Below are 54,340 nucleotides of genomic sequence, written 5' to 3'. Positions count from 1 at the left end.
TCCTGGGGCAACCGTTTTACTGCCGACCCGCACCTGCTGGCGTTCAATGCGCGCGTGGGCGCCCGCGTGGCGCAGACGCTGACCGAAACCTACAAGCTGACCCTGGAGGTGCCCGGCTCCGTGGCAGCCTACGGCGTGCGGGGCGGTTCGGCGCGTCACGCCGACGAGGTCGAGTTCGACGGCGGCGCCTGGGAAGACGAAGAAGGCCCGCGCCCCGAGACGGCGACGCAGGACGAGCTGGGCGACTGGATCATCGACGAGGACGAGCCGGCCCGCCGCGAGAACCTGCTGCGTACCGCATTTGCCGTCGAGCGCACGCGCATGCACGCCAGCCACCGCCTGAGCCGCCTGGCCTTCCAGACGCCAGTCACCGACGAGGTGTTCGACCTGGTGCATACCGCCCAGGTCGAGGCGCTCGGCATGCGCGCCAGAGGCAAGGTAGTGCGCGGGGCCGTGCGCTGGGATCACGACAGCGGCGAGGCCGTGGCCGAGCTGGAGCTGGCGCTGGCCCGCGTTGGCCAGGTTGCGGCCGGCGCCGGGTTCACCCTGCCGGCCCGGCCGGTGTTCGACTTCGGCGAGCCGCCCGAGTCCATCGCCCAACTGGCAACCCAACTCGGTGGCCGGCCCACATCGCCCGAGTATGACGAAGACCTCGACGGCTTCGCCGGCAACTACGGCTGGGAGACGCCCAGCTCGGAGTCCCACCCCCGCCGCCTGCAGATCACCACGCCGGATATTGCCGCCGAGCACCGCGACCCGGCCGAGGCGACCCGCGAGCAGAGCTATGCGGTGGGGCTGCCGGGCGACTTGCTGCTGCTGGAGGCGGCATGAGCTATCAGCGCCTGATCAACGATCTGCAAGGGCTGCTGCAGCCTGAGCGCCGTGAGGGTTTGCCCGTCGCCACGCGGCGCGGCGCAAGGGCCGGCAAGCGGGTCAGCGTGCCCTATGTCGCGCCGCCGTCCGGGGCCGGCATTTCCTGGCCGTTGGTCGAGGGCAGCGGCACGGGCGACACCGCCGAGTACGCCAGGACGTACCACGGCAGCTCAACCGTATTGGTGACGACGGACGGGCTCGTCGCGCTGGAGCTGCCGCAGCTCGCCGCCATCACCATGCACGACGCCAATGGCGAGGTCGGCGAGATTCGCTTCGCTGAGCGCCCAGTCGAGGGCGGCGAACCATGATTGACGTCGACCTCGCGCTACCCGACTACCGGGTCTTTGGCTTCCCCTGCCATGGCCTGGTAACGGGGGCGCAGCTCACGCTGCCCAACGGCAGCCCCGTGGAAGTCAGCCTCCCGCAGAACGGCGATAACTGGTTGCTGGCCGTGCCGGGAGCGCCTGGCGCCGTTCGCTCCCCCGACGAGGCGCTGGCCGACGAGGCACGCGGCTGGAGCTGGCCCGTAGATATTCTGTGCTGGCCAGGCGGCTACGTGCATGGCGTCGAGTGGCAGAAGGTGTCGAAGGTGGCCCTGCAGCTGCCGCAGATTGCCCGCTTCATTTATGCCGAGGCGCCAGGCCAGTGCTGGCTGGTAGGCCTCCAGGGCGTCGAAGGTGGCCCGGCCGGGCGCCGACTGGAGGTGTCGATTGTGCCGCTGCAGGCGCCGGCCGATGCGGCCCCGATCACCCTCTACCCGGAGACCCCCGGCGGCGTTACTGGCGACATGCTGCCCGACCACCTGCAACTGGCGGACGTCTCCCGCCAAGGTGACGCGGCGATATTCCGGGCCAATGGCTATGGCCCGCACCTGTTCGTGTTGCGCTTGTCTCGCTCCAGCGAGGCGTGGGCGGCCGAGCTGGAGTACATCGGCGGGCCGACCAGCGCAGTGCGTACCGGCTACTCGGTGGACTGGAACACGCTCCAGGCCGGTATTGCGCTGCAGGCGGTGAGCACCGAGGTGCTGGCCGGGGCCTGGTTCTGGAACGGCGGCGAGGAGCCTGAGTATTTCTCGGAGTATCAGGGCCGTGCCCTATTGACCCCGCGAGTGACCTACGCAGCGGTCATTGCCACTCCGCAGAGCCACCCGGAGGTGGTGCTGTGGCCAATCAAAGTCAGGGCGCAGGATGGCGAGGTGCGCTGGGACTTGGGCAGCCAGGCCGTCACCGCCTGGTTCGCTGACGACGGCACCATTGAGCTGGTTGAACAATCGACCCAGTACGAGCTGACAGCCACGACGTTGTTCGACGTTTCGGCGTCCGGGAACGTCCTCATAGCGAACGGCACGCCGTATTACGCGGACGGCCAGAGCGGGGCCTTGCCGGCGCCGGCCGACCAGGCCTGGGAGAACGCCGAGTACCTGACGGGTGAGCTGTCGTTCGGCTACACCCGCACGACCCGCGAGACCGTTACCTGCTCGCTAAAGGTCAACGGCGCCGAGGTCGACAGCGCCCAGCTGCGTCGGGAGCTGCAGCTGGCCACCAGCGGCAGCCCCCTCGTCTCGACTAACCCGGACGTGCCTTTCGAGCTGCGCGGCGACACGACGTTGAATGAGCTATCGAACCTCGTCTACCGCGCGCAGATGAGCGCCCAGGTCTTTATCGACGCTGAGCAGCGGGCATCGGCCACCGTGCAAGGAACCGTCAGCAGCGGCAGTACAGCCCCCGCCCCTGAGCAGATCGACTCCGCACTGCTGAGCGGCTTCGGCTACCCGGCGACCTTCGCTGGCAGCCTCAGCGACGTGCAGGTGTCGCCGGTTGGCTACTTGGCCCTGCGCGGCGTCGACGGGCGCTTCTATGCCGGCGTGCATCGCTACTCAAACAAGCTCGCAGCGACATGGGTCGGGGCAGATGGCGTGCCGTTCGTGGCGGACGTGCGCGCCGCGTACTGCCCCACCGGCGTCAAGCCCGGCACCGAGCAGACCCTGAACGGCTTCCCCGACAGCAGCCTGCGCGGCTCGTACAACTCACGCACCGGGGAGGCCGTGACGGACTACCCCGCGACCCTCCCTATCAACTGGGCCTGAATCAGGAGAACCACTATGGCAGACGTACAACACACCTTATCCGGCGCCGGAGCACCCTCGGCGGCACCGCCGAGCATCGGCGCGCACTACACAGATACGCTGACCGGCGATCAGTACCAAGCCCACGGCACCAGCGCCCCTGAGGACTGGGGGCCGCCGCTGGTGCGCCAGGGCTATGCCGAGTTTGGGGGCGAAGGCGGCACCTTTGCGATGCAGCCCTGGCACTCCATTGTCGAGGTGTTCGGCACAGGCACGGTGCTGGCCGGGGCACCCTTCAACCTGCAATTGCCAGCGGTTCCTGTGGGCGCTAGCCGAGCCTTCGACGTCATTAGCTGGGCGATCCATGAGAGTAACCACCTGATCCTTCGCGGGCCCGGTGGCGAGGCACTCGGTTGGTCGAGCTTCATTGGCCCTGAGCCAGACGGTGCCGTCTTCGCGGATGGCGAACTTAAGGTGCCGATGGGCTATGACCACATCTTGCGGGTGTACCTGTTCAGGATTGCGACCCCCGAGGTTCCTGCCGGGGAGCTGGGGCTCACAGTCGCGTTACTGTCGACGTCCCAACCGCAGGTCGGCTAAGTGCCAAACCCGGCGCTAGATTCTGCGGAGCGGCGCCGTTGGCGTTGTGCCAAATCCACCGCGCGGCAGTGCCAAATCCGGCGCGCGCTTACAGGCAGGGGGAGAGGGCTAACGGTTCAACCATTCAACTGAGCGTATCCCATGCCCGAAGCCTACATAGTCGACGCCCTGCGCACCCCCACCGGGCGGCGTAAGGGTGGCCTCAGCCAGATTCACGCCGCCGACCTCGGCGCCCATGTGTTGCGCGCGCTGGTCGAGCGCAACGGCATTCCCGACGCCGACTACGACGATGTGATCTTCGGCTGCGTCGACACCATCGGCCCGCTGGCCGGCGACATCGCCCGCACCTGCTGGCTGGCCGCCGGCCTCGACCAGGGCGTGCCCGGCACCACCATCGACCGCCAGTGCGGTTCCTCGCAGCAGGCCGTGCATTTCGCCGCCCAGGCGGTGATGAGCGGCACCCAGGACGTGGTGATCGCCGGTGGCGTGCAGACCATGACGCAGATCCCGATTTCCTCGGCCATGACCGCCGCCGAGCCGTTGGGTTTTCGCGACCCCTTCAGCGGCTCCGAGGGCTGGGTGAAACGCTACGGCGCGGTGCCGCCGACCCAGTTCCGTTCGGCGCAGATGATCGCCGAGAAGTGGGGTCTGAGCCGCGCCGAACTGGAGGCCTACTCGCTGGAGTCGCACCGCCGCGCCCTGCAGGCCATCGCCGAGGGCCGCTTCGCCCGCGAGATCGTGCCGCTGGCCGGCGTCGAGCACGACGAGACGCCACGCCAGACCAGCCTGGAGAAGATGGCCGAGCTGGAAGCCCTGTTCGGTTGCGACCGCGTCACTGCCGGCGTGTCCAGCCAGACCTGCGACAGTGCCAGCGCGCTGCTGGTGGTCTCCGAGGCGGCACTGAAACGCTACAACCTGACCCCGCGCGCGCATCCAGCACCTCAGCGTGCGCGCCGCCGACCCGATCTGGATGCTCACCGCGCCGATCCCGGCCACCGCCCACGCGCTGAAGAAGGCCGGGATGCAGCTGGAAGACATCGACCGGGTGGAGATCAACGAGGCCTTCGCCTCGGTGGCCATGGCCTGGCTCAAGGAGACCGGCTACCCGCACGAGCGCACCAACGTCAACGGCGGCGCCATCGCCCTCGGCCACCCGCTGGGCGCCACCGGCACCCGCCTGATGTGCAGCCTGCTGCATGAGCTGGAACGCAGTGGCGGCCGCTACGGCCTGCAGACCATGTGCGAAGGCGGTGGTCAGGCCAACGTGACGATCATCGAACGCCTGTGAGTCTGGCCCTCTCTCTCCCTTGAGGGAGAGGGCCGGGGAGAGGGTGGAAAGGCCCCATCGAGCAACGTAGCCCGGATGCAATCCGGGGAAACCGCTCCCGGACTGCATCCGGGCTACCCATTTGGAGAAGTAGCAATGTCCCTTTGCCAAGATCGTGTCGTCATCATCACCGGCGCCGGCGGCGGGTTGGGTCGGGCCTATGCCCTGGCCTTCGCCGCGGCCGGGGCCAAGGTGCTGGTCAACGACATCAACCTGCCGGCCGCCGAGGCGGTGGCCGGCGAGATCCGCGCCGCCGGCGGCCAGGCTGCCGCCAACAACGGCGATATCACCGACTACGCCGCCGCCGCCGGCATCGTGCGCGCCGCCATCGAGCAGTTCGGCGACCTGCACGTGGTGGTGAACAACGCCGGCATCTGCCGCGACCGCATGTTCGCCAGCCTGGAGGAGGCCGACTGGGACGCGGTGATGGCCGTGCATCTGAAGGGCCACTTCTGCATCAGCAGCCATGCGGTGAAGTACTGGCGCGAGCAGGCCAAGGGCGGCAAGGCGCCGCAGGCGCGCATCATCAACACCAGCTCCGGCGCCGGCCTGCAGGGCTCCATCGGCCAGTCCAATTACGCCGCAGCCAAGGGCGGCATCGCCGCCCTGACCCTGGTGCAGGCCGCCGAGCTGGCGCGCTACGGCATCAGCGCCAACGCCCTCGCCCCGGCCGCGCGCACCGGCATGACCGAGCAGGTGTTTGCCGACACCATGAAGAAACCGGACGAGGGCTTCGATTACTTCGCCCCGGAGAACGTTGCGCCCTTGCTGGTCTGGCTCGGCTCCGAGGCCTCCAGCGGGGTGACCGGGCGCATGTTCGAGGTGGAGGGCGGCAAGCTGTCCATCGCCGCTGGCTGGCGCCGCGGCCCGCAGGTGGACAAGGGCGGGCGCTGGCAGCCCGAGGAGATCGGTGCGGCGGTGGCGCAGCTGGTCGAGCAGGCCGTGCCGGCACAGAAGGTCTACGGCAGCTAGTCCTCGCCCGGGCCCGGCCGGTCAGCCGGCCAGGGCCGGCACCGGTTGCTGGTACCAGGGACGCTGCACGCGTTGCACCAGGCTGTTGATCTGCGGCACCAGCAGGTTGGCGGCCAGTACCGCGAAGCACAGGCCATCGGCGTACAGGCCGAACTCGCGAATCAACTCGGTCAGCACGCCGATGGTGGCGCCGAACAGGATGCGCCCGGCGCGGCTGTCGGGGCTGGTCACCGGGTCGGTGGCAATGAAGAAGGCGGTGAACAGGCAGCCGCCGAGGCTCAGGCTGTACAGGCTTTCCTGCAGGCTGTGCCCGGCGGCCATGCACAGCAAGGCCTGGCTGCCGAGCATCGCCAGCGGGATCTCGATGCGGATTACTCGCAGCGCCGCCAGGATCAGACCGCCTGCCACGTAGCCGTAGCCGGACAGGTTGGGGGTGATCGGGTTGAACTCGTCGAGGGCCAGCTGGGTGGCGCCGGCGAAGGAGTCGAGGTTGAGGCGCGGCGCCAGGTGCAGTTGCTGCATCAGCACTTCGCGGGCGTCCAGGCCGAGGGTCCAGGCGCCCTGGTTGGCGGGCGCCGGGTGGAGTTGCTGGTAGAAACAGATGGCGATGATCCCCAGGCCCACCATGGCCGGGTTGAGGCGGTTGCGGCCGAGGCCGCCACTGGCGTGCTTGCACAGGGCGAGGCCGGCGAAGCAGGCCAGCGCCATCATCCACAGCGGCACCAGCAGCGGCAGGGCGCGCGCCAGGATCAGGCCGAACACCAGCCAGCTCAGGTCGCTCAGGCCCTGCGCCACATCCTGCCCGCGCAGGCGCAACAGCCCGGCTTCGAAGGCAAAGGCGAGGATCACGCACCAGAAGGTCTGCAGCCAGACCACGCTGCCGAACTGCCAGGCATACAGCACGGTGCCGGGCAGCAGGCACAGGCTGACCAGCAGCATCAAGGTGCTGAGGCGCTGCGGGGTTGGGGACTTGACCAGGCTCATCGGCGCATCTCCATCTTGCTCTGGCGAAAGCTGTCGCGTAGCGGCAGGTTGCTCGGGCAGGTGCTGCTGCAGCTGCCGCATTCGATGCAGGCATCGAGGCGCAACGCCTGCAGGCTGGCGTGATCCTGGTTCTGCGCGGCGCTGTAGAGGTCCAGTGGCCTGAGCGACATCGGGCAGACGTCCACGCAGCGCGTGCAGCGGATACAGCTGGCAGCGGGCTTGGCCGCCGGCAGGTAGCGCTCGGCAGCGAAGATCAGGCAGCTACTGGTCTTGCTGACGACTGCGCTGGGGTCCGGCAGCGGCTGGCCCATCATCGGACCGCCGACCTGGGTCAGCTGGCCGTCGGCACAGGCACCGGCCACCGCGCGCAGGGCGGCGACCGGATAGCCGATCGGCACCTCGACGTTGCCGGGGCGCTTGCAGTCGCCGGTCAGGGTCAGTACGCGCGAGATCAGCGGTTCGCCGTGCAGCGCGGCGCGACCGAGGGCATAGAGGGTGGCGACATTCAGCGCCAGCACGCCGATCTCGGCGGGCCGCGCACCGGGGGCCAGGATACGGCCGCTGAGGCTCTTGATCATCAACGGCTGGCCGCCGGCCGGGTAGCGCGTCGGCAACGGACGGATCTGCACCGAGGTGCGCGCCTGAATGGCGGCCTCGCGCAGGGCGGCCATCGCTTCGGGCTTGTTGGTCTCGACGCCGAAGCGGGTCTGGCTGATGCCGAGCAGGTGAGCCAGGTAGTCGGCGCTCTCGATCAGCGCTCGGGCGCGCTCGCGCATGAGGCGGTCGTCGCAGGTCAGGAAGGGCTCGCACTCGGCACCGTTGATCAGCAGCAGGTCGGGCTGCTCGGCGCCGGCCAGCTTCAGCGCCGTGGGGAAACCCGCGCCGCCCAGGCCGACGATGCCCATCTGCAGGGCTCGTTCGATCAGCGCCTCGGTGCTTTGCGGCGGCGCCAGCGGGGGCCGTTCGGCCCATGCATCCAGGCCATCGGCGCGCAGCGTCACCGCCAGTACCGGTTTGGCGGAGTCGGCGGCGAAGGCCGGGCCGATCTCTTGTACGGTGCCGGAGGTGCTGGCATGGACCCAGGGCGTACTGGCATCGCCGCGGCCGATCACCTCGCCCTTGCGCACATACTGGCCCGGCTCGACGCAGGGCTGGGCGCAGCGACGACCGCGCTCGAGCGGGATGCTCAGCAGCAGGCGGTCGGCCGGCAGCCGGATGATCGGCGTGGCGTTGGACAACTGTTTGTAGCCCTTGAGTTTGATGCCACCGCGCCAGCTGTGCGAGGGCGGCGCGGCGATGCCGATCAGGCGGCGCCAGAAGGGCAGTTGCTGCGCCTGGCGCAGGGGATGGACGCTGACGGGCATGCGCTCGATGCTCTGAAACGAATGACTGGACATTGCCGTCCTCCAATTCTTGGGCATGAACTACCCCCTGCGCGGCTCGGCACATGGGCGGGTCTTGCTCCAGGGGGTTTGAGGGAAACGAGGCGGGAGGCTCGATGACTCACTGGGTAAGTCAGAGCGTGAAATGTGCGGGTTGTTCGTTTTTTGCACAGTCCTGCCGACCGGCGGTAGCCCGATCTCGGTCGGCATGGAGCACTTGGGGCCGCACCAGTCCTGGTGCTGAATCGTTTCGGGTAGGGGGCTGCTTCAGCGCTTGAGCAGCGGCGAGTCGAGTTGCTGGAAGCAGTGCACGATGCGTGCCCGGGAAACCTCCGGGAAGGCCTGCTGCGTCAGCTCCACCAGCACCGCCGATTTGGCGCGGCCTGACCCGAGCTGGCGCTGCATGTAGGCGAGCACCTCTTCGTCGCTGATCCTGCTGCCGTCTCCCGCGAGCCTGATCCGTCCGGTAATCATGTGCTTGTCCGACAGTCATCCTGGCACTGTCCGCCTAAGCCCGTCTGCATGGCTGGTCGATTTCGACACTTCTTCGACACCAGCGAACGCCGGAAACGAAAAAGCCCTGTAAAAACAGGGCTTTAACTTGCTGAATTTGGAGCGGGCGAAGGGAATCGAACCCTCGTCATGAGCTTGGGAAGCTCAGGTAATGCCATTATACGACGCCCGCGGCGGGTGCCTTTATACCGGAACTCGGCGGGGAAATGAAGGGCGAACCGGTGCCGGTGGTGCATCCGGTTCGCCGCTGGGCCTGCTCATACGGCGATGGCCTGCAGTTCCTGCGGTTCGCCGCGGCTCGGCAGTTGCAGGCGCTTGCTCGGGGCGTTGAAGAAGTCCAGCAGCACGCGCTGGGTCTGCAGCCAGGCGGCCTTGTGTTCCATGTCGAGGAAGTGGCCGGCGTCGTCGATCACGGCGAACTGGGCGTTGTCGAGGTGCTGGGCGAACAGGCAGGCATCCTCCACCGAGGTGTATTCGTCGCGGTCGCCGTTGACGAACAACAGCGGGATGTCGATGGCCTGCAGGCAGTCCTTGCGGCAGTGCGCTTCCAGGCTGAGCACCTGTTTGATGTGGGCGTACATCTGCCGGTACTCGTGCTCGTCGAGGGTGCTGACGTGCTTGTGGTTGAAGCGCTTGAACAGCGACGGCAGGTGCTTGCCGATGGTGCTGTTGACCAGCAGGGCGATGTTGTCGCGATCCACCGCGTTGAGAAAGCGCAGGCCCTTGTGCAGGTAGTCGAGCATCGGCACGTTGAGGATCGGCGAGAAGGAGCAGATCGCCGCCTTCTCCAGGCTGGCCGGGCGCTGGGCCAGGGCGAGCATGGAGGCGACGCCGCCCCAGGAAAAGGACATCAGGTAGTTGGCGCCGTAATGGTCGATCAGCTCGAGCAGGATCGCGGCCTCGTCTTCCTTGCTGATGGGCGTGAAGTCGCTGTTGAACGGCTTGGACTGGCCGGCGTACGGCAAATCGAAGGCCACCACGTTGAACTGCGGTTGCAGGTACTTGATGGTCTGCGCGAACGAGGCGGTGGTGGCCAGGGAGCCGTTGACCAGGATGATGGTCTTGCTCGCGGCCGGGTTGCCGTAGAACTCCGTGTGGACCTTGTGCTTCCTGTTGATCTCGACGACTGCGGTCTGTGGCCTCATGTCGTTTCCTCCTGGCGCAGGTTTGACGTGGCGAGCGGTGGGCCGTTCGCGAGCTTTTGGGCAGTCAGATAAACGCCTGGACATGACAACCTAATGTCAGGCTGGAGGATTTTATAATTCTTTGATTTTCAATCAGTTAGGATCGAAACAGAGCGACTGCCCAAGCCTTTTAAAGGCCGGGAGCGAGGGCGGTGTTACCAGGCAGGAATCCAGTTCGCGCAGGGCGCAAGCAACCGATGGAACGCTTAGATGTCCGCTGTGACTCGTTGGTCACGTCGAGACTTATGGTTCGATTTAAGCAGCGCCCTTGCAGCCATGCAAGAGCGAGTCACAGCTTTATCGCATATTGCTGCTGCCGTTGGTCGGTTAGCTTGCGAACGATTGCCGGCGTTGCCAGCGTTTCTCAAACGCTGGCGATTTCCGCGGCGGTCAGTGGGCGGTACTGGCCGGGCGCCAACTGCGGGTCGAGGTGGATCTCGCCCATGCTTTCGCGGTGCAGGGCGACGACCCGATTGCGGAAGTGGCCGAACATGCGCTTGACCTGGTGGTAGCGGCCCTCGAACAGGGTCAGGCGAGCGCTGTGGCTGTCGAGCAGTTCGAGCCGGGCGGGCAGGGTGGTGAGGTCTTCATAGGCGAAGTACAGGCCGCGGGCGAAGACTTCGGCGTACTCGGCGGTGATCGGTTGCTCGGTGCCGACCAGATAGACCTTGGGCTTGCGTTGCTGCGGCTGGGTGATGCGCCGCGACCAGCGGCCGTCGTTGGTGATCAGCAGCAGGCCGCTGGTATTCAGATCCAGGCGGCCGGCCAGGTGCAGGTCGTGCTTGTCCGGCTCATCGAGTAGGTCGAGCACGGTGCGGTGTGCGTCGTGCGCGGTGGCGCTGACCACGCCGACCGGCTTGTGCAGCATCCAGTACTGGGCGCTGCGGCCGGCCTGGAGCAGTTCGTCGTCCAGCTCGACGCGCTGGAAGTCGCGCACCTCGACGCGCGGGTCGTGAACCACCGCGCCGTCCACGCGCAGGCGCCCGGCGCTGATCAGCAGGCGGCTGTCCTGGCGACTGAAGCGCGGGAAGTTGCTGAGGAAGCGATCCAGGCGCATGGCTCAGTCCTGCTCGCCGCGTTCACTGGCATCGCGCACACCGGCGCAGGCCGGGCACAGGCAGGCCTGGTCGCGCTGCTCGGGCGTCAGCCGCTCGAGCGCGGCGGGGTCGATGCGGGCGGCGAAGCACCAGCAGGCCTGGATATCCGCTGCGCCCTCGGCCAGGGCGCAAGCGTTGCCCTGGCCGCACAGCGGGCAGCGCTGAGCGGGGTTCACGGCGTGTCGTCCCGGGTTGCCTCGCAGACGCGATTGCGTCCGCCCTGCTTGGCCCGGTACAGCGCGCGGTCGGCGCGCGCCAGCAGGCTGTGCAGGGTCTCGCCGGGGTGCCACTGGCTGAGGCCGAGGCTGACGCTGATCTGCAGGCTGTCCCCGGCGACCGCATAGCGCTGCTGCGCGCAGTGCTGGCGCAGCTTCTCGGCCAGCTCGAAGGCTGCGTGGCGGTCGGTGTTCTTCAGCAGCAGGATGAATTCCTCGCCGCCCCAGCGGCAGAGGATGTCGGCCTGGCGCAGCGTGCCGCGCAGCTGGCTGGCGAAGCCGCGCAGCACCTCGTCGCCGGCCAGGTGGCCGTGGCTGTCGTTGAGCGCCTTGAAGTGGTCCAGGTCGAGCAGCACGGCGCACAGCGGGCTGCTGTCGCGCTGGGCTTCCTGCAGCGCCTGCGCGGCGAGGATATCGAAGCCGCGGCGGTTGGGCAGTTCGGTGAGGCTGTCGGTGGTGGCCAGGGCAGCGATGCGCCGCTGGTAGCGACGGATCGCCAGGCTGACCAGCACCAGCACGATGGCGGTGACCAGCAGGCACACCAGCAGGTTGAGGTAGAGCCCCTGGCGGATGCTGGCCAGGGCGCTGTCGTGCTTGTCGACGAACAGGTACCACTCCAGTTCGGGGATGTAGCGCACGTTGAGGAAGTGCTCGCGGCCGTGCTCCTGGTACTCGAACTGGCCGCTCTGCGGCGTCGGCAGCTTGTCCATCAGGCCGTCGAGGCCGTCGATCTCGCCCAGCGACTGGCCGACCCGCGCGCCCATGGGGCCGCCCTGGGCGCCGGTGAGGCTGAGCTTGCCCTGGGTATCGACGAAGTAGACGCTGCGCTCGTAGCGCTGCTGGTAGGTGTCGATCAGCTTGACCACCGCATCCACGGTGAGGCCGACGCCGGTGGCGCCGATGAAGTTGCCGGCGTAGTCGAACACCTTGTAGTTGATGAAGAAGGTCAGGCGGTCGGCGTTGGCCATGTCGACGTCGACGTTGATCTCGTAGGGTTCCTGCATCTCGCGCACGCGGTAGTACCAGACGTCGCGCGGCTCGTCCGCGCGCACCTGCTTGAGCACGCCCTTGGCCTGGTAGTAGGTCAGGCTCTTGTCGGAGACGAAGAAGCTGGTGAAGGCGCCGTAGTGTTCCTGCACCTCGCGCAGGTAGCGAGTCATCTGCTGCGCGTCCTGCTCGCCGGCCAGCACCCAGTCGCGCAGGAAGGTGTCGCGGGCCATCATTGAGGAGATCAGGATGGGCCGCACCAGGTCCTTCTGGATTTCCGAGTAGACGGTGTCGGAGGTCAGCGGCAGCTCGGTGTTGACGATGCTGTCGCGGATCGACTCGCGCGAGGCGTGGTAGCTCAGCAACGAGGTGGTGAGAAAGCCGCTGCCGAGCAAGAACAGCAACAGCAGAACCAGCGAGACTTGGGTGTTGCGGGTTGGGGGCAGCGGCATGAAGGCGTCCGGTGGCGCGGCATTGATGGCGCCATGCTAGCCCGGCCTGGCGGCGCAGCGCCAGTTGGCGCGGGCCGGGGGCGGGGTATCGATGCTGGCTATGTCTGTAGGAGCGGATTTATCCGCGACATTCGCGACCTGATCGCGAATGAATTCGCGCCTGCAGCAGGGGCTTGGCACGCTGTCGGTCGCGGCTAAAGCCCCTCCCACCAGGACCCTGCTGGGCGCCGTGGGAGGGGCTGCAGCCGCGAGTTTTTCACGCTTCTTCCAGCACCACCACGCGCTGCCCGGCGCGCACCGGCGAGCCGGGCTGCACGCGCACCTCGCGCACCGTACCGGCCACCGGGGCGGTGAGGGGGATTTCCATCTTCATCGACTCGAGGATCACCAGCACGTCGCCGGCCTCGACCCGTGCGCCTTGCTCCACCTGCACCTGCCAGAGGTTGCCGGCGATATGGCTGTCGATGCCGTGCTGGCCAGCGCCGAGCGGGGCGTCGTCGCCGAGTTCGGCGGCCACTTCCTCGACCTCGAAGTGCGCCTGGCCGCTGTCGATCCAACGCTGGCGCTCGGCATCGAAGGCCGCGCGCTGCTGGCCGCGGAAGGCGGCGATGCCCTCGGCCTCGCGGTCGAGGAAGGCCTGGTAGTCGGCCAGGTGCAGCCCGCTGTGTTCGATGCGCAGCTCGTAGCGGCCCAGGGGGAAATCGCGGCGGATGCGCAGCAGTTCTTCGGCACTGACCGGGTAGAAGCGGATCTGGTCGAAGAAGCGCAGCAGCCAGGGCTTGCCGTCGAAGGCTGCGACCGCGCGGTAGCGGTTCCACATCTGCAGGGTGCGGCCGACGAACTGGTAGCCACCGGGGCCTTCCATGCCGTACACGCACATATAGGCGCCGCCGATGCCCACCGAGTTCTCCGCCGTCCAGGTGCGCGCCGGGTTGTACTTGGTGGTCACCAGGCGATGGCGCGGGTCGAGCGGGGTGGCCACCGGCGCGCCGAGGTAGACGTCGCCCAGGCCCATCACCAGATAGCTGGCCTCAAAGACCGTTCTATACACCTCGTCGAGGTTGGGCAGGTCGTTGATCCGGCGGATAAATTCCAGGTTGCTCGGGCACCAGGGCGCATCCTTGCGCACGGTGGTCATGTACTTGTCGATGGCCAGCTGGCAAGCCGGGTCGTCCCAGGACAGCGGCAAGTGGACGATACGCGACGGCACCTTGAGGTCCTGGGCGTTGCACACCGCGTCCCATTCGCCGGCGATGGTATCGAGCAGCGTCTGCAGCGGCAGGGTTTCCGGCTGGTAGTGGATTTGCAGCGAGCGGATGCCGGGGGTGAGGTCGATCACGCCGTCGAGGTTCAGTGCCTCCAGCGCCTGCATCAGCGCGTGGCCACGAAAGCGCAGCACCAGGTCCAGCTCCGGCGCACCGATTTCCAGCAGCAGGTGGGTATCGCCGGACAGGCGCGCGACCAGGCGGGTGTCGCCTTCGCCGATGTCGAGGACGACAGGGCTTTGTAGCCCGGATGCAATCCGGGGGCTGTTCGCCGCGGCGTCCCCGGATTGCATCCGGGCTACGAGATCGCGGACTTCTTCATTGCGCGCCGTGGCCAGCTCCCGCGCGGTGGCGATATCCACCGGCACGAAGCGCAGCTTGTCGCCGGCCTTGAGCTGGCCGAGCTGCCACAGGTCGGCCTCGATGATGGTCACCGGGCAGACGAAGCCGCCCAGGCTCGGGCCGTCCGGGCCGAGGATCACCGGCATATCGCCGGTAAAATCCACCGCGCCGATGGCATAGGGGTTGTCGTGGATGTTGGAGGGGTGCAGGCCGGCTTCGCCGCCGCTGTCGCGTACCCACTCGGGCTTGGGGCCGATCAGGCGCACGCCGGTGCGGCTGGAGTTGAAGTGCACTTCCCAGGCGGTGGCGAAGAAGGTCTCGATATAGGCCGGGGTGAAGTATTCCGGGGCGCCGTGCGGGCCGTAGATCACGCGGATCTCGCGCACGGCCGGCAGTTCGCCGCACAGCGCGGCAGGCAGTTGTGCGCCGCTGCTGGTATCGGCGAGCGGCAGCAGGTGCAGCACATCGCCGGCACGCAGGGCGCGACCGCCATGGCCGCCGAACTGGCCGAGGGTAAAGGTGCTTTTGCTGCCCAGATACTCGGGCAGCTGCAAGCCGCCGCGCAGGGTGAGATAAGCGCGCGCGCCTGAGCCGGCGATGGTGCCGAGGCTGAGGGTGCTGCCGGCCTTGACCGGCAGGGCGGTACTAAGCGGCTGAGCCACGCCGTCCAGGGTCACGGGGATTTCCGCGCCGGTCACCGCCACCACCGCGTCGGTGTTAAAGCGCAGGGTTGGGCCGCTCATGGTGATTTCCAGGCCGGCAGCGCCTTCCTCATTGCCCAGCAGGCGATTGCCCAGGCGCAGCGCGCGGTCGTCCATCGGCCCGGACGGCGGTACGCCCACGGCCCAGTAGCCGAGGCGGCCGGGGAAGTCCTGTACCGTGGTCTGGGTGCCGGCGCTGAGTACCTCGAAGGTGCTGGCCCGGTAGACCAGGTTCTCCAGGCAGCGGGTCCAGGGTTTGCCGCTGGCGAAGGGTGCATCGCTGAGGATCTGGCGCAGGTAGTCGCGGTTGCATTCCACGCCGTACAGCACGGAGTCGGCCAGGGCTTTGTCCAGCGCGGCGCTGGCCTGTTCGCGGGTTGGCTGCCAGGCGATCAGCTTGGCGATCATCGGGTCGAAGTAGGGCGGAATCTCGCAGCCGGCTTCGACCCAGGTGTCGATGCGCAGGGCTTTGCCATCGGCTTCGGGGAAGGCCACGGCGGTGAGCAGGCCGGGGCTGGGCTGAAAATCCCGGCCCGGGTCTTCGGCGTACAGCCGCGCCTGGATGGCGTGGCCGGACGGTTTGAGCGTCCTGGCCAGTTCGCTGAGCGGCGGCAGGTCGCCGGCCGCCAGTTCGATCATCCAGCGCACCAGGTCGACGCCCCACACCTGTTCGGTGACGCCGTGCTCGACCTGCAGGCGGGTGTTCACTTCGAGGAAGTAGAAACGCTCAGCCTCGCCGTCGTAGACGAATTCCACGGTACCGGCACTGCGGTAATTGACCGCCTTGGCCAGCTTGATCGCCGCGGCGCAGAGTTCCTCGGCCATGCCGTCCGGCAGGTTCGGCGCCGGGGTTTCCTCCAGCACCTTCTGGTTGCGCCGCTGCACCGAGCAGTCGCGCACGCCCAGGGCGAGTACCTCGCCTTTACCGTCGCCGAATACCTGTACCTCCAGGTGGCGGGCGCGCTGGATGTATTTTTCGATAAATACGCCGCTGTCGCTGAAGTTGTTCTGCCCCAGGCGCTTGACCGCCTCGAAGGCTTCGCTCAGTTCCGCGGCCGAGCGGCAGACGCGCATGCCGATGCCGCCGCCGCCGGCGGTGCTTTTCAGCATCAGCGGATAGCCGACCTGTTCACCGGCGGCCAGCGCCGCATCGAGATTTTCCAGCAGCTCGGTGCCTTCGAGCATCGGCACGCCCTGCTGCTTGGCCAGCGCCCTGGCCGTGTGCTTGAGGCCGAATACGCGCAGTTGCTCCGGGGTCGGGCCGACGAAGGCGATGCCGACGGCCTCGCAGGCTTCGGCAAACGCCGCGTTCTCGGAGAGGAAGCCGTAGCCGGGGTGAATGGCCTGGGCGCCGCTGGTATTGGCGGCGGCAAGAATCTTGTCGACCAGCAGGTAGGTCTGTGCGGCCGGGCCGTCGCCGAGGGAGAAGGCCTCGTCGGCCTGCTGGATATGCAGGCTGGCGGCGTCGGCTTCGGAGTACACGGCCACGCCGCCGACGTTCAGCTCACGCAGGGTGCGCAGGATGCGGCAGGCGATGGCGCCGCGGTTGGCGATCAGCAGTTTGTCGAACATCTTCATTGACCCTCGAAGGGCATGGCGGGCCGTCCCGCCGTCATTCGTCATGTGCCACGGTCGTCCGTGGTCGCAATTGCGTAGCCCGGTTGGGTGTATTTCCCAGCTTTCACGCGGGCTATTGGCTCGTGTGGGAGGGGCTTTAGCCGCGAGCTTTGCTTGCCTGTCGCGGCTAAAGCCCCTCCCACGGGGAAACGGTCAATCCCAAACCAAGACCTCGGCGGGCGTCGGGTTCCAGCCGTTGCAGGGGTTGTTCAACTGCGGGCAGTTGGAGATCAGCACGATGACGTCGGTCTCGGCGCGCAGCTCGACATACTTGCCGGGCGCGGAGAGGCCGTCCTCGAAGGTCAGGCCGCCCTCGGGCGTTACGGGAACGTTCATAAAGAAGTTGATATTGGCGCCGAGGTCGCGCTTGGAGAGGCGACCGTCGTGCAGGCTGGCGCGCAGGAAGTTGTCGCGGCAGCTGTGCATATGGCGCTTGTCGAGGGCGTACCTGACCGTATTGCTCTCCTGCGCGCAGGCGCCGCCGAGGGTGTCGTGGCGGCCGCAGGTGTCGGCGACTATGGTCAGCAGCGGCTTGCCGAGGTTGGAATAGAGCACCGTGCCGGTGGTCAGGTAGACCTTGTTCTGCTTGCGCAGGGTGCGCTGCGGGTCGAAGCGCTCGCGCGGGTTACGCGCGGCGAAGAACAGGGTGTCGACCGCCTGGTTGCCCTCCAGGTCGAGCAGGCGCAGGGTCTGCCCGGCCTTGACCTCGAACAGATAGGGTTCGCCCGCCGGGATGGTGTGGCGGAATACGGCGGTTTCGGGATGCAGGTTACTGGATGTCAGGTCGCTGGCAGTAAGGCTCATCGGAGTGTCCTCAATCGCAGTTACTGGGCTCCCGCCTTCGCGGGAGTGACGAGTTCGGCGTCCCGCGCAGGCGGGACGGTGCTTGCGCCGAACGCCCTTCAGGGCGGGCCGAAGGGCGAGCGCAGCGAGTCACCCATTCAAAGGTACTGGCGTTCGGTGTTGTGAAAGCCGCGGCCGTTCTCCGGGCGCGAGGTGCGGCAGAGCAGGGTGATGCCGTCGCTACAGGCCTTGCTCCAGGTGAGCTGCACCGGCTTGGGCGCGTACTGCGGGTTGGGGTCCATGGGGTGTTGCAGGGCGGTGAGCACCACCAGGCAGTCCATCGGCGCGTACAGCTCGATATGGTCGCCGGCCTTGGAGTTGTTCGGCCGGAACTGGAAGGCACCATCGGCGTCGACCTCCACGCGGCTGAACAGGTTGAGGTTCATCAACAGGTCCGCAAGGCCCAGGTCCCACTTGCCCATTTCCACCAGCAGGTTGTCCATGCCGTTGCGGAAGAAGCCGTTGCGCAGTTCCTGGTAGCGGCCCTGGCCATATTTCTCCAGCACCTCCTCGGCATTCAGTACGCCGCCGAAGCTGTCGTGCCAGCCGCAGGTATCCGCGGTGATGGCGGCGAGCACCTTGCCCATGTCCGAGTACAGGCAGTGGCCGGCCGTGAGCTTGGCGGTGTGCTGGCACTTGAGGGTGTCGGGCAGGTTCAACCGCTCGCTTTTCTCGGCGGCAGAGAACAGCAGCAGGCTGACGTTGGCGCCGCCTTCGAGATCGGTGATGCGCAGCAACTGGCCGCGTTTGAGGACGAAGGAAGTGTGGCCGCCGCCGGGGACGGTCTCCTCGTACAGGGTCGGGCGCAGGGCGAGAGAGGCGGTCATGCTCGGGCTCCTTGAACGCCGGCCAACTGGGCCGGCAGCAGCTCGGCCGCGGCGCGCTGGCTGCGGCGGCTTTCGTTGAGGGGAATGTCGTAGGTCACCCGCGCGCCGTAGGCGCCGGGGGCATGCGGGTCGTGGCGCGGCTTGTCGAACACCAGGATGCGCGTGCCGAGGCTGAAGCCCTCGCTCAGGTCGTGGGTGACCATGAAGACGGTGAGCTTGGTTTCGTGCCACAGCTCGAGCAGCAGCGCGTGCATGTCCTTGCGGATGCCGGGGTCGAGGGCGCCGAAGGGCTCGTCGAGCAGCAGCACGCGCGGCTGCATGATCAGCGCCTGGGCGATGGCCAGGCGCTGCTGCATGCCGCCGGACAGCGCGCTGGGGTATTTGTCCAGGGCGTGGCCGAGGCCGACCTTGTGCAGAATCTCGGCGGCGCGTTCGCGCGCCTGGCGCTTGGCGGCGCCGAACAGGCGGCCGAGCAGCTTCGACTGCGGCAGCTCCAGGCCGAGGGCGACGTTGTCCAGCACGCTTAGATGCGGGAACACCGAGTAGCGCTGGAACACCACGCCACGGCTGGCATCCGGCTCGGCGGCCAAGGGTTCGCCGGCCAGCAGGAGCTGCCCGCGGCTGGGGCGTTCCTGGCCGAGCAGCAGGCGCAGGAAGGTCGACTTGCCGCAGCCGGAGGCACCCACCAGGGTGCAGAACTCGCCTTCGTCGATCGACAGGTTGAGGCGTTCGAGCACGACCTGATCGCCATATTCCTGCCAGACGTTGTTCACCTCGATGAAGGCGCTGCTTTTTGTCGAGCTCATGGCTTGGCCCCCTCGTACCAGGGGAAGCACAGCCGGGTCAGCCGGCGCAGACCCAGGTCCATCAGCCAGGCCAGCAGGGTGATCCAGGCCACGTAGGGCAGGATCACGTCCATGGCCATATAGCGGCGCACGAGGAAGATGCGGTAGCCCAGGCCGTCGGTCGACGCGATGGCCTCGGCGGCGATCAGGAACAGCCAGGCCGAGCCGAGCATCAGGCGCAGCGAGATCAGCAGGCGCGGCAGCAGTTGCGGCAGCACCAGGCGCAGGATCAGCGTCCAGGTGCTGGCGCCGAGGGTCTGCGCCTTGATCAGCAGCTCGCGCGGGATCTCCCGGGCGCGCTGCTCGATATCGCGGGCGATGCAGGGGGTGATGCCGATCACGATCAGCATCACCTTGGACAATTCCCCCAGGCCGAAGACGATAAACAGGATCGGCAGTATCGCCAGCGGCGGGATCATCGACAGCACGGTCAAGAGCGGCGACAGCGGCGCGCCGAACAGCGGCAGGCTGCCGGCGGCGATGCCCAGGGCCAGGCCGGCCAGCGCGGCGACGCCCAGGCCGATGCCGAGGCGCTGCAGGCTGGCGGCGCTGTCGACCCAGAACAGGTACTGGCCCGTGCGCTTGTCCTCGCTGAAGGCCAGACGGTCGAGGGCGGCGGCCATCTGGCTGGCGCTGGGCAGCAGCTTGTCGTTGGGGTTGTCCGCCAGCCGCGCGGTCGAGCTGCTGAAGTAGAGAAACAGCAGCAGGGCGAAGGGCAGCAGGATCAGCAGCAGGCGACTGCCGCGATCCGGGTGTCGGTTGATCAGGCGCATGGGTTATCTCTGCGTAGGGTGCGCCGTGCGCACCAACGGTACTCGCGGGGTTGGCTGGTGCGCGCGGCGCACCCTACGGGCTCAGAGCTTGCCGTCGGCGGCCAGCTGCATATAGCTGGGGTCGAAGCGCAGCTTGAGGTTGCTCGTATCGCCGGTGGTGATGCCCTTGGCGAAGCTCATGCCGATGGCATCGCTGCTCTGCGCGCCCTCGCCGAGCAGGCCGTGGGCGAAGGAGAACTCGGCCACCTTGGTCATGGTCGCCGGCAGCTTGGGGCTGGTGGCGAAGGCCAGGGCGTCGGCCGCCGAATAGAACATCCTGGTCGCCGCCAGCTGCGCCTCGTAGCCGGACAGGTCGGTGCCGGAGGCCTTGGCCATATGCTCGCGGGCGGCCTTGCCGGCGTCGCTGTCGGCGCTCATGGTCGCCATGATTTCGTACCAGGCGCCGGTCAGCGCCTTGCCCAGGGCCGGGTTGTCCGCGAGGGTCTGGCTATTGATCACCATCAGGTCGATGATCTCGCCGGGAATCTGGCTGGAGTCGAACACCTTGCTCACCTGCGGCGTGGCCTCGATCTCGGCCAGCAGCGGGTTCCAGGTGGCCACGGCCTGCACGCCGGGCGTGGCGAAGGCGGCGACCAGGTCGGCGTCGGAGGTGTTGACCACCTTGAGGTCGCGCTCGCTCAGCTGGGCGCGTTCCAGGCCGCGCGCCAGCAGGTAGTGGGAGACCGACAGCTCCACCAGATTGACGTCCAGGCCCTTGAGGTCGGCCAGGGTCTTGCCTTCGCCCTTGAGCACGATACCGTCGTTGCCGTTGGAGAAGTCGCCGATGATCAGCGCGGTGCTGTCGACGCCGCCGGCCGCGGGAATGGTCAGGGCGTCCATGTTGGTCATGGTGCAGCCGTCGAACTGGCCGGCGCTGTACTGGTTGATCGACTCGACGTAGTCGTTGATCTGCACCACGTCGATGCTGATGTCGTACTTTTTCGCCCACTTGTCGACGATGCCCTGCGCGGCGCCGTATTCCCAGGGCATCCAGCCGGCGTAGATGGTCCAGCAGACGCTGAAGTCGCTTTTCGGCGCGGCCTGGGCCGAGAAGCTGAGCGCGGCGCCAAGGCCGGCGGCGGCGAGAACGGAGAACAGACGGGGTTTACGCATGGGGAACCTCCAGTTCGAGTAAGGGGCGGGCAGGAGTGCGCGGCGGTTTCCCATCGCTGGGGCGCGTTCTCCCGGGCTTTTGTCCCGCCGTGTAACCTCGAAGGAGGTCGCCAACTCTCGGACCAGTCGCGCGCCGTTGTCGGCGCGCCGGAACCCTAGTCGGCCATTGCAAATTGTGGTGCCGCGATCCCGGCGAACCGGGTTGTTCCTGCACGCAGGGTCTATAGCGAACATCGTGCCAGCTGCCCGCGGTGGCTATTACGGGCCTTTCGCCGCTGTCGCGGGCGGAATATGCGCATTGCTGGTGCGTTCCGGGCCGTGCGTGCCACTTGCTGGGGCGTTATAACGCCCCGTCGCTGGCCAGTTGCATATAGCGATGGTCGAAGCGCAGCAGGATGCGTTGCGGGTTGCCCAAAGTCGCCTCACCGCTGAAGGCGATGCCCAGGTCGGTCAGGCCGTGGCCGCTCTGGCCGAGCAGGCCCTGGCCGTCGGCGAAGCGGGCGACGCGCTGCATCAGGTCCGGCAATTTGCCGGTCTGGGCGAAGTTCAGCGCATAACGCGGGGCATAAAAGGAACGCAGGGTGTTCAACTGGGCCTCGAAGTCCTCGGCGCTGGTGTGCGCGGCGGCCGCCATCTTCGCCCTGGCCTCGCGCCCGGCGGCGGTGGGCAGGCCGAGCAGGCGCTGGGTCTCGAACCAGGCGCCGGTCAGCGCGCGGCCCAGTTCCGGGTGCTGGGTCAGGGTCTGGCTGTTGACCACGGTGAGGTCGAGGATCTCGCCGGGAATCAGGTTGGAGCTGAACACCTGGCTGACCTCGGCCTGGCGTTTGATCTCGGCGAGGATCGGGTTCCAGGTGATCACCGCATCGCCGCGGCCGGCGAGGAAGGCGGCGGCGATCTCGCTGTCGGAGACATGCTCGATGCTCACCTCGCTTTCCTCCAGCAGCGCCCATTCCAGCGCGCGGCTGAGCAGGTAGTGCGACACCGAGTTCTCCACCAGCAGCACGGTCTTGCCCTTGAGATCGCGGATGCTCTGGCCGGCGCCGCGCAGCAGCAGGGCGTCGGCACCATTGGAGAAGTCGCCGATGATCAGCGCGGTGCTGTCCACGCCACCGGCCGCGGGAATGGTCAGGGCGTCCATATTGGTCATGGTGCAGGCGTCGAACTGGCCGGCGGCGTATTGCTCGATGGAGCCGACGTAATCCGGCACCTCCTGCACCTGGATGTCGATGCCGTATTTGTCCGCCCATTTCTTCACGATGCCCTGCTCGGCGGCGTAGCCCCAGGGCATCCAGCCGGCGAAGATCGACCAGCACAGTTTGAAGGTCTTGGGCGCGGCCTGGGCGGCGGGAGCGGCCAGCAGGGCGGTGCAGAGCAGGGCGGTAAGCAGGGTACGCAATGACATGGTGACCTCGGCGGCAGGGAACGGAGGCGGGAAGGCGGGCAGTCGTGCTGCGCGTTCTCCCGGGCTTTTATCCCGCCGTGTAACCCCGCGGCTTCCCGCCGCTGTCTGAGGTCGCCCACTCTCGGACCAGCCACCCGCCTGCTCAGGCGGGCCGGAACCCTAGTCGGCCATTGTCTGCACGCAGCGCTGTTCGCCTTCCCGCTGCGGCGCCTTGCCAAGCGAGGAGCGTGCCAGCGGCCGTGGCGAGCCTGTGATGGCCGTCACTCGGCTGCACGGAACGTGATCCAGTGCAGATTGTCGAACGAGCATGCTGATAGAGCTGTGCCCGCTACCGTTGCCGGGCATCTAGCAGCCCCTGGAAATTCGAGGAGTATTCCAATATGCGTGGTTTGACTGTGATGGCGCTGGCGTTGTTGCTGGGCGGCTGCAGTTTCAGTGCCCCGGGCGTGCATGCCCGGGTCGGCGATCCCGATGTGATTCATGTCGACCTGGGTGGCCGCGGCTACCACGGCGGCGGCCACTTCTGCCCGCCGGGGCTGCGCATGCAGGGGCGCTGCTGATGAAAACCTTCGGCGCGTTGTTGCTGGCGATGAGTCTGGCGTTCGGTCTGTCCGGCTGCAGCCTGAGGCTGCCGGGTATCGGCATCGATATCGGCGATGGCGGCGGCGGTCCGCCCCACTGCCCGCCGGGGCAGGCCAAGAAAGGTCGCTGCTGATCCAGTCCCGGGCCTCGCGGCCCGGCCTCTTCCCTCGGGGGCGCAGTGCGCGTCCCCCGCTTCCCCTGCGGAGGCTTCCATGTCCTACAGAACCCTGCTTGCTGCCTTACTGTTCATCCCGCTCAGCGGCTGCGCCGTGTATGGCGACGGCTACGACTACGACCGTGGCTATCGCGATCATCATCACTCGCACCACTATTACAACGGCTACCGCCGCGATTACTCGCCGCCGGTCCATGTCACGCCGCGTTACTACCATTACGACGAGCGCCGCCACGACCGCCATCGCCACGATTCCAAGCGCTACGTGCCGGCGCCGCCGCCGCGCCAGCAGGGTTTCTACCAGCGCGACCACAAGCGCCACGACGGCTACTCGCGCCACGACGGCCGGCGCGACGATGGCCGCCGTCACGATGGTCGGCAGCAGCACAAGCAGTATCAGAGTGCGCCCTCCGGCAAGCGCTGGGAGGGCAACCGCCAGCAGCAGGTGCAGCAGCGCTACTCCCGCGACGACCGTCACTCGCGCGGCGAGCAGCGGCGCAGCGGCGAATGGCGGCGCAACTAGCGGCGTTTAGCGCCGTGGCGGCAGCGGCTGGCCGTCCACCCGGCGAATCTCCTCCACCAGCGCCTGCGCCGCCGGCGACAGGCTGTGCCCGGCGCGGCTGACCAGGCCGTAGGCCGACTGCTGCTGCAGGCTCGCCGGGGCCAGCGGCAGCAGGCTCAGTTGGCCGGCCGCCACCTCTTCGGCGATCACGTCCCAGGGCGCCATGCTCAGCACCTCGCTGTCGGCCACCAGGCGCTTGAGCACCAGGAAGTTGTCGCACTGCACGCTCAAGGGTTGCGGCCGGCCGCTGGCCGCGCCGAGGCTGCGCTCGACCGTCTGCGGCAACTGGGTACCGGCCAGGGGGAAGTCGAGCAGGTCGGCCAGGCGCAGCTCGCGGCGTTGTAGCAGCGGATGGCCGGGGCGGCAGAACAGCACGCCGGCATGCGCCTGTAGCGCCTCGATCTGCAGTTGCGGGTCGTCCTGCAGTTCGCGCACATCGGCGACGAACAGTTCGACGTTGGCCTCCAGCAGGCGCTCGCGCAGCTCCAGCCAGTTGCCGATCTCCAGCCTCACCTGCACCCGCGGATAGCGTTGCAGCAGCCTGCCTACCGCCTGCGGCACCAGCCGCGCGGCCGGGTAGGGGCCGGCGCCCAGGCGCAGCTCGCCGGCCTCCAGGTTGTCCAGCTGGCTGACCGCGTTGCTCAGCGCCTGGCTGCCGGCCAGCAGGCGGCGGGCGTGTTCCAGCACCAGCTGGCCGTGGGCGGTGAGGCTGATGCCGCGGCTGTGGCGATCCACCAGGCTGCAGCCGAGCTGCGCCTCCAGGGCCTGGATGCTGCGGCTCAGCGCCGGCTGGCTGAGGTGCACGGCCTCGGCGGCGCGGGCGAAGTGGCCGTGTTCGGCGAGGGCGGCGAAGTGGCGGAGCTGGCGTAGGTCGTTCATGCGCTACCTGCATTGGTTTGTTGATTCGAATGCATTGGAATTATCAGGTGGCCTTTGCCAACCTGCCAGCACTTCCACAACAAGACGTCCCATCGCCATGAGCACCTTCTCTCGCCTTGGCGGCCTGCTGCTGGCCGCCGCCTTGCCCCTGAACGCGCAGGCTGAGCTGCCGGCCGAGCGTATCGAACCGAGCATCCACGCCGAGCTGGCGGCGCACACCAAGCACTTCGCCCAGCAGCTCTACCGCGTCGCCGACAACGTCTATTCCGCCGTCGGCTGGCAACTGGGCAACGTGGTGATGATCGAGGCGCCCGAGGGGCTGATCATCGTCGACACCGGCGAGTCGGTCGGCGAATCGCGCAAGATCATGGCCGAGTTCCGCAAGCTCAGCGACAAGCCGGTCAAGGCGGTGGTCTACACCCACTTCCACCCGGACCATATCAACGGCGTGCAGGCCTTCGTCAGCCGCGAGCAGGTGGAACGCGGCGAGGTGCAGATCTACGCCCACGACAGCCTGCTGGCCAACGTGGTGGCGCAGGGCGCGCTGGTCGGGCCGATTCTCGGCGTGCGCTCGGCCTACAGCTTCGGCTCCTTCCTGCCGGCGAGCGACCTGCAGGGCATGAACGCCGGCATCGGCCCGCTGGCCAAGCCCGAGCCGTCGTCCTTTATCGCGCCGACCGTGACCTTCGCCGAACGCCTGGACACCCGCATCGCCGGCCTCGACGTGCAGCTGCTGCACGTGCCCAGCGAGGCGCCGGACGAAATCACCCTGTACCTGCCGGACAACCGCGTGCTGATCAGCGCCGAGGTGGAGCAGGGGCCGACCCTGCCGAATATCCATACCCTGCGCGGCACCAAGTTCCGCGACCCGGTGCAGTGGGTCGCCAGCCTGGACAAGCTGCGCGAATACCGCGCCGAGCATATGGTGCCGCTGCACGGCCGGCCGGTCAGCGGCCAGGAGCGGGTCGAGGAGGTGCTGCGCATGACCCGCGACGGCATCGCCTATATCCACGACCAGAGCGTGCGCTGGATGAACAAGGGCCTGACCCCGGACGAGCTGGTGGAGAAGGTCAAACTGCCGCCGCACCTGGCCGGCTACACGCCCTACCTGCGCGAGTACTACGGCACGGTCAAGCACAGCGTGCGGCAGATCTACAACGGCTACCTGGGCTGGTTCCAGGGCGACCCGGTGGCGCTCGACCCGACCCCGCCACGGCAGCAGGCCGAGCGGCTGATCGCCCTGGCGGGCGGCCGGGAAAAACTGCTGCTGGAGGCCGGCAACGCCTACCTCAAGGGCGACTACCAGTGGGCCGCCGAGCTGGCCGGCCATGCCATCCGCGTCGACCACGAGGATCAATTGGCGCGCGAGATCAAGGCGCGCAGCCTGCGCAAGCTGGGTTACGCCAGCATGAACATCAACTGGCGCAACTGGTACCTGATGAGCGCCATGGAGCTGGAAGGCCAGCTCGACGGCGAGGCCATCCGCCAGCGCTCGCAGGAGATGCGCAAGGTGTTCCTCTCCCCGGACATGGTGCGCAGCTTCACCCCGCAGGCCTTCCTGCAGAACTGGGTGACGCGCATCGACCCGCAGCAGGCCGGCGACCTCGAACTGACCCTGGGTTTTCGCTTCCCCGATGTGGACGAGGAGTGGGCGCTGGAAGTGCGCCGCGGCGTGGCCCAGTTGCACAAGGGCATTCCCGCGGGCACCAAGCTGCAGCTGAGCATGGACAAGCGTTTCATGGAAACCCTGTTGACCGGCGAGGGCGGCCTGGTCAAGGGCGCGCTGTTGGGCGACGTCAAGGTCGAGGGCAATCTGCTGGAGATTCGCCGCTTCCTCGCCTGCTTCGACTTCGCCGACGAGGCCTTCGGTCTGACCCTGCGCTAGCCAGGTAGGAGCGCCGCCCCGGCGCGAAGCGATTGTGGGCATGCCGAGATATCGACGTTGCCCTGGCGATTCGCCGCGGGGCGCGGCTCCTACATGGCGTGCCAGTCAAAAGAAGGGCGGTCGTAGGCGGCTTGGCCCGGCACACTGCGGCGATCGCTCAACCGGAGGATCGCGATGAAACTGCTGTCGTTCGCCAAGGGCGCCCTGGCCATGTTCTGGCTGGTGGCGCTGCTCAATCTGTTCTACCCCTTCGCCGCGCCGCTGGACGGCTGGGTCAACTGGACCGCGTTGGCGCTGCTGTTGGCCCATGCCTTCGAGCTGCTGCTGTTTCGCGCGCGTCTGCACGGCCGGCCGGGGCTGTGGCGGCAGCGCCTGCAGGTGCTGCTGTTCGGCCTGCTGCATCTGCAGACGCTGCGCTGAATGCCGGTAGCCCGGATGCAATCCGGGGTGATGGCGCGTGCATTCCCCGGACTTCGTTCGGGCTTAGCGCTTGTCTCCCCTCTCCCGCTTGCGGGAGAGGGGCTGGGGGAGAGGGCCTATCCAGCGACGCCGAGTTGCCTGATCCCACCCTCTCCCCAGCCCTCTCCCATGAATGGGAGAGGGAGCAGGCCGTGCATGGACAAAGCAAATCGCTTGCCCATGAACACAGGATCTACGGGATAGGTGGAGAAGGCCTACTCCACGAACAGCTGCTGCACCACCGAGAAATCCTGCTTGCCCTTGCCCTGCTTGAGCAGCAGACGGTACAGCTGCAGCGCCAGGGCGCCCATCGGCGTGCTGTTGCCGCTGTGGCTGGCAGTTTCCTGGGCCAGGCCCAGGTCCTTGGCCATCAGCTCGGCCATAAAGCCGCCGCTGTAGCCCTTGGAGGCCGGCGCGTTCTCCATCACCCCGGGCCAGGGGTTGTACTTTTCCAGCGTCCAGTTGCCGCCGGAGCTCTGCCGCATGATCTCGGCCAGGGTCGCCGGCTCCAGGCCGTTGGCCACGCCCAGGGCCATGGCCTCGGCGGTGGCGATCATCTGCACCGCCAGCACCTGGTTGTTGCACACCTTGGCCACCTGGCCGGCGCCGTCCGGGCCGGCGTGGAAGATGTTCTTGCCCATGGCGGCGAGGATCGGCCGCGCCTTGTCCAGGGCGTCGGCCTCGCCGCCGACCATAAAGGTCAGGGTGGCGGCCGCGGCGCCGGCGGTGCCGCCGGACACCGGCGCATCGAGCAGGGCGACGCCGCGCTCACGGGCGGCGGCGTGCACCTTGCGCGCCGACTCCGGGGCGATGGTCGAGCATTCCAGCACCAGGGTGCCGGCCGGCAGTTGCGCCAGCAGGCCGGCGTCGCCCAGGTACAGGCCTTCGACATGGCGGCTGGCCGGCAGCATGCTGATCACCACCTTGGCCTGGTCGACCGCCTCGGCGGCGCTGTCCGCCGCCAGGGCGCCTTCGCCGGCCAGTTCGTCCACGGCGCTGCGCACCAGGTCGAAGACCTTGAGCGGGTAGCCGGCCTTGAGCAGGTTGCGGGCCATGGGCAGGCCCATATGGCCGAGGCCGATAAAGGCGATCTGGGTCATGGGTGCTCTCCTTGGTGTAGGGTGCGCCGTGCGCACCTATGGTCGTGGGATGTGCCGCGCTCCGGATCGAGTCCGGGGGGCAACTGGTCGGCCTTGCCGGATTGCATCCGGGCCACGGGGCTGGCGATCCATGGCGACTGATCGCCAGCAAGCCGGCTCCTGCCGAAGGCCTACAGATCCGCCAATGGATGTTCGCCGTCCCAGGCCGGGGCGAAGTGCGCCTCGATCACCGCCGGCGGGATGGCCGCCACGTCCGGCCAGTGCCAGCGCGGCGTCTGGTCCTTGTCGATCAGGCGGGCGCGCACGCCCTCGGCAAACTCCGGGTGGCGGCAGCAGTTCAGGCTCATGGCGTACTCCATGCGGAACACCTCGGCCAGCGACAGGTAACGAGCGCGGCGGATCTGCTCCCAGACCAGGTGCGCGGTCAGCGGGCAGCCGCCGGCCAGGGTCTTGGCCGCACGCGCCAGCAGCAGGTCGGCGTCGCCGTGCAGGCCGGTGATGGCCTGTACCGCGGCCGGCAGGTCGGCCACGTCGAGCAACGCGTCGAGGCGTTCGCGGCGCGGCAGCCACTGCGCCTGCGGCAGCTCGCCGCGCGCCTCGCGTTCCAGTGCGCGCAGCAGGCTGTGCAGCTGCTGCGCCGCGTGCTCGCGCCAGTTGAGTTGCACCAGGCCTTCGATCAGCGCGTCCTGCTGCTCGTCGCGCAGGAAACGGTCGGCCAGGTTCAGGTCCAGCGCGTCGCGGGCGTTGATGCTGGCGGCGCTGAGGCCGAGGAACAGGCCGAGCCTGCCCGGCAGGCGGGCGAGGAACCAGCTGCCGCCGACGTCCGGGTACAGGCCGATATTGATTTCCGGCATGCCCAGGCGGCTGCTGGGGGTGACGATGCGGATCGCCGCGCCCTGCATCAGGCCCATGCCGCCGCCCAGCACATGGCCGTGAGCCCAGCAGATCAGCGGCTTGGGATAGCTGTGGATGCGGTGGTCGAGGCGGTACTCGTCGGCGAAGAAGCGCCGCGCCAGCGGCGGCACCTGGCCGGGATGTTCGCGGCACTGCTGCACCAGTTGCACCACGTCGCCGCCGGCGCAGAAGGCCTTGGTACCGTTGCCGCGCAGCAGCACGCAGGCGATCTCGGGATCGCTGGCCCAGGCCTTCAGGCGCGCGTCCAGCGCCTCGATCATCGGCAGCGACAGGGCGTTGAGGCTCTTCTCCGCGTCAAGGCTGGCGATGCCGATGCGGTAGCCGTGCAGGCTGGGGCGTTCTTCGAAGGTGACATTCATCATCGGATTCTCGGTGCGCACGGCGCACCCTACGGGCGGAGCGAAGCCGCGAGTTATTTGTTGCGCCACTGCGGGTCGCGTTTCTCGAGGAAGGCGTTGACCCCTTCGCGGGTGTCGTCGGCGTCGAACAGGTCGACGAAGCGCTCGCGTTCCTCCGCCAGCCAGCCGTTCGGCCCACGTTCGCGCGCGCCCTGGATCAGCGGCTTGATGGTGCGCACCGCCACCGGACTCTGTCGCGCCACCTTGGCCGCCAGCAGCAGGGCATGGCCACGGGCCTCGCCGCTATCGACCAGCTGTTCGACCAGGCCGATGCGCAGGGCGGTTTCGGCGTCGATACGCTCGCCGCAGAGGATCATGCGCTTGGCCCAGCCTTCGCCCACCAGCCAGGGCAGCGCCTGGGTGCCGCCGGCGCAGGGCAGCAGGCCCACCGCGGCCTCGGGCAGGGCCATCTGCGCCTGGCGCTCGGCGATGCGGATATCGCAGGCCAGTGCGCATTCCAGGCCGCCGCCCATGGCGTAGCCGTTGATCGCGGCGATCGACACCCCGCGGAAGTCGCGCAGGGTCTCGAAGGCCTCGCCGAAGCGCCGCGCCATCTCGCGGGCGCGCGCCTTGTCGCCGTCGGCGAACATGTTCAGGTCGGCGCCGGCGGAAAAGAACTTCGGCCCCTGGCCGGTCACCACCAGGGCGTAGATGTCGTCGTCGCGGTTGAGGTGCTCGACCAGCTGCTTGAGGCCGATCAGCGAGTCGCGGTCCCAGGTGTTGGCCGGCGGGTGGTTGATGGTGATCAGCGCGGTGTGGCCGTGCTTTTCCACGGTGAGCTTGTGGGTCAGGTCGAAGATGCCGGGTTTGTAGGCTTCGATGGCGGTGCTCATACAGATCCTCGTGTCATTGGCTGCGCGTAGGGTGCGCCGTGCGCACCAAGCGGATAGTGCGCACGGCCTAGGCGGCCCCGCGCACCCTACAACAGGCGATCGAGCATGCCGCCCTGCTGCAGCAGGCGGCGGGCGACGATCACCCGCATGATTTCGTTGGTGCCTTCCAGTATCTGGTGTACGCGGCTGTCGCGCACCCAGCGCTCCAGCGGATAGTCGCTCAGGTAACCGTAGCCGCCGTGCAGCTGCAGCGCCTCGTTGCAGATGGCGAAACACTGGTCGGTGGCGAAGCGCTTGGCCATGGCGCAGTACAGGCTGGCCTCGGCGTGGCGCCGGTCCAGCTTGTCCGCGGCCAGGCGCACCATCTGCCGGCTGGCGGTCAGCCCGGTGAGCATATCGGCCAGCTTGAACTGCAGCGCCTGGAATTCGGCCAGTGGCTTGCCGAACTGCTTGCGCTCCTCCACGTAGTGCAGGCTCTGCTGCAACGCCGCCTGGGCCGCGCCGAGCGAGCAGCTGGCGATGTTCAGGCGGCCGCCGTCGAGGCCCTGCATGGCGTAGACGAAGCCCTGGCCCTCCGGGCCGATGCGGTTGCCGGCGGGGATGCGTACGCCGTCGAAGGCGATGGTACGGGTCGGCTGGGCGCGCCAGCCCATCTTGTCCTCGTTGCGTCCGTAGCGGATGCCGGCGGCGTCGGCCGGCACCAGGAAGCAGGAGATGCCCTTGGCGCCGTCCGCGCCGGTGCGCGCCATAACGATCAAGACCTGCGTACTGCCTGCGCCGGAGATAAAGCACTTGCTGCCGTCGAGCACGTAATAGTCGCCGTCGCGCCGCGCGCGGGTACGCAGGTGGGCGGCGTCGGAGCCGGCGTCCGGCTCGGTCAGGCAGTAGGAGGCCAGCAGGCGGCCGTCGATCAGCCCGGGCAGGTACTGCGCCTTCAGGGCGTCGTCGGCGAAGCTTGCCAACATCCACGAGGCCATATTGTGGATGGTCAGGTAGGCGGTGGTGGCCACGCAGCCGGCGGCCAGCTGTTCGAAGATCAGCGAACTGGACAGCCTGGAGAGGCCCAGGCCGCCGTCCGCCTCCTCGAGGTACAGGGCCAGGTAGCCCTGCTCGGCGGCGCGGCGGATCACCGCCAGCGGGAAGTGGTGGTCGCGGTCCCAGTCGCCGGCGTGCGGCGCCAGCTCCCGCGCGGCGAAGGCGCGGGCGCTGTCGGTGAGCAGGCGTTGTTCGTCACTGAGTTCGAAGTCCATGGCGCCTCATTGCAATGTCAGGGGTTGGCCGCCGGCGCGCCGCTCGGCCTGCCACTGCGCCAGGTTGGGCAGCGCGGCGTCGGCGTCGAGGCGGTCGACGATTTCGAAGTAGTCCTGCTTGAGCGGGTCCTTGAGCACCTCGTCGCGCGGCTTGACCCGCACCGCATAGACGGTCTGCAGGTTCTGGTGATCGAAGGCGCGCCACTGCTGCTGGTCCTTCAGCAGGCTGTAGCGGTGGCCTTCCAACGCCTTGATCAGCGCCTCGCTGCTCAGGCTGCCGGCGCGCTTGGCGGCGTCGGCCCACTGCTGGACGATGCTGTAGGCCGAGGCGGCGGAACTCGAGGGGTACATCTGGTAGCGCGCCTTGAAGGCGGCGACGAAGGCTTCGCCGCGGGCGGACTTCTCCAGCGCCGGCACGCGCCAGGTCCAGGGTTCGGTGCCGATCACGCCCTGCATCAGGTCGGGGCCGGCCTGCTCGACCATGCTCTGGGTCAGGTTCGGCGCGATGATCTGCATGCGCTCGGTCAGGCCCAGGTCCTTGGCGATGCGCATGGCGCGCACCAGGTCCTCGCCGAACAGCACCAGGGCGAGGATCTCGGCATCGCTCGCGGCGGCCTGGGTCAGGGCATCCTGGTAGTCGGCCAGGCGCGCGCCGGGGAAGGGCACGCGCACGCTGGCGTGCTGGCCGACGTCGTCGCTGGCGGTGGCCTGGCGCAGCGAGGCCTCGGTGGTGTGGCCCCAGGTGTAGTCGGAGGTGACGTAGAAGTAGCGCTTGTCCGGCAGGTTCTTGCTCAGGTACTGGCCGAGTACCTGGGCGCTCATCCAGGCGTTGTTGCACTCGCGGAACAGGTAGCGGTGGCCGTCCTTGCCGGTGGTGTCGTTGGAATAGGTGAGGGTGCCGAAGTACAGCAGGCCGTGTTCGCGGGCGCGCTTGCCGGCGGCGATGGCCACCGCGCTGGAGGAGCCGCCGAACAGCATCGCCGCGCCCTCGGCGGCCAGCTTGTCGACGTTCTTCACCGCCTTGGCCGGACGTGAGGCGGTGTCCTTGCTGGACAAGCGCAAGGGCCGGCCCAGCACGCCGCCTGCGGCGTTGAGCTCGTCGATGGCCAGCAGGGCTCCACGCATCTGCGCCAATCCCTCCTCCTTGTATGGGCCGGTGCGCGGGTAGTTGAGGCCCAGGGTGATGGGCTCGGCGGCCTGCGCACAGGCGGTGATCCCGGCCCACAGGGCCAGGGTGGCAGTCAGGTGGCGCATTGCAGTTCTCCTTGTTGTTGTGCTGCAGGAGACTGTTTTACGCCGCTCGTCTAGTTGCAGTGATCGTCTATTGGTCTAAGAACCTGCACAAAGCCTGCTGCGCGTCGGCTCTGCTGCGTTAAAAACAGGCTCAGAATGCTCATTTACCACGAGTAAACTGCGCTTCTTCGCCTGTTTTTGCCTTGCATAGCTCTAGCTCGCGAGGCTTTGAGCAGGTTCTAACAAAGGCCTACTCCGTTCTCATTTCAATTGAATGGTCATATTCGGCCCACTCACGGACGAATCGTCGAACCAGCGGCTGGTGACGGTCTTGGTCTCGCTGTAGAAGCGCACCGCCTGCTTGCCGTAGGCGTGCAGGTCGCCATAGAAGGAGCCCTTCCAGCCGGTGAAGGAGAAGAACGGCAGCGGCACCGGGATCGGCACGTTGATGCCCACCTGGCCGACTTGCACCGCATGCTGGTAGTGGCGCGCGGCGCCGCCGGAGCGGGTGAAGATGCTGGTGCCGTTGCCGTAGGGGCTGGCGTTGACCAGCTCGATGGCCTCTTCCAGGCTCGCGACCTCCAGGCACACCAGCACCGGGCCGAAGATTTCCTCGCGGTAGATGGACATTTTCGGCGTGACCTGGCGAAACAGCGTCGGCCCCAGCCAGTTGCCCTCGGGGTAGCCCTCGACCCTGCACTGTGAGCCGTCCAGCAGGCACTCGGCGCCCTCGGCCTTGCCCTCGGCGATCAGGCGCAGCACGCGCTGGCGTGCCTGCTGGCTGATCAGCGGGCCGAACGCGGCGCCGCTGTCGCGCCAGTGGCCGGGGCGCAGCTCGGCCATCTGCGCGGCCAGCTCGGGAATCCACTGTCGCGACTCGCCGACGAACACCGCCACGCTGATCGCCATGCAGCGCTGGCCGGCGGCGCCGCAACTGGCGCCGACCAGGTTGCTGATGACCTGATCCTTGGGCGCGTCGGGCATGATCACCATATGGTTCTTGGCCCCGGCGAAGGCCTGCACCCGCTTCAGGTGCTGGGTGCCGGTGCGGTAGATATGCTGGCCCACCGGCACCGAGCCGACGAAGGAAATCGCGCGCACGTCCGGGTGCACCAGCAGCGCGTCGACCTGCTCGCGCCCGCCGTGCAGCAGCTGCAGTACCCCGGGCGGCGCGCCGGCCTCGAGGAACAGCTCGGCCAGGCGGTTGGGGGTCATCGGGTCCTGCTCGGAGGGCTTGAGGATGAAGCTGTTGCCGCAGGCGATGGCCAGCGGGAACATCCACAGCGGGATCATCGCCGGGAAGTTGAACGGGGTGATGCCGACGCATACGCCCAGCGGCTGGATCCAGCTGGCGGTGTCGATCTCGCGGGCGACGTTCTCCACTGTCTCGCCCATCATCAGACTGGCCACGTTGGCGGCATGTTCGGCCACCTCGATGCCGCGCCAGACATCGCCCTTGGCATCGGCGAAGGTCTTGCCGGTCTCCTGCGCGAGAATCTCGGCCAGCTCGTCGTGGTGCTCCTTGAGCAGGTGCTGGTAGCGCAGCATCAGCCGCGCCCGCTCCGGCACCGGCACCTCGCGCCAGGTCTGGAAGGCGGCCTTGGCGCCGGCCACGGCAGCCTCGATCTCCTCGTGGGTGGCCTTGGGCGCCAGCGCCAGCACCTGCTGGGTGGCCGGGTCGGTGACTTCGATCAGTTCGCGGGCCTGGCTCGCGAGCCACTGACCGTCGATCAGCTGGGGCAGGGTGCGGGGCATGGTCGGGCCTCCTGTTGTTCTTCTGTGCTCTCTTTATAGTCAGTGTCCGGCCGCTTGTGGATTGACGATCTTGGTCTTTGGATGGACGATCTTGGCATTACCATCCCCCAGCGAGGCGGGCGCGCCGATGAGCGCACGAGTGGAAATATCCAGCTGGCCGCTGCCCGCCAACGGCCAGCGCTTCATCACCCCGCCGCGCCTGCGTCGCCTGCTGGCCCGTCAGCCGCTGAGCTGCGGCTGCTACCCGCTGGCGCTGGGGTTCTACCCGGAAGCGGCCGGGCACCTGATGCAGCGCAGTCAGCCGGAGGATCACCTGCTGATCTACTGCCGCGCCGGGCGCGGCTGGCTGGAGACGGCGGATGGACGATTCGAGGTCGGCGGCGGCGATCTGCTGCTGCTGCCCAAGGGCCTCGCCCACCGCTACGGCGCCGACGCCGCACGGCCCTGGACGCTGTACTGGGTGCATTTCGACGGCAGCCTGGCCGAGGATTTCCTGCGTCTGCTGGGGCCGCGGCGGGTGCGCCGCATCGGCGTGCAGCCGCGTCTGCTGGCGGATTTCGAGGCGTTGCTGGGCTTGCAGCGCCAGGGTCTCAACCCAGTGCCCTTCATCCACGCCGCCCATCAACTGCAGGCGCTGCTCAGCTCGCTGGCGGTGCTGCCGGCGCGGGCCAACCTCAAGTCCGGGCGGGTGCTGGACGTCGACGCGGTGCAGGCGGTGATGCGCAGCCACCTGCACGGCAGCCTCAACCTCGACGAGCTGGCGGCGCAGTTCAAGCTGTCGCGCTTCCACTTCGCCAAGACCTACCGCGCCCTGACCGGCCACGCGCCGATTCAGGACTTCATCCAGCTGAAGATGGCCCAGGCCTGCCGCCTGCTCGACCAGGGCGACGCCGAGGTGCGGCAGATCGCCGAGCAACTGGGCTACGACGATCCCTATTATTTCTCGCGACTGTTTCGCAAGGTGGTGGGCATGGCGCCCAGCCATTACCGGGCCTTGCACCAGGGCTAGGGCGGCACCCGCCGGTAAGTTGGTGCTGAGCGTAGCGAAGCCCAACGTCCGCGACCTGATCCGTTGGGCTTCGGCGCTGCGCACCTCAACCCAACCTACGGCCTGTTTCGCAAGGTGGTGGGCATGGCGCCCAGCCATTACCGGGCCTTGCACCAGGGATAGAGCGGCACCCGCCGGTAGGTTGGTGCCGAGCGTAGCGAAGCCCAACATCCGCGACCTGACCCGTTGGGCTTCGGCGCTGCGCACCTCAACCCGACCTACGGCCGTTTCGCAAGGTGGTGGGCATGGCGCCCAGCCATTACCGGGCCTTGCACCAGGGATAGAGCGGCACCCGCCGGTAGGTTGGTGCTGAGCGTAGCGAAGCCCAACATCCGCGACCTGATCCGTTGGGCTTCCGCGCTGCGCACCTCAACCCAACCTACGGCCTGTTTCGCAAGGTGGTGGGCATGGCGCCCAGCCATTACCGGGCTCTGCGCCAGGGATAGGGCGGCACCCGCCGGTAGCTTGGCGCCGAGCGCAGCGAAGCCCAACAGTCCTCGACCTGACCCGTTGGGCTTCGGCGCTGCGCACCTCAACCCAACCTACGGCCGTTTCGCAAGATCCGCCCGAGCCTCATCGCCTGTTCCAGGCGTTCGCGGCTGATAGCGGTCGCGGTGTTCATGCCGCGCTGCTCCTCGGGATAGGCCGCTTGAGTCTTGGCCGGGGAGGGCGGCGTGGCAACGCGCATCCAGCGGCGTGATGGGCAGGCAGCAGTCGGCGCCGCGTTATCCCGTGCGATGCCTTGACTTGCCCCCGTGCCTTGCCTAGCGTGCCGTTTTCGTTTTCAGCGCAGGAACACCCGGGATGACCGACGACCGCATCAAACTCGACGCCAGCTGGAAAGAGGCGCTGCGCGAGGAGTTCGACAAGCCCTATATGAGCGAGCTGGGCGAGTTCCTCCGAGCCGAGAAGGCGGCCGGCAAGGAGATCTACCCGCCGGGCCCGCTGATCTTCAATGCGCTCAACTCCACCCCGCTTGCGCAGGTCAAGGTGGTGATCATCGGTCAGGACCCCTACCACGGTCCCGGCCAGGCCCACGGCCTGTGCTTCTCGGTGCAGCCGGGGGTGCCGACGCCGCCGTCGCTGCTCAACATCTACAAGGAACTCAAGCGCGACCTGAACCTCGATATCCCCGCCCACGGCCATCTGCAGAGCTGGGCCGAGCAGGGCGTGCTGCTGCTCAACACCTCGCTGACCGTGGAGCGCGGCAACGCCGGCTCCCACGCGAACAAGGGCTGGCAGCTGTTCACCGACCGGGTGATCGAGGTGGTCAGCCAGCAGCGGCCCAAGCTGGTGTTCCTGCTCTGGGGCAGCCATGCGCAGAGCAAGCAGCGCCTGATCGACCCGACCAAGCACCTGGTGCTGCGCTCGCCGCACCCCTCGCCGCTGTCGGCGCACCGCGGCTTTATCGGCAATGGTCATTTCAGCCGCTGCAACCAGTTTCTCAGCCAGAACGGCATGACCCCCATCGACTGGCGCTTGCCGGCGCTCTAGCCGGGATCGCGTCGCCAGGTGGGGGCATGCGAATGACGCCGGCCTCGTTGGTCCGGCCCCGCTGCGGTTGGCGTGGGAGTAGGGTGCGCCGCGCGCACCGATTCCACATTTCTAGTGCGCGCGGTGCACCCTTCGGATTGCTGTAGGTTCAGCGAACGACCACGGACTCGCGGGCCTGGCACTGCTGCTTTGCCAGGTCGGCGTGCAGGCCGTTCAGGCGCTGCCGCAGGCGGCTGAGCTGGGGCTCGTCGGCCTGGGCGAGCAGGTCGCCGAACAGCTCGGCCAGCGCCCGGCGATTGGCCGCGTAGCTGGCCTGGTAGGCCTCAGTGTAATGGCGCTCGCGCTCCTGCAGCAGCGCGCGCATACGCGCCTCGAAGTCGTCGCCGCGGCGTACCTCGAGTGCTTCGCGCAGCGCCTGTTGCCAGGCCAGGCGGTTGTCCAGCCAGACCCGGTTCTGCGCCCCCAGGCTGGCGGCCCAGGCCTCGACGCGGGCGCTCTGCGTGGTGCTCAAGTTGCCGAACCAGGGCTGCAGGCGTTGGTTCATGCGCTCGGCGCGCTGGGCGATCTGCTGCGCCAGCGGCGGTTCGACAAACTCTTCGCGCAGCTTGGCGTTCTGCTCGTCCAGCGCCTCGAACAGTTGCTCGACCTGGCGCGGGCTGAGACCGCGCAGCAGCTGCACGCTGCTCGGGGTGATTGCCACGGCGATGCGCTGCAGGGCCTGGTCGAAGGCCTGCAGCTGCGCGGCCAGCGCCTCGCTGTCGGGGGCGTCCAGCAGCGCCTGGTTGGCCTCCAGCCAGTCGAGGTAGCGCGGCAGCTCGACGCGGCAATGCCAGGCCAGGTGCTGCTGCAGTTGCGGCTTGAGCCAGGCGCGCTGTCGCTCGTCGAGCGCCAGGTAGTCGTCCAGCTTCCACCGGATCAGCCAGTCCAGATTGCGGTAGGCCAGGTCGATCCGGCTGCAGGCGCCGAGCAGCAGGGCCAAGGCCAGCAGCAGAAGCAGGGGCTTGCGCAGCGACATGAGCGTGCTCTCTCGAGGGCGGAGATCTTGAGCCTACTGCCAGGCGGGCCGGGCGCAAGAGGGCGGAAATATCCGCTTAAGACTTAGGCGGGCGTGCGCCCGCGAGGGGCGCCGAATGGCTGGTGCGCACGGCGCACCCTACAGAATAAAAAACCGCCCCGAAGGGCGGTTCCGTTTGCAGCGGCCGGGCTTAGCCGCCGAGGTAGGCGTCGCGCACCTTGGGATCGCTGAGCAGGTCGCTGCCGCTGCCCTGCATGACGATATGGCCGTTCTCCAGCACATAGCCGCGGTCGGCCAGCTTCAGCGCCTGGTTGGCGTTCTGCTCGACCAGGAAGATGGTCACGCCGTCTTTGCGCAGCTGTTCGATGATGTCGAAGATCTGCTGGATGATGATCGGCGCCAGACCCAGCGACGGTTCGTCGAGCAGCAGCAGCTTGGGCTTGCTCATCAGCGCCCGGCCGATGGCGAGCATCTGCTGCTCGCCGCCGCTCATGGTGCCGGCGCGCTGGGCGAAGCGTTCCTGCAGGCGCGGGAACAGCTGCAGGACCTTGTCCAGTTGCTCCTGGTTGTCGCCCTTGCTGCCGAAGAAGCCGCCCATGGCCAGGTTTTCCTCGACGGTCAGGCGGGCGAACACGCGGCGGCCTTCCGGCACCACCGCGATGCTCTTGCGCATGATGTCCGGCGTGTCCATGCCGACCAGCTCCTCGCCCATGTAGCGGATGCTGCCGCTGGTGGCGCGCGGGCTGCCGCACAGGGTCATCAGCAGGGTCGACTTGCCGGCGCCGTTGGCGCCGATCAGGGTAACGATCTCGCCTTTCTGTACCTCGATGCTGACCTCGTGCAGGGCCTGGATCTTGCCGTAGAAGGTGGAGACCTTGTTGAAACTGAGCATGGTTAGGCTTCCCCCAGGTAGGCTTTGATCACGTCCGGATTGTTGCGGATCTGCTCCGGCGTACCGTCGGCCAGGGGGGTGCCCTGGTTGATCACGTAGATGTGGTCGGAAATGCTCATCACCAGCTTCATGTCGTGCTCGATCAGCAGCACGGTGACGCCATGCTCGTCGCGCAGCACGCCGATCAGCTGCTTGAGGTTCTCGGTTTCGCGCGGGTTGAGGCCGGCGGCCGGCTCGTCGAGCATCAGCAGGCGCGGGCGGGTCATCATGCAGCGGGCGATTTCCAGGCGGCGCTGCTGACCGTAGGCCAGGGTGCCGGCCGGGCGGTTGGCGAACTCGGTGAGGTTGACCCGCTCCAGCCAGTGCGCGGCGAAGTCCATCGCCTCGCGCTCGCTCTTGCGGAACGCCGGGGTCTTGAACAGGCCGGACAGGTAGTTGGTGTTGAGGTGGCGATGCTGGGCCACCAGCAGGTTCTCCACCGCGGTCATGTCCTTGAACAGACGCACGTTCTGGAAGGTGCGCACCACGCCCTTGCGCGCGATCTTGTGGCCCGGCAGGCCCTCGATCTGCTCGCCGTCGAGGCGGATGCTGCCGCCGGTGGGCTGGTAGAAACCGGTCAGGCAGTTGAATACCGTGGTCTTGCCGGCGCCGTTCGGGCCGATCATCGAGACCACCTGTTTTTCCTTGACGCTCAGGCCCACCTCGTTGACGGCCAGCAGGCCGCCGAAGCGCATGGTGAGGCCGCTTACTTCGAGAATCGCGCGGCTCATTGCTTCAACTCCAGGTGGGGACGCTGCATGGGCAACAGGCCCTGCGGACGCCAGATCATCATCAGCACCATCAGGGCGCCGAACATCAGCATGCGGTACTCGTTGAACTCCCGCGCCAGCTCCGGCAGCAGGATCATGACGATGGCCGCGAGGATGATCCCCAACTGCGAACCCATGCCGCCGAGCACCACGATGGCGAGGATGATCGCCGACTCGATGAAGGTGAACGACTCCGGCGACACCAGGCCCTGGCGCGCGGCGAAGAAGCTGCCGGCGAAACCGGCGAAGCTGGCGCCGATGGTGAAGGCCGAGAGCTTGATCACCGTGGGGTTCATGCCCAGCGCGCGGCAGGCGATCTCGTCCTCGCGCAGCGCTTCCCAGGCGCGGCCGATCGGCATGCGCAGCAGACGGTTGATCACGAACAGGGTCAGCAGCACCAGCAGCAGGGCGATCAGGTAGAGGAAGATCACCTTGTTCACCGAGTTGTAGGCCACGCCGAAGTACTCGTGGAAGGTCTGCATGCCCTCGGCGGCGCGGCGGTCGAAGGACAGGCCGAACAGGGTCGGCTTGTCGATGCCGCTGATGCCGTTGGGGCCGCCGGTGAGCTCGGTCATGTTGCGCAGCAGCAGACGGATGATCTCGCCGAAACCGAGGGTGACGATGGCCAGGTAGTCGCCGCGCAGGCGCAGCACCGGGAAGCCGAGGATGAAGCCGAAGAACGCCGCCATCAGGCCGGCGATCGGCAGGCACACCCAGAAGCCCAGGCCGTAGTAGTGCGACAGCAGCGCGTAGCTGTAGGCGCCGACGGCGTAGAAGCCGACGTAACCCAGGTCGAGCAGACCGGCCAGACCCACGACTATGTTCAGGCCGAGGCCGAGCATCACGTAGATGAGGATCAGCGTGGCGATGTCCACCGCGCCGCGCGAGCCGAAGAACGGCCAGGCCAGAGCGACCAGGATCAGCCCCATGATCGCCCAGCGCTGGGTCGAGGGCAGGGTGAGGAAGTTGCTCGCCTTGCTCGGCATGCTCGGCAGCTTGGGCGCGTGGGCCCAGGCGGCGCCGAGCTGGCTACGGAACAGCTGCCAGAAGAACATGGCGATGGCGCAACCGGCGATGGTCCACAGCACGGCCGGGCTGGCGCCGTGTACTTCCAGCTTGATGCCGACGGTGGTCAGTTTCAGGCCGAGCACCGGGTAGGCCACGGCCAGCACCAGCAGGGCGCTGAAGAAGGCGGTCTTGAGGCGATTGCTCATGGAGGGCGCACTCATACTTTTTCAACCTCCGGACGGCCGAGGATGCCGGTCGGGCGGAACAGCAGCACCAGCACCAGCAGGCTGAAGGCCACCACGTCCTTGTACTGGTCGCCGAAGATATCGGCGCCGAAGGCTTCGGCCACGCCCAGCACCAGGCCGCCGAGCACGGCGCCGGGGATGCTGCCGATGCCGCCGAGCACCGCGGCGGTGAACGCCTTGATCCCGGCGAGGAAGCCCAGGTGCGGGTTGATCACGCCGTATTGCATGCCCAGCAGCACCGCGGCCACGGCGGCCAGGGTGGCGCCGATGACGAAGGTCAGGGCGATGATGTTGTTGGTGTTGATGCCCAGCAGGTTGGCCATCTTCAGGTCTTCGGCGCAGGCGCGGCAGGCGCGGCCGAGGCGCGAGCGGGAGATGAACATGCTCAGGCCGACCATCACTACGAAGGTGACGACGAAGATCAGCACCTGCATGTAGGAGATGACCACGCCGTTCATGGCGCTTTCACCGAAGATGAAGTTGCCCGGCAGCAGGTTGGGAATGGCCTTGTCCTTGGAGTCCTGGGCCAGCAACACCTCGTTCTGCAGGAAGATCGACATGCCGATCGCGGAGATCAGCGGGATCAGGCGGTTGCCGCCGCGCAAGGGGCGGTAGGCCACCCGTTCGATGCTGTAGCCGTAGGCGCTGGCGACGATGATGCTGGCGGAGAACGCCGCGATCATCACGATGGGCAGGCTGTCGAGACCGAACATGGCGAGTCCGGCGATGACGATGAAGGCTACGTACGAGCCAATCATGTAAACCTCGCCATGGGCGAAGTTGATCATGCCGATGATGCCGTAGACCATGGTGTAGCCGATGGCGATCAGGGCATAGGTACTGCCAATGGTGAGTCCATTGATCAGCTGTTGAAGGTAGTGGTAAAGATCAGGCATTGCCTAACTCCTGGGCCCTGCGTAAAGCGGCGCTTGTGACGCAGCGCAAGACCGGAATTCTTCTAATAAACAAAGCCCACTGCGGCTGCAGTGGGCTTTGGGTTCAGGCGGGACTGTTACTTGGCTTCGGACTTGGTGCCGTCCTGGTGCCATTCGTAGACCACGAAGCTGAAGTCCTTGAGGTCGCCCTTCTCGTCGAAGGCCAGGCTACCGGTCGGGGTGTCGAAGCTGTTGGCGCGCAGGGCTGCGGCCACTTCGGCGGTGTCGGTGCTGCCGGCTTTCTCGATGCCTTCGGCAATCACCTGCACGGCGGCATAGGCCGGGAATACGAACGGGCCGCTCGGGTCTTCGTTCTTGGCCTTGAAGGCCTCGACCAGCGCCTGGTTCTTCGGATCCTGGTCGAAGGACTTCGGCAGGGTCACCAGCAGGCCTTCGGAGGCCGGGCCGGCGATGGCCGAGATTTCCTTGTTACCCACGCCTTCCGGGCCCATGAACTTGACGTCCAGACCCTTTTCCTTCGACTGGCGCAGCAGCAGGCCCAGTTCCGGGTGGTAGCCGCCGTAGTAGACGAAGTCGACGCCGGCTTGCTTGAGCTTGGCGATCATCGCGGAGAAGTCCTTGTCGCCGGCGTTGATGCCTTCGAACAGGCCGACCTTGATACCCTTGCCTTCCAGGGTCTGCTTGACCGCGGTGGCGATGCCTTCGCCGTACTGCTGCTTGTCGTGAATCACCGCGACGTTCTTCGGCTTGATGCTGTCGGCGATGAAGTTGCCGGCGGTCGGGCCCTGCAGGCTGTCCAGGCCGATGGTGCGGAACACCAGTTCGTAGCCGCGCGCGGTGATGTCCGGGCTGGTGGAGGCCGCGGTGATCATCAGGATGCCTTCGTCTTCGTAGATGTCGGAGGCCGGTTGAGTGGAGCTGGAGCAGAGGTGGCCGACCACGTAGGAGATGCCGTCGTTGACGATCTTGTTGGCCACGGCGACGGCCTGTTTCGGGTCGCAGGCATCGTCGTAGACCACGCCTTCGAGCTGCGCGCCGTTCACCCCGCCGGCCTTGTTGATCTGCTCGATGGCCATCTTGGCGCCGATGAATTGCATCTCGCCGTACTGCGCCACGGCACCGGTCACCGGACCGGCCAGGCCGATCTTGATGGTGTCCGCCGCCATCGAATAGCTGGCCGCCCCCGCCAGAGCCATTGCCGCAAACAGTTTGGAAATCTGCTTAGTAGCCTTGTTCATGAGTGCTCCACTCTTATGTTTTTCGTTGTTGTAGTTCTTGCGGCCGAAGCTGCAGAACCGGGTCCGTTACCCCGGTCATGCCCCCGGCAACTGTACCGGAACAGTGTAGAGCGCGGATTTGCGCCTTGAAAAGCCGGCAGCTGGAGGCGAATCGCGGGGGTGTCGCTAAATTGCAAGGTATGTACAGAAAAACGGCGTGCCCCCAGTCGCTCAGCGAGCGTCCCGCGGTTGCCTGAAGAGTTGCCGGCGCTATCATTGCGCGCCTGCACTCATCGCCATCGACACGGGGCACACCATGACGGATCAATCTAGCACCCTCTATGCCAAGCTGCTTGGCGAAACCGCGCCGATTCGCTGGCAGGAACTGCAACCCTTTTTCGCCCGTGGCGCACTGCTCTGGGTCGAGGGCGGCGAGGATCTGGTGGCGGTCGCCAAGGCGGTTGCCGGCAACGACCAGGCGCGGGTCGCCGAGTGGATGGCCCGGGGCCTGCTGGGCAAACTGGAGGATGCCCGCGCCGAGGATCTGCTGACGCGCGACCCGCAACTGTGGGCGGTGGTGGTGGCGCCCTGGGTGCTGGTGCAGGAGCGGGCGACGGCCGCCAGCGTGCACTGAAACGGCGCGCTGCAGCGGTGCGATAGCCGGTCTAGACTGTCTCGGCGTTCCCGCGCGGAACGCTCAGACCCGTTACTAAGGAGTGGTGCCATGTTCGAACCCGGTCACCTGCATCGCAGCAACCCGCCCGGTATGGTCGGGCAACCGAGCTATTCCATCGACTTCTATTACGAGGTGCGCCAGGACCCCAAGGAAGGCGCCATGCTGCACGGTCGCCTGGTCGGCGAGATCGACGGCAAGGCCTTCGAAGAAGTGTTCGAGATGCACCGCGACACCGCCTTCAACTTCGCCAGCGTGATCTCCCGACTGGCGGTCAAGCACGGCCTGCACGCCAACGCCAGCCCGATCATGCGCGCGCACAAGGAATACGACGCGATCTTCGAGGACATCCGCAGCAAGCTGCACGCCAAGCCGGGCGAGGCGGTGAACCTCGATCATCTGGAGCAGGACGGGCTCTGAGCCCGCACGAGATTGCCGCCCCGGCCACCGGGGCGCCCGCCAGCCAATACCCGCAGCCATAGCCCATGACCGAGAACCTGATCGCCTTCACCCTCGCCGCCACGCTGCTGACCCTGACGCCGGGCATCGACACCGCCCTGGTGCTGCGTACCGCCGCGGTCGAGGGGCGCCGGCAGGCGTTGCGCGCCGCCCTCGGTATCAACGCCGGCTGCCTGCTGTGGGGCGCGGCGGTGGCCTTCGGCCTGGGCGCGCTGCTGGCGGTGTCCGAGTTCGCCTACAACCTGCTCAAGTATTGCGGCGCGGCCTATCTGGCCTGGCTCGGGCTGAACCTGCTGCTGCGCCCGCGCCGCTCGCTGGCCCCCGCGCAGGCGAGCAGCCAGGCGGGCGCCAACTGGTTGCTGCGCGGCCTGCTGGGCAACCTGCTCAACCCCAAGGTGGGGATCTTCTATGTGTCCTTCCTGCCGCAGTTCATCCCGCCGGGCCAGCCCCCGGTCGCCTGGACCTTCGGCCTGGTCGGCATCCACCTGGCGCTCGGCCTGATCTGGGCGCTGGCGCTGATCGGTGCCACCCAGCCGCTGGCGCACTGGCTACGCCGCGCGGCGGTGATCAAGTGGCTGGATCGCAGCACCGGGCTGATCTTCGTGCTGTTCGCCGCGCGCCTGGCCTTGAGTCGACGCTGAAGCGCTATCCTGTGCCCTCGCGGCAAAGAACCAGGCGGTGACGATGGACCGGTTTCAGGAAATGCGCGTGCTGCTGGCGGTGACCGAGGCCGGAAGCTTCGCCGGCGGCGCCAAGCTGCTGGGCATCTCGCCACCCAGCGTGACCCGCGCGGTCGCCGCGCTGGAGGCGCGTCTCGGCACCCTGCTGCTGGCGCGCACCACGCGCAGCCTGCGCCTGACCGAAGCCGGCCAGCGCTATGTCGAGGACTGCCGGCGCATCCTGCTGGAGCTGGAAGAGGCCGAGGAGCTGGCCGCCGGTGGCAGCGTGCGCCCGCGTGGGCGGTTGACCGTGACCGCGCCGGTGATGTTCGGTGAGCTGTTCCTGATTCCACGCATCGCCCAGTACCTCGACAGCTACCCGGACGTGGAGGTCAATGCGCTGCTGATCGACCGCGTGGTGAACATGCTGGAGGAGGGCATCGACGTCGCCGTGCGCATCGGCTCGCTGCCCGAGGGCGATCATCCGGCGCTGCAGGTCGGGCAGATCCGCCCGGTGGTCTGCGCCGCGCCGGCCTTTCTCGAGCGCGTCGGCCGCCCGCGCCACCCGGATGAGTTGCGCGACGCCCCTATCGTCATGTCCAGCGCCAGCAACCTGCTGTCGCACTGGCAGTTCATCGGCGCCGACGGGCCTTTCGGTTTCATGCCGCGTCCACGCTTTACCGTCAGCTCCAACCAGGCGGCTATCGGCGCCGCGCGCCTGGGCTGGGGCTACACCCGCGTGCTGTCCTACCAGGTGGCCGAGGCAGTGGCGCGCGGCGAGATCGAACTGGTGCTCGAAGCCTTCGAACCGCCGGCTTTGCCGGTGCATGTCATTCACCAGGGCGGGCGCCAGGTCTCGGCCAAGGTGCGCACCTTCGTCGACCACTGCGCCGCCAGCTTTCGCGCCGACCCGGCCCTGCGCGCGGCCGGCGCACCCTCCGCAGCATGAGCCAGCACCGCGCAATGCAGGTGTTCCTCGCCGTGGCGCAGGCCGGCAGCCTGGCGGCGGCCGCCAGGGCGCTGCAGCTGTCGCAGGCCACGGTGATGCGCATTGTCGCCGCCCTGGAGTACCGGTTGGACAGCACCCTGCTGGTGCGCGGTCCGCGCGGCGTCAGCCTGAGCCCGGTGGGTGCGGCTTTCGCCGACAGCTGCCAGCGCATCCTGCAGCGGCTGGAGGAGGCCGAGCGCTCCGTGACGGGGCTGCACGCCAGCCCCGCCGGGCAACTGACCCTGGCCCTGCCGCTGTTGATGACGCACCAGGTGCTGACGCCGATTGCCGTGGACTACCTGGCGGCCTTTGCCGAGATGAGCCTGGCCACCCTGGCGCGCGAGGAGTTGCCCCGGCTGCTGGAGGAGGGCATCGACCTGGCCGTGGCGGTCGGTCATCTGCCCAGTTCGTCCGGCTTCGCCGTGCCGTTGGGGTGGGCGCGCCCGCTGGTCTGTGCCTCTCCGGCCTACCTGGCGCGCTGGGGGCGGCCGGTCAGCCCACACGACCTGCCGGCGCAGCGCACCATCGCCACCTCCTCGACCGGCCACGCCGGCGAATGGCGCTTCGCCGACGGCCCGATCAAGCTCGCCCCGCGGCTGATCTGCAGCACGCCGCAGGCGGCCATCCGCGCCGCACTCGCCGGCTTCGGGCTGACCCGCTGCCTGAGCTACGAGGCCCACCAGGAACTGCGCAGCGGTCAACTGGTGGCGGTGCTGGAGGACTTCGCCGCCGCACCGGTGCCGGTGCAGCTGTATTACCGCGAAGGGCGTCGGGCGGCCGCGCGGGTGCGCAGCTTTCTCGATTTCGCCGTGCCGCGTCTGCGCGCCCATCCGGCCTTTCAGCTCTGAGTTGATTGCAAAAAGTGAAATAGTGGATTGTTCTATGCGGTGATTCTTCTATTGGTTGGATGGGGCGAATATGGCCCCCATCGTCGCGCAGGCCAGTCGTCTCGCGCGGAACCACGCCAACCTCGAAGGAGTCGTCGCATGTCCCGTCCCGCCATCAAACTGTACAACTTTCCCCGTTCCGGCCATGCCCACCGCGCCGAGCTGATGCTGTCGCTGCTGCAGTTGCCCACCGAGCTGATCTTCGTCGACCTGGCCAAGGGCGCGCACAAGACCCCCGAGTTCCTCGCCCTCAACCCCTTCGGCCAGGTGCCGGTGATCGATGACGGCGGCACCGTCGTCGCCGACTCCAACGCCATCCTGGTCTACCTGGCCAAGCGCTACGGCAACGACGACTGGCTGCCGCAGGAGCCGGCCGCCGCCGCACGGGTGCAGCGCTGGCTGTCGGTAGCCGCCGGGCAGGTGGCCTTCGGCCCCGCCGCCGCGCGCCTGGTCACGGTGTTCGGCTACTCGTTCAACAGCGAGGAAGTGATCAACCGCGCCCACGCGCTGTTCACCCTGATGGAAGGCGAGTTGGGCGAAACCCCCTTCCTCACCGGCGACAAGCCGAGCATCGCCGACGTGGCCAACTACTCCTATATCGCCCATGCGCCGGAGGGCAACGTTTCGCTGCAGCCCTATCCGAACATCCGCGCCTGGCTGGCGCGCATCGAGGCGCTGCCGGGCTTCGTGCCGATGCCGCGTACCGCCGCCGGCCTGCAAGCCTGAGTCACCGCCAGCTGCCGGGTTTACCCGGCGGCTCCTCTCGTGGAGGGCAGAACATGCAACAGCTTCCCAGCCATCGGCACTCGCCCTGGCACGCCGGTGAAAAGCGACTGCAGGAAAAGGTCGGCGTCGCCGAGCGCATGGAAGTGCTCGGGCAGAAGGTGATCCGCGACCATATGCCGGACCAGCATCGCGACTTCTACCGGCAACTGCCCTTTATGATCGCCGGCGCCGTGGATGCTGCCGGCCAGCCCTGGGCCACCCTGATCGAGGGCGAGGAGGGCTTCGTCACCTCGCCCGATCCGCGCCGCCTGGCGTTCGATCTCGCCGCCATGCCGCTCGATCCGCTCGACCCGGCCACGTCCGGTCTGGGCGTCGGCGAGGCCATCGGCCTGCTCGGTATCGAGCTGCATACGCGGCGGCGCAATCGCATCAACGGCCATATCCGCCAGGCCTCGGCGCAGCGCCTGGAGATCGATGTGGAGCATTCCTTTGGCAACTGCCCGCAATATATCCAGCAGCGCCAGTACAGCCGCTCGCCGCAGGGGCGCGGCAGCGCGCGTCAGGACGCCAGCGAGCTGGATTCGCGCAGCGCGGCGATGATCGGCGGCGCCGATACCTTCTTCGTCGCCAGCTACGTCGAGCACGACGATGGCCGTCGTTCGGTGGACGTTTCCCACCGTGGCGGGCGCGCCGGATTCGTGCGGGTGGAGGGCAAGCGCCTGACCATCCCCGACTACGCCGGCAACCTGCACTTCAACACCCTGGGCAACCTCAGCGTCAATCCGCGCGCCGGGCTGCTGTTCGTCGACTTCGCCACGGGCGACGTGCTGCAACTGGCCGGCCGCGCCGAGATCGTCCTCGACAGCCCGCTGATCCAGGCCTTCGAGGGCGCCGAGCGGCTGTGGACCTTCGACGTCGAGCGGGTGGTGCTGCGCCCGGCGGCGGCTTCGCTGCGCTGGGCCTTCGAAGAATATGCACCGACCAGCCTGATGACCGGTACCTGGGCGCAAGCCGACGCGCGCCTGCGCGAGCGTGAGCAGCGCAATCAGTGGCAGCGCTGGCGGGTGCTGAATCTGCAGCAGGAGAGCCGCGATATCCGCTCGTTCGTGCTGGCGCCGGAGCAGGGCGCCGCACCGGGTTTCGCCGCCGGCCAGCACCTGCCCGTGCGCATCAGCAGCGCCGCGGGCGACACCCTGCTGCGCACCTACAGCCTGTCCAGCGCGCCGTCGGATGGTTTCCTGCGCATCAGCGTCAAGGCGCAGGGCCGGGTGTCGCGGCATCTGCACGAGCAGGTTCGGGTCGGCGATGTGCTGGAGGTGCGTGCGCCGCTGGGCAGCTTCACCCTCAACAGCGACACCCATCGGCCGCTGGTGCTGATCGGCGCCGGCGTCGGCATCACGCCGCTGCTGTCGATGCTGCGCGAACAGGTGGCGCTGGGGCAGGGCAGGCGCATCCATTTCTTCCAGGGCGCACGCACGCTGGCCGACCTGCCGTTCCAGGCCGAGTTGCGCGAGCTGGTGCAACGTGCCGATGGCCTGCTCCACATCCACCGCGCCCTCAGTGCACCGGGCAGCGATGCCGTGCTCGGGCGCGACTACGAGCAGCAAGGGCGCCTCGACCTGGCGCAGATCAAGGCGGCCCTGGCGTTCGACGACCATGACTTCTACCTGTGCGGCCCGGCCGCCTTCACCCAGGCGATCTACGATGGCCTGCGCGAGCTGAGCGTCGCCGACGCGCGCATCCACGCCGAGGCCTTCGGTCCCTCGACGCTCGCGCGCCGCACCGACGGCCAGGTAGCGACCTTGGTGCAGCCGCCAGCGGCGAGCGAGCCGGTGCCGGTGTACTTCAGCGCCTCGGCCAAGGAGGCGCGCTGGACGCCAGGCAGCGGCAGCCTGCTGGAGCTGGCGGAAAGCCGCGGTCTGGCGCCCGAGTTCAGCTGCCGCGGCGGTTCCTGCGGCACCTGCAGGACGCGCCTGCTCAGCGGCCAGGTGCACTACCCGAATCCGCCCGCCGAACTGCCGCAGGATGGCGGCGTGCTGATCTGCTGCGCCGTGCCGGCGCAGGGCGAGGAGGGCGTGCAGCCGCTGCTGCTCGACCTCTGACCAAGGTGCACGGGCCGTTGAGTTTTTCTTGAAGGCGCTCAAGTAAAGGTCAATGGCCTGCTCGCATGCCGCCGTGGCCCAATCGCTCGCGTTACCCGGTCGCAGTGACCGGGGTTTGATTGGAGAAACCACATGACCACTCTTCTGCACCTCGATGCCAGCGTTCGTGGTGAGCGTTCATTGAGCCGCAAGCTATCCAGGGCCTTCGTCCAGGCCTGGCGGCAGGGCGATGCGCAAACGCAGGTGATCGAGCGGGACGTCGGGCGCAACCCGCCGCCCTTTATCGACGAGGCCTGGATCGCCGCCGCCTTCACCCGGCCCGAGCAGCGCTCGGCTGAGCAGCACGAAGTCCTGCGCATCTCGGACGAGCTGATCGGCGAGATCGCACGGGCCGAGGTGATAGTGCTGGGCACGCCCATGTACAACTACGGCATGCCGGCCGCGCTCAAGGCCTGGTTCGACCAGGTGATTCGCGTCAACCAGACCTTCAGCTTCGACCTGGCCCGCGGCGACTACCCGCTGGCGCCGATCATGGCCGGCAAGACGCTGGTGATCCTGGCGTCGCGCGGCGAATTCGGTTTCGGCCCCGGCGGCGTGCGCGAGCATATGAACCACCTGGAGACGCATATCCAGACCTGCGCGCACTACCTCGGGGTAAACGACAGCCACGTCATCGCCATCGACTACCAGGAATTCGGCGATGCGCGCCATCAGGCCTCGCTCGCCGAGGCGTTCGAGGCCGCCGCCAGCCTGGCCGGGCAGTTGCTCGGGCAACGCCTGGCCGCCTGAACCCCGTGGCTCAGGGCTCTGCCGTCAGCTGTTGCGAGGCGCTCGCTTGCGCCACCAGCCAGTCCTTGAACAGGCTCAGGCTGCGCCGCGGCTGTGACGCATTGGGCTCGACCAGGCGGTAGGCGAAGCCCGCCAGCGCAGGCCCCTGCACGCGCTGCATGCGTCCGTCGCGCAGGGCTTCGTCGACCAGCAGGCTGCTGCACAGCAGCGGCCCCAGGCCGCGCTCGGCGGCGTGCAGGGCCAACGTTTCTTCGCTGTACCAGGAGATGCTGAACTCGCGCGCGCTCCCCGCCTGCGCCAGCCAGGCCGACCAGGTGGGCGCAGCCAGACCCAGGTTCTTCCACTTGAATGCCAGCAGCGGGCGCCCGTAGAAGTCGTCGATCGTCGCCGCGCGTTGCGGCGGGCAGATGCGCGTATCGGCGACCGCGATAAAGTGGTCCTGCAGTAGCGCTCGCTCGGCCCCCGCGTCATCGGCAGGGCCGTAGCGAATCGCCAGGTCGATGGCTTCTGCGCGCAAGTCGACCGGTTTTTCCGAGGCGTGGACATGCACGACGATGTGCGGGTGCAGCGCGTTGAACTGCGCCAGGCGCGGCATCAGCCAGCGTTCGGCGAACGCGCGGGTGGTCGAGAGCTGCACGGCGTCGCCCTGGGCTGGTGGTTTGACGAGGGCGAAGGCCTGGGCGATCTGGTCGAAGCCGTCGCGCAGCTGCGGATAGAGCAGGCTCCCCACCGGGGTCAGGCGCACCTGGCGGCCGCGCTCCAGGAGCTTCTGGCCCAGCCCATCCTCCAACTGGCGCACCTGATGGCTGACCGCGGCGACCGTCACGCTCAACTCATCGGCGGCGGCGGAAAAACTCCGGTGGCGCGCGACCGCTTCGAATGCCCGAACCGAGTTCAGGGGTGGAATCCTGCGCATGCTGCCTTAGCTCCTGCATGATTGTTCCGCCGCCGCGATGGCGACCAGTGCGGAACCAGGGCCTGCACTATAACCCGGCGTCGCCGCTGCGCGCCTGGCGCCGGTCACGGGCGCCCGTACTGCTGGCGATACTGGGCCGGGGTCAGCCCGGTCAAGGCCTTGAACATGCGCCGCAAATTGGCCGCGCTGCTGAAGCCCAGCTCCGCGCTGAGGGTGGTGAGTGGCGCCGAGGTCATGGCCAGACGCTCGGCGAGTTGATAGAGCTTGATGCGCCTGGCGTAGCTCGCCACCGGCTCGCCGGTTGCCGCGCGCACCTGGCGCGCCAGGGTGCGCTCGGTCAGCGCCAGCCGGCTGGCCAGCGCCGGTACCCGCAACTGCTCGGCGGGCGTCTGTTCGACCAGCGCATGCAGGCGTCGCAGCAGCCCGACCGGTTGCTGCATCAGGCTGGCGCCTCGAAAGGCGCTGTGCGGTACGGCCGGGCGCGGCAGCACCATCAGCCGGCTGAGGTCCTTGAACGTGTCCTGGCTGACCTGCCGTTCGATCAGCCCCTGGGCGATGGGCAGGTAGCCGTTCACCCCGGAGGCGGTGGCCACGCCCTGGGCGAATACGCAACTGCTCTCGCTCTGCCAGCGCACCCGGGCGAAGCGCTCGCGCAAGCTGTCCGCCAGCCACCAGGTCACCGTCGCCACCTGACCGTTCAGGCGGCCGCTGGCGGCAAGCAGGCACACGCCGGTGCAGTAGCTCCACAGTTGCACGCGCTTGCCGACGACCGACAGGGCTTTGATCAGCGCGGCGTTGTTCGCCAGCAGCGCATCGGCCTGCTCCACCGACTCGGCCCAGAAACCGGGGACCAGCAGGGCATCCAGGGTGCGCGAATCGAGCGCGGCGCTCGCCTCCAGGCTCACCCCATGGGCGCACTGCACCGGCCCGGCTTGCCGGGCGACGTAGCGCAGCTCGAACAGCTGCCGCCCGCTTCGGCGATTGGCCGCATGCAGCAGGTCGGCGAAGGCCAGCAGCCCGGCGGGCATGCAATCGGGAAACAGCAGCAAACCAATGCGCATGGTGGGTGATGGCCTGAAATGAATCGAAGATGTCCAATACTGCCATTTTTGCCTCGAGGCCGGATAGGCAGCATGGAGCCCTCCGAACCCGAGGGCTGTTCATGAAAATCCAGCAACTGCGCAACGCCACCATCATCGTCGAATTCGCCCAGCATCGCGTGCTGGTCGACCCCATGCTGGCCCGGCAGGGCGCCTTGCCGCCGCTGCGACTGTTCGGCGCACGGCAACGCAACCCGCTGGTCGAGCTGCCGGGCGCCGCTCGCGACGCACTGCAGTCGGTCACTCACTGCCTGATCACGCATTGCCAGAAAGGCCATTTCGATCACCTGGATCGTGCCGGCGCCAAGTGGCTGCGCGAGCGGCAGATCCCGGTGATTTGCACGCCGCACGATGCCGAGTACCTGGCGCAGCGCGGCCTCAAGGTCCAGCCGCTGCACGCCGACCACGAGCAGCCCGGCGCGTTTCTCGGTGGACGCATCCGCACCATCCGCTGCACCCATGGCCGCGGTCTGGTGGGGCGATTGATGGAGCACGGCGTGGGCTATCTGATCGAGATGCCGGGCGAGCCGAGCCTGTACCTGGCCGGCGACACCCTGCTCAGCGAAGCGGTGCGCGCCTGCGTGCGCGAGCATCGGCCCGAGGTCAGCGTGGTGCCGGCAGGCGGCGCGCGCTTCGACCTGGGCGGCGACATCATCATGGGCATCGACGAGGTGCTCGAGTTCGCCCGCCTGAGCGGCAAGGCCGTGGTGGCCAACCACCTCGAAGCCATCAGCCATTGCCCCACCCGCCGAGCGACACTGGCCGCGGCCGCGGCCGGCGCGGGGGTTGCCCTGCTGGTACCGCAGGATGGCGAGGTGCTGAGCTTCTGAGCGCGGAGGGCGGGCCTCACTCCGCCGCGCGGCGCGCCATCCGGCGCCGGTACTGGCGGGAGCGCCGCATATCGCCCAGCTGCTGCTGGAGCAGCGCCCAGAGCGGCGATACCCCGGGCTGGGTTTTCCGGCCCCGACTCAGCTTGCGCAGCTGGTGCTTGACCACCGCCATGTTGGCCAGCGACGCCAGCACCTTGTTGCCCCAGGTGATCGGCGGCAGCTGCGGCGCGTTGTCCTGCCCGCGCTGCCAGTCGCGCGGCAGGTTGGGGTCGATGGCCAGGGCCGTGCCGATGCCGACCATCTCGATACCGCTGGCCAGCACCTGCTCGGCGACGGGCGCACGGCGGATGCCGCCGGTGACCATCAGCGGCATGCTCGCTGCCCCACGAATCTCGCGGGCGAACTCCAGGAAATAGGCCTCGCGCGCCAGGCTGCGGCCGTCGCGGGCCTGGCCCTGCATCGCCGGTGCCTCGTAGCTGCCGCCGGACAGTTCGACCAGGTCCACCTTCAGCTCGCCCAGCAGCCTGACCACTTGCTGGGCGTCCTCGGCGCTGAAGCCGCCGCGCTGGAAGTCCGCCGAGTTGAGCTTGACCGCCAGCGCGAAGCCCGGGGAAACCTCGGCGCGTACCGCCTTGACGATCTCCAGCAGCAGGCGCGCGCGGTTTTCCAGCGAGCCGCCCCAGGAGTCGCTGCGCCGATTGGTCAGCGGCGAGAGGAACTGGCTGAGCAGGTAACCGTGCGCCGCGTGGATCTGCACGCCGCTGAAGCCGGCCCGTTCGGCGAGGCGCGCGGTGCGGGCGAAGCGCGCTATCGCCTCGTCGATCATCGCCTGGCTCATCGCCAGCGGGGTGGCGAAGCGCTTGGACAGCGTGCCCAGCTCCAGCGCCACTGCCGAAGGCGCCCAGGTCGGCTGGCCGAGGTTGGCCTGCATCTGCCGGCCGGGGTGGTTGATTTGCAGCCAGAACTGCGCGCCCCGGGCACGACCGATTCGCGCCCAGTGCTCGAACCTGGCCAGCTGCGCATCGTCTTCCAGCACCACGCCGCCCGGGCCGGTCATGGCGCGGCTGTCGACCATCACATTGCCGCTGATCAGCAGGCCGGCGCCGCCCTCGGCCCAGGCCTGGTAGAGGCGCAGCAGCGGTT

51 protein-coding genes, 1 tRNA gene, 1 pseudogene and 2 riboswitches (2 of these 55 only partly in view) are annotated in these 54,340 nt (G+C 67.9%); of the genes and pseudogenes, 22 read left to right on the top strand and 31 right to left on the bottom strand.

From position 1 onward, the window contains the following. From ACIGKL_RS04890 to ACIGKL_RS04865, 6 genes and pseudogenes are all read left to right on the top strand, one after another. Window positions 1-831: the 3' portion of a hypothetical protein gene (locus ACIGKL_RS04890; protein ID WP_397485579.1), read on the top strand. The gene continues 879 nt to the left of window position 1, outside the view; the window shows 831 of its 1,710 coding nt (coding positions 880-1,710); its start codon lies beyond the left edge, outside the window; it ends in the stop codon at window positions 829-831. Continuing rightward, window positions 828-1,181 carry a hypothetical protein gene (locus tag ACIGKL_RS04885; RefSeq protein WP_397485578.1) on the top strand — a complete coding sequence of 118 codons (354 nt, stop codon included), beginning with the start codon at window positions 828-830 and terminating at the stop codon, window positions 1,179-1,181. The genes ACIGKL_RS04890 and ACIGKL_RS04885 overlap by 4 nt, the downstream gene beginning before the upstream one ends. After that, window positions 1,178-2,959: a hypothetical protein gene (locus tag ACIGKL_RS04880; protein WP_397485577.1), complete on the top strand. Its 1,782-nt coding sequence runs from the start codon at window positions 1,178-1,180 to the stop codon at window positions 2,957-2,959. Before ACIGKL_RS04885 ends, ACIGKL_RS04880 begins: the two co-directional genes overlap by 4 nt. A 15-nt stretch (window positions 2,960-2,974) precedes the next feature. After that, on the top strand, window positions 2,975-3,538 hold the full coding sequence (locus ACIGKL_RS04875) for a hypothetical protein (RefSeq protein ID WP_397485576.1): 564 nt from the start codon (window positions 2,975-2,977) through the stop codon (window positions 3,536-3,538). Window positions 3,539-3,679: 141 nt separating this feature from the next. Next, window positions 3,680-4,826 (top strand): annotated as a pseudogene (locus ACIGKL_RS04870) (acetyl-CoA C-acetyltransferase). A 135-nt stretch (window positions 4,827-4,961) separates the two neighbouring features. Next, entirely contained in the window at window positions 4,962-5,837 is an 876-nt protein-coding gene (locus ACIGKL_RS04865) for an SDR family oxidoreductase (protein ID WP_397485575.1), read from the top strand. A gap of 21 nt (window positions 5,838-5,858) precedes the next feature. Here ACIGKL_RS04865 and ACIGKL_RS04860 read toward each other — a convergent pair whose 3' ends face one another. From ACIGKL_RS04860 to ACIGKL_RS04790, 15 genes are all read right to left on the bottom strand, one after another. Continuing rightward, window positions 5,859-6,821 (bottom strand): RnfABCDGE type electron transport complex subunit D, encoded by a 963-nt coding sequence (locus ACIGKL_RS04860; protein ID WP_397485574.1) that lies wholly within the window; start codon window positions 6,819-6,821, stop codon window positions 5,859-5,861. Further along, window positions 6,818-8,218: an electron transport complex subunit RsxC gene (gene rsxC, locus ACIGKL_RS04855; protein ID WP_397485573.1), complete on the bottom strand. Its 1,401-nt coding sequence runs from the start codon at window positions 8,216-8,218 to the stop codon at window positions 6,818-6,820. Before rsxC ends, ACIGKL_RS04860 begins: the two co-directional genes overlap by 4 nt. A gap of 252 nt (window positions 8,219-8,470) precedes the next feature. Further along, on the bottom strand, window positions 8,471-8,677 hold the full coding sequence (locus ACIGKL_RS04850) for a hypothetical protein (protein ID WP_397485571.1): 207 nt from the start codon (window positions 8,675-8,677) through the stop codon (window positions 8,471-8,473). 137 nt (window positions 8,678-8,814) lie between these two features. Then, window positions 8,815-8,888, bottom strand: a tRNA-Gly gene (locus ACIGKL_RS04845). 85 nt (window positions 8,889-8,973) lie between these two features. Then, window positions 8,974-9,861 carry an alpha/beta fold hydrolase gene (locus ACIGKL_RS04840; RefSeq protein ID WP_397485570.1) on the bottom strand — a complete coding sequence of 296 codons (888 nt, stop codon included), beginning with the start codon at window positions 9,859-9,861 and terminating at the stop codon, window positions 8,974-8,976. Window positions 9,862-10,264: 403 nt separating this feature from the next. Continuing rightward, window positions 10,265-10,957 (bottom strand): pseudouridine synthase, encoded by a 693-nt coding sequence (locus ACIGKL_RS04835; RefSeq protein WP_397485569.1) that lies wholly within the window; start codon window positions 10,955-10,957, stop codon window positions 10,265-10,267. A 3-nt stretch (window positions 10,958-10,960) separates the two neighbouring features. Next, a complete protein-coding gene (locus ACIGKL_RS04830; RefSeq protein WP_397485568.1) occupies window positions 10,961-11,173 on the bottom strand; it encodes a cysteine-rich CWC family protein in 213 nt (70 codons plus the stop codon). After that, the gene (locus tag ACIGKL_RS04825) at window positions 11,170-12,651 is read right to left on the bottom strand and encodes a diguanylate cyclase (protein ID WP_397485567.1); all 1,482 of its coding nucleotides are present in this window, start codon (window positions 12,649-12,651) and stop codon (window positions 11,170-11,172) included. Before ACIGKL_RS04825 ends, ACIGKL_RS04830 begins: the two co-directional genes overlap by 4 nt. Window positions 12,652-12,907: 256 nt before the next feature. After that, entirely contained in the window at window positions 12,908-16,531 is a 3,624-nt protein-coding gene (gene uca, locus ACIGKL_RS04820; protein WP_397485566.1) for an urea carboxylase, read from the bottom strand. 198 nt (window positions 16,532-16,729) lie between these two features. After that, window positions 16,730-17,380, bottom strand: a complete 651-nt coding sequence (locus ACIGKL_RS04815; RefSeq protein WP_397485565.1) for an urea amidolyase associated protein UAAP2 — start codon at window positions 17,378-17,380, stop codon at window positions 16,730-16,732. Between the two features lie 137 nt (window positions 17,381-17,517). Then, on the bottom strand, window positions 17,518-18,246 hold the full coding sequence (locus tag ACIGKL_RS04810; protein ID WP_397485564.1) for an urea amidolyase associated protein UAAP1: 729 nt from the start codon (window positions 18,244-18,246) through the stop codon (window positions 17,518-17,520). Continuing rightward, a complete protein-coding gene (locus tag ACIGKL_RS04805; RefSeq protein ID WP_397485563.1) occupies window positions 18,243-19,052 on the bottom strand; it encodes an ABC transporter ATP-binding protein in 810 nt (269 codons plus the stop codon). The genes ACIGKL_RS04810 and ACIGKL_RS04805 overlap by 4 nt, the downstream gene beginning before the upstream one ends. Next, window positions 19,049-19,864, bottom strand: coding sequence for an ABC transporter permease (locus ACIGKL_RS04800; protein WP_397485562.1), 816 nt, complete (start codon window positions 19,862-19,864; stop codon window positions 19,049-19,051). Before ACIGKL_RS04800 ends, ACIGKL_RS04805 begins: the two co-directional genes overlap by 4 nt. Before the next feature lie 81 nt (window positions 19,865-19,945). Further along, window positions 19,946-21,016 (bottom strand): putative urea ABC transporter substrate-binding protein, encoded by a 1,071-nt coding sequence (locus tag ACIGKL_RS04795; RefSeq protein WP_397485561.1) that lies wholly within the window; start codon window positions 21,014-21,016, stop codon window positions 19,946-19,948. Window positions 21,017-21,082: 66 nt separating this feature from the next. After that, a riboswitch (guanidine-I (ykkC/yxkD leader) is annotated at window positions 21,083-21,186 on the bottom strand. 170 nt (window positions 21,187-21,356) lie between these two features. Further along, window positions 21,357-22,418, bottom strand: coding sequence for a putative urea ABC transporter substrate-binding protein (locus ACIGKL_RS04790; protein ID WP_397485560.1), 1,062 nt, complete (start codon window positions 22,416-22,418; stop codon window positions 21,357-21,359). Window positions 22,419-22,472: 54 nt separating this feature from the next. Then, a riboswitch (guanidine-I (ykkC/yxkD leader) is annotated at window positions 22,473-22,592 on the bottom strand. Between the two features lie 206 nt (window positions 22,593-22,798). Between ACIGKL_RS04790 and ACIGKL_RS04785 the strand changes: the two genes are divergently transcribed. The 3 genes from ACIGKL_RS04785 to ACIGKL_RS04775 all read left to right on the top strand — a co-directional run bounded on the left by ACIGKL_RS04785 (window position 22,799) and on the right by ACIGKL_RS04775 (window position 23,698). Further along, window positions 22,799-22,978 (top strand): hypothetical protein, encoded by a 180-nt coding sequence (locus tag ACIGKL_RS04785; RefSeq protein WP_397485559.1) that lies wholly within the window; start codon window positions 22,799-22,801, stop codon window positions 22,976-22,978. Beyond that, the gene (locus tag ACIGKL_RS04780; protein ID WP_397485558.1) at window positions 22,978-23,133 is read left to right on the top strand and encodes a hypothetical protein; all 156 of its coding nucleotides are present in this window, start codon (window positions 22,978-22,980) and stop codon (window positions 23,131-23,133) included. Before ACIGKL_RS04785 ends, ACIGKL_RS04780 begins: the two co-directional genes overlap by 1 nt. Before the next feature lie 79 nt (window positions 23,134-23,212). Then, complete coding sequence (locus ACIGKL_RS04775; RefSeq protein ID WP_397485557.1) at window positions 23,213-23,698, top strand: hypothetical protein; 486 nt, start codon at window positions 23,213-23,215, stop codon at window positions 23,696-23,698. A gap of 6 nt (window positions 23,699-23,704) precedes the next feature. On the opposite strand, the gene ACIGKL_RS04770 is transcribed toward ACIGKL_RS04775, so the two are convergent. Beyond that, window positions 23,705-24,616 (bottom strand): LysR family transcriptional regulator, encoded by a 912-nt coding sequence (locus tag ACIGKL_RS04770; protein WP_397485556.1) that lies wholly within the window; start codon window positions 24,614-24,616, stop codon window positions 23,705-23,707. Between the two features lie 97 nt (window positions 24,617-24,713). On the opposite strand from ACIGKL_RS04770, the gene ACIGKL_RS04765 reads away from it, so the two are divergent. Further along, on the top strand, window positions 24,714-26,501 hold the full coding sequence (locus ACIGKL_RS04765; protein ID WP_397485555.1) for an alkyl/aryl-sulfatase: 1,788 nt from the start codon (window positions 24,714-24,716) through the stop codon (window positions 26,499-26,501). Between the two features lie 174 nt (window positions 26,502-26,675). Further along, window positions 26,676-26,921, top strand: a complete 246-nt coding sequence (locus tag ACIGKL_RS04760) for a DUF1145 domain-containing protein (RefSeq protein WP_397485554.1) — start codon at window positions 26,676-26,678, stop codon at window positions 26,919-26,921. Window positions 26,922-27,175: 254 nt separating this feature from the next. Here ACIGKL_RS04760 and mmsB read toward each other — a convergent pair whose 3' ends face one another. The 6 genes from mmsB to ACIGKL_RS04730 form a co-directional block, all read right to left on the bottom strand. After that, window positions 27,176-28,060 carry a 3-hydroxyisobutyrate dehydrogenase gene (gene mmsB, locus ACIGKL_RS04755; protein WP_397485553.1) on the bottom strand — a complete coding sequence of 295 codons (885 nt, stop codon included), beginning with the start codon at window positions 28,058-28,060 and terminating at the stop codon, window positions 27,176-27,178. Window positions 28,061-28,230: 170 nt separating this feature from the next. After that, the gene (locus ACIGKL_RS04750; RefSeq protein ID WP_397486249.1) at window positions 28,231-29,334 is read right to left on the bottom strand and encodes an enoyl-CoA hydratase/isomerase family protein; all 1,104 of its coding nucleotides are present in this window, start codon (window positions 29,332-29,334) and stop codon (window positions 28,231-28,233) included. Window positions 29,335-29,387: 53 nt separating this feature from the next. Next, entirely contained in the window at window positions 29,388-30,206 is an 819-nt protein-coding gene (locus tag ACIGKL_RS04745) for an enoyl-CoA hydratase (RefSeq protein WP_397485552.1), read from the bottom strand. 86 nt (window positions 30,207-30,292) lie between these two features. Beyond that, the gene (locus ACIGKL_RS04740; RefSeq protein ID WP_397485551.1) at window positions 30,293-31,456 is read right to left on the bottom strand and encodes an acyl-CoA dehydrogenase family protein; all 1,164 of its coding nucleotides are present in this window, start codon (window positions 31,454-31,456) and stop codon (window positions 30,293-30,295) included. Window positions 31,457-31,462: 6 nt separating this feature from the next. After that, window positions 31,463-32,710, bottom strand: coding sequence for an ABC transporter substrate-binding protein (locus ACIGKL_RS04735; RefSeq protein ID WP_397485550.1), 1,248 nt, complete (start codon window positions 32,708-32,710; stop codon window positions 31,463-31,465). 240 nt (window positions 32,711-32,950) lie between these two features. After that, window positions 32,951-34,444: a CoA-acylating methylmalonate-semialdehyde dehydrogenase gene (locus ACIGKL_RS04730; protein ID WP_397485549.1), complete on the bottom strand. Its 1,494-nt coding sequence runs from the start codon at window positions 34,442-34,444 to the stop codon at window positions 32,951-32,953. Window positions 34,445-34,571: 127 nt separating this feature from the next. On the opposite strand from ACIGKL_RS04730, the gene ACIGKL_RS04725 reads away from it, so the two are divergent. Together ACIGKL_RS04725 and ung are read left to right on the top strand one after the other, a co-directional pair. Then, on the top strand, window positions 34,572-35,453 hold the full coding sequence (locus ACIGKL_RS04725) for an AraC family transcriptional regulator (RefSeq protein WP_397485548.1): 882 nt from the start codon (window positions 34,572-34,574) through the stop codon (window positions 35,451-35,453). An 843-nt stretch (window positions 35,454-36,296) separates the two neighbouring features. Next, window positions 36,297-36,986, top strand: a complete 690-nt coding sequence (gene ung / locus ACIGKL_RS04720) for a uracil-DNA glycosylase (protein WP_397485547.1) — start codon at window positions 36,297-36,299, stop codon at window positions 36,984-36,986. 148 nt (window positions 36,987-37,134) lie between these two features. On the opposite strand, the gene ACIGKL_RS04715 is transcribed toward ung, so the two are convergent. The 6 genes from ACIGKL_RS04715 to ACIGKL_RS04690 form a co-directional block, all read right to left on the bottom strand. Beyond that, complete coding sequence (locus tag ACIGKL_RS04715) at window positions 37,135-38,001, bottom strand: DUF6279 family lipoprotein (RefSeq protein WP_397485546.1); 867 nt, start codon at window positions 37,999-38,001, stop codon at window positions 37,135-37,137. 190 nt (window positions 38,002-38,191) lie between these two features. Then, complete coding sequence (locus tag ACIGKL_RS04710) at window positions 38,192-38,893, bottom strand: ABC transporter ATP-binding protein (protein WP_021442915.1); 702 nt, start codon at window positions 38,891-38,893, stop codon at window positions 38,192-38,194. A 2-nt stretch (window positions 38,894-38,895) separates the two neighbouring features. Then, window positions 38,896-39,663: a high-affinity branched-chain amino acid ABC transporter ATP-binding protein LivG gene (livG, locus tag ACIGKL_RS04705; RefSeq protein ID WP_397485545.1), complete on the bottom strand. Its 768-nt coding sequence runs from the start codon at window positions 39,661-39,663 to the stop codon at window positions 38,896-38,898. Next, the gene (locus tag ACIGKL_RS04700; RefSeq protein ID WP_397486248.1) at window positions 39,660-40,916 is read right to left on the bottom strand and encodes a high-affinity branched-chain amino acid ABC transporter permease LivM; all 1,257 of its coding nucleotides are present in this window, start codon (window positions 40,914-40,916) and stop codon (window positions 39,660-39,662) included. The genes livG and ACIGKL_RS04700 overlap by 4 nt, the downstream gene beginning before the upstream one ends. A gap of 11 nt (window positions 40,917-40,927) precedes the next feature. Continuing rightward, window positions 40,928-41,851, bottom strand: a complete 924-nt coding sequence (gene livH, locus ACIGKL_RS04695; protein ID WP_021442918.1) for a high-affinity branched-chain amino acid ABC transporter permease LivH — start codon at window positions 41,849-41,851, stop codon at window positions 40,928-40,930. A 116-nt stretch (window positions 41,852-41,967) separates the two neighbouring features. Beyond that, window positions 41,968-43,089, bottom strand: a complete 1,122-nt coding sequence (locus ACIGKL_RS04690; protein ID WP_397485544.1) for a branched-chain amino acid ABC transporter substrate-binding protein — start codon at window positions 43,087-43,089, stop codon at window positions 41,968-41,970. A gap of 295 nt (window positions 43,090-43,384) precedes the next feature. Between ACIGKL_RS04690 and ACIGKL_RS04685 the strand changes: the two genes are divergently transcribed. From ACIGKL_RS04685 to ACIGKL_RS04650, 8 genes are all read left to right on the top strand, one after another. Continuing rightward, window positions 43,385-43,702, top strand: a complete 318-nt coding sequence (locus tag ACIGKL_RS04685) for a DUF2288 domain-containing protein (protein WP_397485543.1) — start codon at window positions 43,385-43,387, stop codon at window positions 43,700-43,702. Window positions 43,703-43,792: 90 nt separating this feature from the next. Then, a complete protein-coding gene (locus ACIGKL_RS04680; protein WP_397485542.1) occupies window positions 43,793-44,161 on the top strand; it encodes a DUF5064 family protein in 369 nt (122 codons plus the stop codon). A gap of 65 nt (window positions 44,162-44,226) precedes the next feature. Next, window positions 44,227-44,841: a LysE family translocator gene (locus ACIGKL_RS04675; RefSeq protein ID WP_397485541.1), complete on the top strand. Its 615-nt coding sequence runs from the start codon at window positions 44,227-44,229 to the stop codon at window positions 44,839-44,841. Between the two features lie 43 nt (window positions 44,842-44,884). After that, window positions 44,885-45,808, top strand: coding sequence for a LysR family transcriptional regulator (locus ACIGKL_RS04670; protein ID WP_397485540.1), 924 nt, complete (start codon window positions 44,885-44,887; stop codon window positions 45,806-45,808). Continuing rightward, window positions 45,805-46,695: a LysR substrate-binding domain-containing protein gene (locus ACIGKL_RS04665; RefSeq protein WP_397485539.1), complete on the top strand. Its 891-nt coding sequence runs from the start codon at window positions 45,805-45,807 to the stop codon at window positions 46,693-46,695. Before ACIGKL_RS04670 ends, ACIGKL_RS04665 begins: the two co-directional genes overlap by 4 nt. A 138-nt stretch (window positions 46,696-46,833) precedes the next feature. Then, window positions 46,834-47,460 (top strand): glutathione S-transferase family protein, encoded by a 627-nt coding sequence (locus ACIGKL_RS04660; protein ID WP_397485538.1) that lies wholly within the window; start codon window positions 46,834-46,836, stop codon window positions 47,458-47,460. Window positions 47,461-47,513: 53 nt separating this feature from the next. Beyond that, window positions 47,514-49,562 (top strand): pyridoxamine 5'-phosphate oxidase family protein, encoded by a 2,049-nt coding sequence (locus ACIGKL_RS04655; protein ID WP_397485537.1) that lies wholly within the window; start codon window positions 47,514-47,516, stop codon window positions 49,560-49,562. Window positions 49,563-49,694: 132 nt separating this feature from the next. Further along, window positions 49,695-50,351 (top strand): FMN-dependent NADH-azoreductase, encoded by a 657-nt coding sequence (locus ACIGKL_RS04650; protein ID WP_397485536.1) that lies wholly within the window; start codon window positions 49,695-49,697, stop codon window positions 50,349-50,351. Between the two features lie 10 nt (window positions 50,352-50,361). On the opposite strand, the gene ACIGKL_RS04645 is transcribed toward ACIGKL_RS04650, so the two are convergent. Further along, the gene (locus ACIGKL_RS04645; RefSeq protein WP_397485535.1) at window positions 50,362-51,267 is read right to left on the bottom strand and encodes a LysR substrate-binding domain-containing protein; all 906 of its coding nucleotides are present in this window, start codon (window positions 51,265-51,267) and stop codon (window positions 50,362-50,364) included. Between the two features lie 104 nt (window positions 51,268-51,371). Continuing rightward, window positions 51,372-52,328, bottom strand: coding sequence for a GlxA family transcriptional regulator (locus ACIGKL_RS04640; protein WP_397485534.1), 957 nt, complete (start codon window positions 52,326-52,328; stop codon window positions 51,372-51,374). 101 nt (window positions 52,329-52,429) lie between these two features. On the opposite strand from ACIGKL_RS04640, the gene ACIGKL_RS04635 reads away from it, so the two are divergent. Continuing rightward, window positions 52,430-53,197: an MBL fold metallo-hydrolase gene (locus ACIGKL_RS04635; protein ID WP_397485533.1), complete on the top strand. Its 768-nt coding sequence runs from the start codon at window positions 52,430-52,432 to the stop codon at window positions 53,195-53,197. 16 nt (window positions 53,198-53,213) lie between these two features. Here the strand turns inward: ACIGKL_RS04635 and ACIGKL_RS04630 are convergent, their stop codons facing one another. Continuing rightward, a protein-coding gene (locus ACIGKL_RS04630) for an NADH:flavin oxidoreductase/NADH oxidase family protein (protein ID WP_397485532.1) crosses the window boundary here: on the bottom strand, window positions 53,214-54,340 show its 3' portion. It continues 109 nt past the right edge of the window; the window shows 1,127 of its 1,236 coding nt (coding positions 110-1,236); its start codon lies beyond the right edge, outside the window; it ends in the stop codon at window positions 53,214-53,216.

It is taken from the genome of Pseudomonas sp. NPDC077186, assembly GCF_044543505.1.
Lineage (GTDB): Bacteria > Pseudomonadota > Gammaproteobacteria > Pseudomonadales > Pseudomonadaceae > Aquipseudomonas.
This window is presented reverse-complemented; position numbering and strand designations above follow the sequence as displayed.

What these genes read in the sequence shown, in the direction of transcription:
- ACIGKL_RS04885 (WP_397485578.1), top strand. Translation starts at nt 828, where the DNA reads ATGAGCTATCAGCGCCTGATCAACGATCTGCAAGGGCTGCTGCAGCCT.
- ACIGKL_RS04880 (WP_397485577.1), top strand. Translation starts at nt 1,178, where the DNA reads ATGATTGACGTCGACCTCGCGCTACCCGACTACCGGGTCTTTGGCTTC.
- ACIGKL_RS04875 (WP_397485576.1), top strand. Translation starts at nt 2,975, where the DNA reads ATGGCAGACGTACAACACACCTTATCCGGCGCCGGAGCACCCTCGGCG.
- ACIGKL_RS04865 (WP_397485575.1), top strand. Translation starts at nt 4,962, where the DNA reads ATGTCCCTTTGCCAAGATCGTGTCGTCATCATCACCGGCGCCGGCGGC.
- ACIGKL_RS04860 (WP_397485574.1), bottom strand. Translation starts at nt 6,821, where the DNA reads ATGAGCCTGGTCAAGTCCCCAACCCCGCAGCGCCTCAGCACCTTGATG.
- rsxC (WP_397485573.1), bottom strand. Translation starts at nt 8,218, where the DNA reads ATGTCCAGTCATTCGTTTCAGAGCATCGAGCGCATGCCCGTCAGCGTC.
- ACIGKL_RS04850 (WP_397485571.1), bottom strand. Translation starts at nt 8,677, where the DNA reads ATGATTACCGGACGGATCAGGCTCGCGGGAGACGGCAGCAGGATCAGC.
- ACIGKL_RS04840 (WP_397485570.1), bottom strand. Translation starts at nt 9,861, where the DNA reads ATGAGGCCACAGACCGCAGTCGTCGAGATCAACAGGAAGCACAAGGTC.
- ACIGKL_RS04835 (WP_397485569.1), bottom strand. Translation starts at nt 10,957, where the DNA reads ATGCGCCTGGATCGCTTCCTCAGCAACTTCCCGCGCTTCAGTCGCCAG.
- ACIGKL_RS04825 (WP_397485567.1), bottom strand. Translation starts at nt 12,651, where the DNA reads ATGCCGCTGCCCCCAACCCGCAACACCCAAGTCTCGCTGGTTCTGCTG.
- uca (WP_397485566.1), bottom strand. Translation starts at nt 16,531, where the DNA reads ATGTTCGACAAACTGCTGATCGCCAACCGCGGCGCCATCGCCTGCCGC.
- ACIGKL_RS04815 (WP_397485565.1), bottom strand. Translation starts at nt 17,380, where the DNA reads ATGAGCCTTACTGCCAGCGACCTGACATCCAGTAACCTGCATCCCGAA.
- ACIGKL_RS04810 (WP_397485564.1), bottom strand. Translation starts at nt 18,246, where the DNA reads ATGACCGCCTCTCTCGCCCTGCGCCCGACCCTGTACGAGGAGACCGTC.
- ACIGKL_RS04805 (WP_397485563.1), bottom strand. Translation starts at nt 19,052, where the DNA reads ATGAGCTCGACAAAAAGCAGCGCCTTCATCGAGGTGAACAACGTCTGG.
- ACIGKL_RS04800 (WP_397485562.1), bottom strand. Translation starts at nt 19,864, where the DNA reads ATGCGCCTGATCAACCGACACCCGGATCGCGGCAGTCGCCTGCTGCTG.
- ACIGKL_RS04795 (WP_397485561.1), bottom strand. Translation starts at nt 21,016, where the DNA reads ATGCGTAAACCCCGTCTGTTCTCCGTTCTCGCCGCCGCCGGCCTTGGC.
- ACIGKL_RS04790 (WP_397485560.1), bottom strand. Translation starts at nt 22,418, where the DNA reads ATGTCATTGCGTACCCTGCTTACCGCCCTGCTCTGCACCGCCCTGCTG.
- ACIGKL_RS04785 (WP_397485559.1), top strand. Translation starts at nt 22,799, where the DNA reads ATGCGTGGTTTGACTGTGATGGCGCTGGCGTTGTTGCTGGGCGGCTGC.
- ACIGKL_RS04780 (WP_397485558.1), top strand. Translation starts at nt 22,978, where the DNA reads ATGAAAACCTTCGGCGCGTTGTTGCTGGCGATGAGTCTGGCGTTCGGT.
- ACIGKL_RS04775 (WP_397485557.1), top strand. Translation starts at nt 23,213, where the DNA reads ATGTCCTACAGAACCCTGCTTGCTGCCTTACTGTTCATCCCGCTCAGC.
- ACIGKL_RS04770 (WP_397485556.1), bottom strand. Translation starts at nt 24,616, where the DNA reads ATGAACGACCTACGCCAGCTCCGCCACTTCGCCGCCCTCGCCGAACAC.
- ACIGKL_RS04765 (WP_397485555.1), top strand. Translation starts at nt 24,714, where the DNA reads ATGAGCACCTTCTCTCGCCTTGGCGGCCTGCTGCTGGCCGCCGCCTTG.
- ACIGKL_RS04760 (WP_397485554.1), top strand. Translation starts at nt 26,676, where the DNA reads ATGAAACTGCTGTCGTTCGCCAAGGGCGCCCTGGCCATGTTCTGGCTG.
- mmsB (WP_397485553.1), bottom strand. Translation starts at nt 28,060, where the DNA reads ATGACCCAGATCGCCTTTATCGGCCTCGGCCATATGGGCCTGCCCATG.
- ACIGKL_RS04750 (WP_397486249.1), bottom strand. Translation starts at nt 29,334, where the DNA reads ATGAATGTCACCTTCGAAGAACGCCCCAGCCTGCACGGCTACCGCATC.
- ACIGKL_RS04745 (WP_397485552.1), bottom strand. Translation starts at nt 30,206, where the DNA reads ATGAGCACCGCCATCGAAGCCTACAAACCCGGCATCTTCGACCTGACC.
- ACIGKL_RS04740 (WP_397485551.1), bottom strand. Translation starts at nt 31,456, where the DNA reads ATGGACTTCGAACTCAGTGACGAACAACGCCTGCTCACCGACAGCGCC.
- ACIGKL_RS04735 (WP_397485550.1), bottom strand. Translation starts at nt 32,710, where the DNA reads ATGCGCCACCTGACTGCCACCCTGGCCCTGTGGGCCGGGATCACCGCC.
- ACIGKL_RS04730 (WP_397485549.1), bottom strand. Translation starts at nt 34,444, where the DNA reads ATGCCCCGCACCCTGCCCCAGCTGATCGACGGTCAGTGGCTCGCGAGC.
- ACIGKL_RS04725 (WP_397485548.1), top strand. Translation starts at nt 34,572, where the DNA reads ATGAGCGCACGAGTGGAAATATCCAGCTGGCCGCTGCCCGCCAACGGC.
- ung (WP_397485547.1), top strand. Translation starts at nt 36,297, where the DNA reads ATGACCGACGACCGCATCAAACTCGACGCCAGCTGGAAAGAGGCGCTG.
- ACIGKL_RS04715 (WP_397485546.1), bottom strand. Translation starts at nt 38,001, where the DNA reads ATGTCGCTGCGCAAGCCCCTGCTTCTGCTGCTGGCCTTGGCCCTGCTG.
- ACIGKL_RS04710 (WP_021442915.1), bottom strand. Translation starts at nt 38,893, where the DNA reads ATGCTCAGTTTCAACAAGGTCTCCACCTTCTACGGCAAGATCCAGGCC.
- livG (WP_397485545.1), bottom strand. Translation starts at nt 39,663, where the DNA reads ATGAGCCGCGCGATTCTCGAAGTAAGCGGCCTCACCATGCGCTTCGGC.
- ACIGKL_RS04700 (WP_397486248.1), bottom strand. Translation starts at nt 40,916, where the DNA reads ATGAGCAATCGCCTCAAGACCGCCTTCTTCAGCGCCCTGCTGGTGCTG.
- livH (WP_021442918.1), bottom strand. Translation starts at nt 41,851, where the DNA reads ATGCCTGATCTTTACCACTACCTTCAACAGCTGATCAATGGACTCACC.
- ACIGKL_RS04690 (WP_397485544.1), bottom strand. Translation starts at nt 43,089, where the DNA reads ATGAACAAGGCTACTAAGCAGATTTCCAAACTGTTTGCGGCAATGGCT.
- ACIGKL_RS04685 (WP_397485543.1), top strand. Translation starts at nt 43,385, where the DNA reads ATGACGGATCAATCTAGCACCCTCTATGCCAAGCTGCTTGGCGAAACC.
- ACIGKL_RS04680 (WP_397485542.1), top strand. Translation starts at nt 43,793, where the DNA reads ATGTTCGAACCCGGTCACCTGCATCGCAGCAACCCGCCCGGTATGGTC.
- ACIGKL_RS04675 (WP_397485541.1), top strand. Translation starts at nt 44,227, where the DNA reads ATGACCGAGAACCTGATCGCCTTCACCCTCGCCGCCACGCTGCTGACC.
- ACIGKL_RS04670 (WP_397485540.1), top strand. Translation starts at nt 44,885, where the DNA reads ATGGACCGGTTTCAGGAAATGCGCGTGCTGCTGGCGGTGACCGAGGCC.
- ACIGKL_RS04665 (WP_397485539.1), top strand. Translation starts at nt 45,805, where the DNA reads ATGAGCCAGCACCGCGCAATGCAGGTGTTCCTCGCCGTGGCGCAGGCC.
- ACIGKL_RS04660 (WP_397485538.1), top strand. Translation starts at nt 46,834, where the DNA reads ATGTCCCGTCCCGCCATCAAACTGTACAACTTTCCCCGTTCCGGCCAT.
- ACIGKL_RS04655 (WP_397485537.1), top strand. Translation starts at nt 47,514, where the DNA reads ATGCAACAGCTTCCCAGCCATCGGCACTCGCCCTGGCACGCCGGTGAA.
- ACIGKL_RS04650 (WP_397485536.1), top strand. Translation starts at nt 49,695, where the DNA reads ATGACCACTCTTCTGCACCTCGATGCCAGCGTTCGTGGTGAGCGTTCA.
- ACIGKL_RS04645 (WP_397485535.1), bottom strand. Translation starts at nt 51,267, where the DNA reads ATGCGCAGGATTCCACCCCTGAACTCGGTTCGGGCATTCGAAGCGGTC.
- ACIGKL_RS04640 (WP_397485534.1), bottom strand. Translation starts at nt 52,328, where the DNA reads ATGCGCATTGGTTTGCTGCTGTTTCCCGATTGCATGCCCGCCGGGCTG.
- ACIGKL_RS04635 (WP_397485533.1), top strand. Translation starts at nt 52,430, where the DNA reads ATGAAAATCCAGCAACTGCGCAACGCCACCATCATCGTCGAATTCGCC.